50 protein-coding genes, 2 tRNA genes and 1 pseudogene (1 of these 53 only partly in view) are annotated in these 55,347 nt (G+C 69.0%); 22 read left to right on the top strand and 31 right to left on the bottom strand.

The features are described 5' to 3' along the window. Positions 1 to 646, bottom strand: partial view of a DUF3108 domain-containing protein gene (locus ACFHNC_RS20375; protein ID WP_437171079.1) — the 5' portion only. Its footprint begins 155 nt before the window's first position; the window shows 646 of its 801 coding nt (coding positions 1-646); it begins with the start codon at positions 644 to 646; its stop codon lies off the left edge, out of view. A gap of 93 nt (positions 647 to 739) precedes the next feature. Between ACFHNC_RS20375 and ACFHNC_RS20370 the strand changes: the two genes are divergently transcribed. Further along, positions 740 to 814, top strand: a tRNA-Val gene (locus ACFHNC_RS20370). Positions 815 to 888: 74 nt separating this feature from the next. On the opposite strand, the gene ACFHNC_RS20365 is transcribed toward ACFHNC_RS20370, so the two are convergent. The 14 genes from ACFHNC_RS20365 to ccoN form a co-directional block, all read right to left on the bottom strand. Continuing rightward, positions 889 to 1,491 carry an EF-hand domain-containing protein gene (locus ACFHNC_RS20365; RefSeq protein WP_437171078.1) on the bottom strand — a complete coding sequence of 201 codons (603 nt, stop codon included), beginning with the start codon at positions 1,489 to 1,491 and terminating at the stop codon, positions 889 to 891. Positions 1,492 to 1,612: 121 nt separating this feature from the next. Beyond that, positions 1,613 to 3,013, bottom strand: coding sequence for a M20/M25/M40 family metallo-hydrolase (locus ACFHNC_RS20360; RefSeq protein WP_437171077.1), 1,401 nt, complete (start codon positions 3,011 to 3,013; stop codon positions 1,613 to 1,615). Between the two features lie 85 nt (positions 3,014 to 3,098). After that, positions 3,099 to 3,449 carry a hypothetical protein gene (locus tag ACFHNC_RS20355; protein ID WP_437171076.1) on the bottom strand — a complete coding sequence of 117 codons (351 nt, stop codon included), beginning with the start codon at positions 3,447 to 3,449 and terminating at the stop codon, positions 3,099 to 3,101. A 56-nt stretch (positions 3,450 to 3,505) separates the two neighbouring features. After that, positions 3,506 to 4,663: an acyl-CoA dehydrogenase family protein gene (locus ACFHNC_RS20350; RefSeq protein ID WP_437171075.1), complete on the bottom strand. Its 1,158-nt coding sequence runs from the start codon at positions 4,661 to 4,663 to the stop codon at positions 3,506 to 3,508. Continuing rightward, positions 4,650 to 8,084 carry an indolepyruvate ferredoxin oxidoreductase family protein gene (locus ACFHNC_RS20345; protein WP_437171074.1) on the bottom strand — a complete coding sequence of 1,145 codons (3,435 nt, stop codon included), beginning with the start codon at positions 8,082 to 8,084 and terminating at the stop codon, positions 4,650 to 4,652. Before ACFHNC_RS20345 ends, ACFHNC_RS20350 begins: the two co-directional genes overlap by 14 nt. Positions 8,085 to 8,346: 262 nt before the next feature. Beyond that, positions 8,347 to 8,523, bottom strand: coding sequence for a hypothetical protein (locus ACFHNC_RS20340; protein WP_437171073.1), 177 nt, complete (start codon positions 8,521 to 8,523; stop codon positions 8,347 to 8,349). Next, on the bottom strand, positions 8,520 to 8,681 hold the full coding sequence (gene ccoS, locus ACFHNC_RS20335) for a cbb3-type cytochrome oxidase assembly protein CcoS (protein WP_437171072.1): 162 nt from the start codon (positions 8,679 to 8,681) through the stop codon (positions 8,520 to 8,522). The genes ACFHNC_RS20340 and ccoS overlap by 4 nt, the downstream gene beginning before the upstream one ends. Next, on the bottom strand, positions 8,681 to 11,044 hold the full coding sequence (locus tag ACFHNC_RS20330) for a heavy metal translocating P-type ATPase (RefSeq protein WP_437171071.1): 2,364 nt from the start codon (positions 11,042 to 11,044) through the stop codon (positions 8,681 to 8,683). Before ACFHNC_RS20330 ends, ccoS begins: the two co-directional genes overlap by 1 nt. Further along, on the bottom strand, positions 11,041 to 11,517 hold the full coding sequence (locus ACFHNC_RS20325) for a FixH family protein (protein ID WP_437171070.1): 477 nt from the start codon (positions 11,515 to 11,517) through the stop codon (positions 11,041 to 11,043). Before ACFHNC_RS20325 ends, ACFHNC_RS20330 begins: the two co-directional genes overlap by 4 nt. Beyond that, on the bottom strand, positions 11,514 to 13,016 hold the full coding sequence (gene ccoG, locus ACFHNC_RS20320) for a cytochrome c oxidase accessory protein CcoG (protein ID WP_437171069.1): 1,503 nt from the start codon (positions 13,014 to 13,016) through the stop codon (positions 11,514 to 11,516). Before ccoG ends, ACFHNC_RS20325 begins: the two co-directional genes overlap by 4 nt. A 25-nt stretch (positions 13,017 to 13,041) precedes the next feature. Beyond that, on the bottom strand, positions 13,042 to 13,914 hold the full coding sequence (gene ccoP / locus ACFHNC_RS20315; RefSeq protein WP_437171068.1) for a cytochrome-c oxidase, cbb3-type subunit III: 873 nt from the start codon (positions 13,912 to 13,914) through the stop codon (positions 13,042 to 13,044). Between the two features lie 13 nt (positions 13,915 to 13,927). After that, on the bottom strand, positions 13,928 to 14,095 hold the full coding sequence (locus tag ACFHNC_RS20310) for a cbb3-type cytochrome oxidase subunit 3 (RefSeq protein WP_437171067.1): 168 nt from the start codon (positions 14,093 to 14,095) through the stop codon (positions 13,928 to 13,930). A 13-nt stretch (positions 14,096 to 14,108) separates the two neighbouring features. Continuing rightward, positions 14,109 to 14,837: a cytochrome-c oxidase, cbb3-type subunit II gene (gene ccoO / locus ACFHNC_RS20305; protein ID WP_437171066.1), complete on the bottom strand. Its 729-nt coding sequence runs from the start codon at positions 14,835 to 14,837 to the stop codon at positions 14,109 to 14,111. A 12-nt stretch (positions 14,838 to 14,849) separates the two neighbouring features. Continuing rightward, positions 14,850 to 16,355 (bottom strand): cytochrome-c oxidase, cbb3-type subunit I, encoded by a 1,506-nt coding sequence (ccoN, locus tag ACFHNC_RS20300; protein WP_437171065.1) that lies wholly within the window; start codon positions 16,353 to 16,355, stop codon positions 14,850 to 14,852. Between the two features lie 163 nt (positions 16,356 to 16,518). Between ccoN and ACFHNC_RS20295 the strand changes: the two genes are divergently transcribed. Next, a complete protein-coding gene (locus tag ACFHNC_RS20295) occupies positions 16,519 to 17,310 on the top strand; it encodes a DUF2189 domain-containing protein (protein WP_437171064.1) in 792 nt (263 codons plus the stop codon). Here ACFHNC_RS20295 and ACFHNC_RS20290 read toward each other — a convergent pair whose 3' ends face one another. Both ACFHNC_RS20290 and ACFHNC_RS20285 read right to left on the bottom strand, forming a co-directional pair. Next, a complete protein-coding gene (locus ACFHNC_RS20290) occupies positions 17,311 to 19,554 on the bottom strand; it encodes a calcium-binding protein (RefSeq protein ID WP_437171063.1) in 2,244 nt (747 codons plus the stop codon). Positions 19,555 to 19,688: 134 nt separating this feature from the next. Further along, on the bottom strand, positions 19,689 to 20,447 hold the full coding sequence (locus tag ACFHNC_RS20285) for an urease accessory protein UreH domain-containing protein (protein WP_437171062.1): 759 nt from the start codon (positions 20,445 to 20,447) through the stop codon (positions 19,689 to 19,691). Between the two features lie 207 nt (positions 20,448 to 20,654). Here ACFHNC_RS20285 and pdxA point away from each other — a divergent pair, with 207 nt between their 5' ends. The 3 genes from pdxA to ACFHNC_RS20270 all read left to right on the top strand — a co-directional run bounded on the left by pdxA (position 20,655) and on the right by ACFHNC_RS20270 (position 22,782). Then, positions 20,655 to 21,641: a 4-hydroxythreonine-4-phosphate dehydrogenase PdxA gene (pdxA, locus tag ACFHNC_RS20280; protein ID WP_437171061.1), complete on the top strand. Its 987-nt coding sequence runs from the start codon at positions 20,655 to 20,657 to the stop codon at positions 21,639 to 21,641. Next, a complete protein-coding gene (locus ACFHNC_RS20275; protein ID WP_437171060.1) occupies positions 21,638 to 22,375 on the top strand; it encodes a pyridoxine 5'-phosphate synthase in 738 nt (245 codons plus the stop codon). Before pdxA ends, ACFHNC_RS20275 begins: the two co-directional genes overlap by 4 nt. Positions 22,376 to 22,488: 113 nt before the next feature. Continuing rightward, entirely contained in the window at positions 22,489 to 22,782 is a 294-nt protein-coding gene (locus ACFHNC_RS20270; RefSeq protein WP_437171059.1) for a hypothetical protein, read from the top strand. A gap of 10 nt (positions 22,783 to 22,792) precedes the next feature. On the opposite strand, the gene ACFHNC_RS20265 is transcribed toward ACFHNC_RS20270, so the two are convergent. Beyond that, positions 22,793 to 23,587: a transporter substrate-binding domain-containing protein gene (locus tag ACFHNC_RS20265; protein WP_437171058.1), complete on the bottom strand. Its 795-nt coding sequence runs from the start codon at positions 23,585 to 23,587 to the stop codon at positions 22,793 to 22,795. A 121-nt stretch (positions 23,588 to 23,708) separates the two neighbouring features. Between ACFHNC_RS20265 and ACFHNC_RS20260 the strand changes: the two genes are divergently transcribed. Continuing rightward, the gene (locus ACFHNC_RS20260; RefSeq protein ID WP_437171057.1) at positions 23,709 to 24,482 is read left to right on the top strand and encodes an amino acid ABC transporter permease; all 774 of its coding nucleotides are present in this window, start codon (positions 23,709 to 23,711) and stop codon (positions 24,480 to 24,482) included. Between the two features lie 47 nt (positions 24,483 to 24,529). Beyond that, complete coding sequence (locus tag ACFHNC_RS20255; RefSeq protein ID WP_437171056.1) at positions 24,530 to 25,564, top strand: dipeptidase; 1,035 nt, start codon at positions 24,530 to 24,532, stop codon at positions 25,562 to 25,564. A 9-nt stretch (positions 25,565 to 25,573) separates the two neighbouring features. Here the strand turns inward: ACFHNC_RS20255 and ACFHNC_RS20250 are convergent, their stop codons facing one another. Together ACFHNC_RS20250 and ACFHNC_RS20245 are read right to left on the bottom strand one after the other, a co-directional pair. Continuing rightward, positions 25,574 to 27,946 (bottom strand): xanthine dehydrogenase family protein molybdopterin-binding subunit, encoded by a 2,373-nt coding sequence (locus ACFHNC_RS20250; protein WP_437171055.1) that lies wholly within the window; start codon positions 27,944 to 27,946, stop codon positions 25,574 to 25,576. Positions 27,947 to 28,004: 58 nt separating this feature from the next. Further along, positions 28,005 to 29,033: an NAD-dependent epimerase/dehydratase family protein gene (locus ACFHNC_RS20245; RefSeq protein ID WP_437171054.1), complete on the bottom strand. Its 1,029-nt coding sequence runs from the start codon at positions 29,031 to 29,033 to the stop codon at positions 28,005 to 28,007. A gap of 62 nt (positions 29,034 to 29,095) precedes the next feature. On the opposite strand from ACFHNC_RS20245, the gene ACFHNC_RS20240 reads away from it, so the two are divergent. Beyond that, on the top strand, positions 29,096 to 30,331 hold the full coding sequence (locus ACFHNC_RS20240; RefSeq protein ID WP_437171053.1) for an NAD(P)/FAD-dependent oxidoreductase: 1,236 nt from the start codon (positions 29,096 to 29,098) through the stop codon (positions 30,329 to 30,331). 40 nt (positions 30,332 to 30,371) lie between these two features. Next, entirely contained in the window at positions 30,372 to 31,265 is an 894-nt protein-coding gene (locus ACFHNC_RS20235; protein WP_437171052.1) for a LysR family transcriptional regulator, read from the top strand. Positions 31,266 to 31,275: 10 nt separating this feature from the next. Here the strand turns inward: ACFHNC_RS20235 and ACFHNC_RS20230 are convergent, their stop codons facing one another. After that, positions 31,276 to 32,271 carry a Bug family tripartite tricarboxylate transporter substrate binding protein gene (locus tag ACFHNC_RS20230; protein ID WP_437171051.1) on the bottom strand — a complete coding sequence of 332 codons (996 nt, stop codon included), beginning with the start codon at positions 32,269 to 32,271 and terminating at the stop codon, positions 31,276 to 31,278. 2 nt (positions 32,272 to 32,273) lie between these two features. Further along, positions 32,274 to 33,101, bottom strand: coding sequence for an IclR family transcriptional regulator (locus ACFHNC_RS20225; protein WP_437171050.1), 828 nt, complete (start codon positions 33,099 to 33,101; stop codon positions 32,274 to 32,276). A 124-nt stretch (positions 33,102 to 33,225) separates the two neighbouring features. On the opposite strand from ACFHNC_RS20225, the gene ACFHNC_RS20220 reads away from it, so the two are divergent. From ACFHNC_RS20220 to ACFHNC_RS20195, 6 genes and pseudogenes are all read left to right on the top strand, one after another. Next, positions 33,226 to 33,492 carry a (2Fe-2S)-binding protein gene (locus tag ACFHNC_RS20220; RefSeq protein WP_437171049.1) on the top strand — a complete coding sequence of 89 codons (267 nt, stop codon included), beginning with the start codon at positions 33,226 to 33,228 and terminating at the stop codon, positions 33,490 to 33,492. Next, positions 33,489 to 34,850: an FAD-dependent oxidoreductase gene (locus tag ACFHNC_RS20215; RefSeq protein ID WP_437171048.1), complete on the top strand. Its 1,362-nt coding sequence runs from the start codon at positions 33,489 to 33,491 to the stop codon at positions 34,848 to 34,850. Before ACFHNC_RS20220 ends, ACFHNC_RS20215 begins: the two co-directional genes overlap by 4 nt. Beyond that, positions 34,847 to 35,965: an NAD(P)/FAD-dependent oxidoreductase gene (locus ACFHNC_RS20210; protein ID WP_437171047.1), complete on the top strand. Its 1,119-nt coding sequence runs from the start codon at positions 34,847 to 34,849 to the stop codon at positions 35,963 to 35,965. Before ACFHNC_RS20215 ends, ACFHNC_RS20210 begins: the two co-directional genes overlap by 4 nt. Positions 35,966 to 36,054: 89 nt before the next feature. Further along, positions 36,055 to 38,088 (top strand): hydantoinase/oxoprolinase family protein, encoded by a 2,034-nt coding sequence (locus tag ACFHNC_RS20205; RefSeq protein WP_437171046.1) that lies wholly within the window; start codon positions 36,055 to 36,057, stop codon positions 38,086 to 38,088. Continuing rightward, complete coding sequence (locus tag ACFHNC_RS20200) at positions 38,088 to 40,031, top strand: hydantoinase B/oxoprolinase family protein (RefSeq protein WP_437171045.1); 1,944 nt, start codon at positions 38,088 to 38,090, stop codon at positions 40,029 to 40,031. Before ACFHNC_RS20205 ends, ACFHNC_RS20200 begins: the two co-directional genes overlap by 1 nt. Before the next feature lie 17 nt (positions 40,032 to 40,048). Next, a pseudogene (locus tag ACFHNC_RS20195) lies at positions 40,049 to 40,234 on the top strand (methyl-accepting chemotaxis protein); the annotation flags it as partial. 47 nt (positions 40,235 to 40,281) lie between these two features. On the opposite strand, the gene ACFHNC_RS20190 reads toward ACFHNC_RS20195, so the two are convergent. Continuing rightward, positions 40,282 to 40,638, bottom strand: a complete 357-nt coding sequence (locus tag ACFHNC_RS20190) for a hypothetical protein (protein ID WP_437171100.1) — start codon at positions 40,636 to 40,638, stop codon at positions 40,282 to 40,284. On the opposite strand from ACFHNC_RS20190, the gene ACFHNC_RS20185 reads away from it, so the two are divergent. Next, a complete protein-coding gene (locus ACFHNC_RS20185) occupies positions 40,522 to 41,016 on the top strand; it encodes a TetR-like C-terminal domain-containing protein (protein WP_437171044.1) in 495 nt (164 codons plus the stop codon). The genes ACFHNC_RS20190 and ACFHNC_RS20185 overlap by 117 nt on opposite strands. A 29-nt stretch (positions 41,017 to 41,045) precedes the next feature. On the opposite strand, the gene ACFHNC_RS20180 is transcribed toward ACFHNC_RS20185, so the two are convergent. From ACFHNC_RS20180 to ACFHNC_RS20165, 4 genes are all read right to left on the bottom strand, one after another. Further along, positions 41,046 to 42,221, bottom strand: coding sequence for a sensor histidine kinase (locus ACFHNC_RS20180; RefSeq protein WP_437171043.1), 1,176 nt, complete (start codon positions 42,219 to 42,221; stop codon positions 41,046 to 41,048). A gap of 135 nt (positions 42,222 to 42,356) precedes the next feature. Beyond that, on the bottom strand, positions 42,357 to 43,244 hold the full coding sequence (locus ACFHNC_RS20175) for an amidohydrolase family protein (RefSeq protein WP_437171042.1): 888 nt from the start codon (positions 43,242 to 43,244) through the stop codon (positions 42,357 to 42,359). An 8-nt stretch (positions 43,245 to 43,252) separates the two neighbouring features. Next, the gene (locus tag ACFHNC_RS20170) at positions 43,253 to 43,831 is read right to left on the bottom strand and encodes a histidine phosphatase family protein (protein WP_437171041.1); all 579 of its coding nucleotides are present in this window, start codon (positions 43,829 to 43,831) and stop codon (positions 43,253 to 43,255) included. A gap of 18 nt (positions 43,832 to 43,849) precedes the next feature. Next, positions 43,850 to 44,473 carry a glutathione S-transferase family protein gene (locus ACFHNC_RS20165; RefSeq protein WP_437171040.1) on the bottom strand — a complete coding sequence of 208 codons (624 nt, stop codon included), beginning with the start codon at positions 44,471 to 44,473 and terminating at the stop codon, positions 43,850 to 43,852. A gap of 134 nt (positions 44,474 to 44,607) precedes the next feature. Between ACFHNC_RS20165 and ACFHNC_RS20160 the strand changes: the two genes are divergently transcribed. Then, complete coding sequence (locus ACFHNC_RS20160; RefSeq protein WP_437171039.1) at positions 44,608 to 46,041, top strand: amidohydrolase family protein; 1,434 nt, start codon at positions 44,608 to 44,610, stop codon at positions 46,039 to 46,041. 245 nt (positions 46,042 to 46,286) lie between these two features. On the opposite strand, the gene ACFHNC_RS20155 is transcribed toward ACFHNC_RS20160, so the two are convergent. From ACFHNC_RS20155 to ACFHNC_RS20145, 3 genes are all read right to left on the bottom strand, one after another. After that, positions 46,287 to 48,653 carry an ATP-binding protein gene (locus tag ACFHNC_RS20155; protein ID WP_437171038.1) on the bottom strand — a complete coding sequence of 789 codons (2,367 nt, stop codon included), beginning with the start codon at positions 48,651 to 48,653 and terminating at the stop codon, positions 46,287 to 46,289. 238 nt (positions 48,654 to 48,891) lie between these two features. Continuing rightward, positions 48,892 to 50,331, bottom strand: a complete 1,440-nt coding sequence (gene glnA / locus ACFHNC_RS20150; RefSeq protein ID WP_437171037.1) for a type I glutamate--ammonia ligase — start codon at positions 50,329 to 50,331, stop codon at positions 48,892 to 48,894. A 207-nt stretch (positions 50,332 to 50,538) separates the two neighbouring features. Next, a complete protein-coding gene (locus ACFHNC_RS20145; RefSeq protein WP_168045998.1) occupies positions 50,539 to 50,877 on the bottom strand; it encodes a P-II family nitrogen regulator in 339 nt (112 codons plus the stop codon). 287 nt (positions 50,878 to 51,164) lie between these two features. On the opposite strand from ACFHNC_RS20145, the gene ACFHNC_RS20140 reads away from it, so the two are divergent. The 5 genes from ACFHNC_RS20140 (at position 51,165) to ACFHNC_RS20120 (ending at position 54,418) form a co-directional block, all read left to right on the top strand. After that, complete coding sequence (locus tag ACFHNC_RS20140) at positions 51,165 to 52,370, top strand: aminotransferase (RefSeq protein WP_437171036.1); 1,206 nt, start codon at positions 51,165 to 51,167, stop codon at positions 52,368 to 52,370. Then, positions 52,370 to 52,786: a cytidine deaminase gene (locus tag ACFHNC_RS20135; RefSeq protein ID WP_437171035.1), complete on the top strand. Its 417-nt coding sequence runs from the start codon at positions 52,370 to 52,372 to the stop codon at positions 52,784 to 52,786. Before ACFHNC_RS20140 ends, ACFHNC_RS20135 begins: the two co-directional genes overlap by 1 nt. A gap of 62 nt (positions 52,787 to 52,848) precedes the next feature. Then, positions 52,849 to 52,921 (top strand) — tRNA-His (locus ACFHNC_RS20130). A 31-nt stretch (positions 52,922 to 52,952) separates the two neighbouring features. Continuing rightward, a complete protein-coding gene (locus tag ACFHNC_RS20125) occupies positions 52,953 to 53,738 on the top strand; it encodes an SDR family NAD(P)-dependent oxidoreductase (RefSeq protein ID WP_437171034.1) in 786 nt (261 codons plus the stop codon). Next, positions 53,738 to 54,418 carry a zinc metallopeptidase gene (locus tag ACFHNC_RS20120; RefSeq protein ID WP_437171033.1) on the top strand — a complete coding sequence of 227 codons (681 nt, stop codon included), beginning with the start codon at positions 53,738 to 53,740 and terminating at the stop codon, positions 54,416 to 54,418. Before ACFHNC_RS20125 ends, ACFHNC_RS20120 begins: the two co-directional genes overlap by 1 nt. A gap of 58 nt (positions 54,419 to 54,476) precedes the next feature. On the opposite strand, the gene ACFHNC_RS20115 is transcribed toward ACFHNC_RS20120, so the two are convergent. Then, positions 54,477 to 55,286 (bottom strand): aspartate dehydrogenase, encoded by an 810-nt coding sequence (locus ACFHNC_RS20115; RefSeq protein WP_437171032.1) that lies wholly within the window; start codon positions 55,284 to 55,286, stop codon positions 54,477 to 54,479. Positions 55,287 to 55,347: the final 61 nt, after the last annotated feature.

Raw genomic sequence — 55,347 nt, 5'->3', positions numbered from 1 at the left:
CGGCCCGGTCGCGTTCCTGATCCCGCATGAAGCCGGCCACCTGCCGACCCTCGAAGGCGCAGCGCAGCGCCTCCCCGTGCCAGGCGGTGCGCCAAGGGCGGATCAGCTCGCGCCCCTGGGTCGAGACAGCGAAGTCGCTGCGCCGCCTGCCGTCATACACGGGCGCCTGGCCTTCGCAGGCGCCGCTGCCGGCAACTGTGCGGGACAGCAGCGCGATCGCCGACAGCGCATCGATGGTGCCGCGCCGCGCCTCGGCCGGAACCACGTCGCGTTCCTCATCATTGGCAGGCACCAGGGCCTCGACCACCGGGTCGCCCCCCGACCAGCCCAGTACGATCAGACGCTCCCGCCCCCGCCAGACGCCTTCGGACCGGTAGCTGGAAGGTACCACCCGGCCCGCGTCCCAGGCGCCGACGACGCGCGAGACCTGCTGGCCGGAAATGAAGGCCGCGGCGACGCCCTGGGTCCGCATCCGGGTCTCGACCCGGTATCCTCCCGGTGTGATTTCGAAATCCGCCTCCATCTGCAAGACCGTCATGCCGGCCGCATAGACGTCGTAGATGGCGCGCACCGTCTCCGCTGCCGCCGCGCGGGGCGCGAGCGTGAGGGCGAGGAGGCCGGCTAGGAACCAGGGCGTTTGGCGCATGGTGCGGATATCGGCCGCGCCTTGCGCATTCCAAGGACCTTCGCCGCAGCTTGACACACCCTGGCCTCCGCTTTATCCCCCGCACCCCAGGATGGGCGCGTAGCTCAGCGGTAGAGCATCGCCTTCACACGGCGGGGGTCACAGGTTCAATCCCTGTCGCGCCCACCATCCTGGCTCTCAGCAAAGCTTCTGCACGATATTGTCGTCAGGGGGGCCGAAGCCCCCCCGACCGGCTTGCTGCGTCAGTTCGAGGTTGCGGCGGGCGGCGGACCGCCACGGCCACCCGGGCCGCGCTCACTCGGACCACGCTCCTCGGCACCCCGCTGATGATGCTGGCCATGCCGCGGGCCGCGATGGCGCGGACGAACCTCCTCCCGAGTCAGCGCACCGTCGGCGTTGACGTCGCGCGCCCGGAACATCGCCTCGGCGAAGGGGCGGATTTCCTGCAGCGTCACCTTGCCGTCGCTGTTCGCGTCCAGGGCACGGAACATGCCCTCGCCGTGCCGCTGCATGCCACGCCCGGCCCGACGCTCCCCACCGCCGCCGCGACGCTCACCCATGCGGGCCTCGGCATAGGCGCGCATTTCCTCCATGGTCACGCCGCCATCGCGATCGGCATCAACCTCCTGGAACCGCGCCGTCATCCAGGCCCAGCCTTCCTCCTGCGTCACGCGGCCATCATTGTTCGCATCGGCGCGGGCGAACGCCTCGCCCATCGCGAAGCCGCGGCCGCCCTGGCCAGGGCTGGCGCCGGGCCCCTGGCCGGGTTGTGCGAAGGCCGGCATCGAAACGGCGGCCACGGCCAGGGCGGCACCGGCCAGCAGGGCGATCCTCATGGACTTCATCTTCATCTCCTTTGGCCGGCCCAACACCGGCTGCAGGACAAAGATGAGGCCCGCATGCAACAGGCGCGTGTCGGTGCGGGCTGCATCGCGTGAGGAAGCGTAACGCGCTGTCGCGGAAGCGTCAGCCGCGTGCCGGTGTCCCCGGCTCGCCGAGATCCCACCAGAGGCCGGCAAAGCTCGCGATCCCCTCTCGCGCCGCCGAGATCAGCAAGTGCTCATCCGGCCCATGCTGCTTGCAGCCATTGTAGCTGTGCGGGATCCACACCAGCGGCACGCCGAGGTGATCGACGAAGACATCGCCCGGCAGGCCACCCGAGCTGCTCGGAATGATCTGCACTCGCTTGTTCAGGGTGCGCGCGACGGAGGATTGCGCCCAACCGACCCAGGGATGATCAGGCGCGGTGCGGCTGGCGGGCATGCGGATGAAGGCGTTCTCGATCCGTACATCCTCCAGCCGATGCGCGTCGAGATGCGCGCGCAGCGCGGAAACGAAGCGATCCGGCTCGGCATCCACCGTGTAGCGGATCTGGCAGTGCGCGCGTGCATCCGGCGCCACGGCGTTCACCGGATTCTCCGGCCGCCCCGAGACCATGGCCAGGACAATGAAGCTGTTCCAGCCATAGATCTTCTCGGCCGAACTCAGGCCCGGCTCGCCCCAATGCGGGTCGATCGTCGCGGCGCCGTCGCCGCCGCCCACGGGGCAGCCTTCCAGCACGGCCTTCACGCGCGGCGGCACGCCGTGGCGTGGCAGCCAGTCCCGTACCAGGATCTTGCCGTCGCGGTCCATGATGGTGGACAGCGCATGCGCCAGCATGATGGCCGGGTCCGTGGTCAGGCCGCCCCAATGGCCGGAATGCACGCCGCCCTCGCGCAGCTTCACCACCAAGTCGAAATGGAAGGTGCCACGCGTGCCGGTGGCGATTGTCGGCATCTCTGGCTCCACCCGCGGACCGTCCGAGGCGATCAGCGCATCGGCGGACAATTCCTTCGCATGCAAAGCGATGAATTCGCGCAGACCCTTCGAACCCCGCTCCTCCGCCGTCTCGATCACCAGCTTCACATTGGCGCCGAGCTTGCCGCCTCGCTCCGCCAGCACGGCCTCCAGCGCCGCCAGGTTCAGCGCGTGCTGGCCCTTGTTGTCGGCGGTGCCGCGGCCGTACCAGCGGCCATCCTCCCGCGTCAGCTTCCAGGGCGAGAGACCCTCGCGCCATTGATCCTCAAGCCCGCGCACCGTGTCCCCATGGCCGTACAACAGCACGGTGGGCCGTGCCGGGTCCTCGATACGGGTGGCGCTGAGGATTGGGCCGAAGCCAGGCAGCGGGTTGGGCGAGATGGTAACCTCGAAGCCCAGCCGCTCCAGCCAGGGCTGCATCGCCTCGCCCAGATAAATGGCCAGAGCCGGCGCGCCTGCTTCCTCCTGCGAGGTCGAGGGGATCGCGACGAGGTCGGAGAGCAGTTGCTCAAAACCCCCATCGTCGAAAAATGCCATGGCGCGCCCTACGGCGCCCTCACGCGTGCTCATACTGTCAACGATCCCCCGTTCACTATTCGGGGGAAGATGGCGCAGCCGTCCAGGCCTGTCCAACCGCGGCCCGGCGAGCCTTGCTCTACCGCGTCGTGGCCGGTGCGCTGCCGGAGCCACCCGAGCCGGGCAGCCCGCCGCCCAACGCCAAGGCGGCCGCGAGAGGCAGCAGCAGGGGCAAGGGACCGGCCGCCAACCCAAAGCCCGCCCCACCACCAGCGGTGAAGCCGGTGTCGGCAACCGGCAATGGAACCGCCGCCGGCGCGGCAGCTGGCCGAGGCTGGGGCGGTAACGCCGCCGCACCACGCGGGGGGATGGCCACGGTCACATCCGCGCCCACGACCAGGCTCTGCAAAGTCTGCGCCTGGACCGCAGCGGCGGGCAGAAGCAGGGCGTGCAGACAGGCGAGAAGGAATATCGGGGTGGCGCGTCGCATGGCGGCACTCTATCCCGCCGGCGGTGGCGTCGTCGCCCCCATTCTGGGGTGCATCCTCAGCGCCCGAGCAACTGCCGCGCGATGATTACGCGCATGATCTCGTTGGTCCCCTCCAGGATTCGGTGCACGCGCAGGTCGCGCACGATCTTCTCGATCCCATAGTCCGCCAGGTAGCCATAGCCGCCGAGAAGCTGCAGCGCCTCATCTGCCACGTGGGATCCGGTATCGGTGGCGAAGCGCTTGGCCATGGCGCAGAAGGCGGTGGCGTCCGGCGCGCCGGAATCGAGCTTGGCGCAGGCCCGCCACAGCAGGGTTCGCGCCGCCTCCAGCTCCGTCGCCATATCCGCCAGACGGAACCGGGTGGCCTGGAAATCCGCCACCGCACTGCAGAAGGCCCGGCGGTCTTTGACATGGGCGATGGCGGTCTCCAGCGCCGCCTGGGCGCCGCCGAGGCTGCAGGCGCCGATGTTGAGCCGCCCGCCATCCAGGCCGCTCATCGCGATGCGGAAGCCCTCACCCTCCGCCCCGAGCAGCGCCTCCGCCGGGACCTGCGCCGCCTCGAAGATCACCTGCCGGGTCGGCTGCGCATTCCAGCCCATTTTCCGCTCATTCGGGCCGAAGCCGAGGCCGGGTGTCTCACGCGGCACCAGCAAGGCGGAAATGCCCGCAGCCCCCGGCCCACCAGTTCGGACCATGGTCAGATACAGGTCGGACACACCGGCGCCACTGATGAACTGCTTGACCCCATCCAGCACGTAGCCCGCATTGTCGCGCGTCGCGCGGGTTGTCAGTGCGGCAGCATCGCTGCCGGCCCCGGGCTCGGTCAGGCAATAGCTGGCGATCGCCTCCATCGGGATCAGCCGCGGCAGCCACGCCGCGCGCTGCGAGGGCGTGCCGTAGCGGTCCACCATCCAGGCGACCATGTTGTGGATGGACAGGAAGGCGGAGATCGTCGGGCAACCGGTCGCGAGCGCTTCGAACACTACGGCGGCATCGAGCCGCGTGAGGCCGGCGCCGCCGCTTTCCTCCCGCACATAAAGCGCCGCCATGCCGAGGCCGGCGGCTTCACGCAGGACATCGACCGGAAAATGCCGGCGCGCATCCCAATCGAGCGCCTGCGGCGCCAGGCGTTCGCGCGCGAAGGCCAGCGCGGTTTCGCGCAACGCGCGCGTCGCCTCGGGCAGTTCGAACTTGGCAGCGTCAGGGGACAGCATCCGGTCCCCCCGATGACAGGCGCGCCGTGATCTCCTGCCAGCGCTGCCGCACGGTCGCCAGGTTTCGCGCCTTGATCGGACCGAACCCCTTGATGCCGGCGGCGGCTTCCGCCCATTCGCAGATCGCGGCGTGATTGCCGGCACCGAGGCGCGGCAGCAGCGCCTCGATCGTCCCGCGGTATTCTTCAACCAAGGCACGCTCCATGCGCCGCTCCTCGGTGCGGCCGAAGGGATCGAGTGGCGTGAAGCGCAGCGCCTTGCCATGCCGCAGCAGCCCCATGGCCCGCAGCATCCAGGGCCCGAAGCGGCGCTTGCGCGGCAGCTTCGTCGCGGGGTCCATCGGTGACAGCAACGGTGGCGCCAGGTTCAGCTCGATGCGTGGCGCGCCGGCGAAGCTGGCGGCCAGGCTGGCGCGCCATTCCGGCAGGCTGTGCAGGCGCGCGACCTCGTATTCGTCCTTGAACGCCATCAGCCGGTGCAGCTGCACGGCCACGGCGGCGGCCAAGCGCTGCGCCCCCGGCAGCGCCGCCTGCTCCGCCTTCCGCACCACCGCCACGAAATCCACGTAGCGCCGGGCGTAGCGGGCATTCTGGTAGCCGGTGAGGTCGTCCACGCAGCGGGCGATTAGTGCATCCAGGCTTTCCGCCTGCGCCGGCTGTGCACGCCGATCCGCCAGGGCCGCCTGCCGGCCGAGCGCGAAGGCGGCCAGATTGCGCTCCACCTGCGCGCCATTCAGCGTGATCGCCTGGCGCAGCGCCTCCGCACTGATCGGCAGCAGGCCGCGCTGAAAGGCCAGCCCCATCAGCCAGATGTTGAGGAAGATCGCATCGCCCAGCGCCGCCACCACCTCGGTGGCCGCGGGCACCGCGACCAGGTCGCGGCAGACGGCCGCGAGGTTGGCCAGCATCGCCTCCGGCGCATACTGCGTCGAAGGGTCCCGCACGAACAGCGCCGTGGGTGACATCTCCGCATTCACCACCGCCGCAGTCCGGCCCGGCCCCAGCATCGGCCGCGCGCCGCGCCCATGCGCCACCACCATGTCCGAGGCTAGCAGCAGATCCACCTGGCCGGCACCGATTCGCGGCGCGGGAATGCTCGACTCATCCGTGCCCGCGGCGCCGATGCGGAGCTGTACGAAGACGCCGCCCCCCTTCTGCGCAAATCCCAGCGTATCGACGGAGCGGGAGGGGCGGCCATCCAGATGCGCCGCCATCGCCAGGATGGCGCCCACCGCCGTCACGCCCTGCCCGCCAACGCCGGCCACCATGATGTTCCAGGCAGTGCCATCGACCAGTGCCGGCGGGGTGGGATCCGGAAGTTCGGCGCCCGGCACCGCCACCGGCCTGGGTTGCGCCGGCTCCGCGCCGACCAGGGTGACGAAGGAGGGGCAGAAGGCCTCGACGCAGGACAGGTCCTGGTTGCAGGCGGATTGGTCGATGCGGCGCTTCCGGCCCCAGGGCGTGGCCAGCGGCTCCACCGCGATGCAGTTCGAGACGCGGGAGCATTCGCCGCAATCCTCGCAGATTCGCGGATTGATCATGGCGCGCCGTTCGGCCCGCGCCGCCGTACCGCGCTTGCGCTTGCGGCGGCGTTCGGTGGCGCATTCCTGGTCGTAGATCAGGCCGGTGACGCCTGGATGTTCGCGCAGGCTGCGCTGCACCTGGTCCAGCGCGCTGCGGTGGTGGAAGCCCACTCCGCCGGGCAGCATCGGGTCGCCACGATGCCGGTCCGGGTCGTCGGCCACGATCTCGATCCGCTCCACACCCTCTGCACGGAGCTGGGCGGCAATGCGCGGCACGGTGAACTCACCCTCGACATGCTGCCCACCGGTCATGGCAACGGCCGAATTGACCAGCACCTTGAAGGTGATGTTGGCCCGGGCCGCCACCGCCGCGCGCAGCGCCAGGCTGCCGGAATGCGCCCAGGTGCCGTCGCCGATATTGGCGAAGATGTGCGGCGTATCGGTGAAGGCCATCTGGCCCAGCCAGCCCGCCCCCTCCCCGCCCATCTGCGTGAAGGGCAGGCTGTCCCGCTCCGGCATCTTTGTCACCAGCCAGTGGCAGCCGATGCCGGCCAGCGCGCGCGATCCTTCCGGGATTCGGGTGGAGGTGTTGTGCGGGCAACCGGGGCAGAAAAAGGGGTCGCGCGCGGCCAGCGGTTCCGCCGCAAGGCTGTCCAGTTCCTGCAATTCCCGCAGCCGGGCAGACAGCGCCTCACTCCGCAACGCTTCCGGCAGCAGCGGCGCCAGGGCGCGCAGAATCTGCGCGGCATCCAGCTCCGCCACATCCGGAAGCAGCGGCGCGCCGGCGGCATCCCGCTTGCCGAGGATACGGGGCGGCCGCGCCGTGCCATACAGTGCATCGCGCAGCTGGGTCTCCAGGAAGGCGCGGCGATCCTCGACCACCAGGATTTCTTCGAGCCCATGGGCGAAAGCGCGAGCGCCCAGCGCATCCAGCGGCCAGGCCAGGCCCACTTTCCACACCCGCAGCCCGTGCCACCGGGCCATCTCCGGCGTGATGCCGCATTCGGCGAGCACCTGGCGCAGCGTTGCGAAAGCCTTGCCGCGCACCGCAATGCCCAGCCGCGCCTGCGGGCTGTCCATCACGATGCGGTCGAAGCCATTGGCGCGTGCGAAGGCCAGCACGGCGGGCAGCTTGTACTGCCGCAGGCGTCTTTCCTGCGCCAAGGCAGCATCCGGCAGGCGGATCGACAGGCCATCCGGCGGCAGCACCACGTCATCGGGCAGTTGCGTCGCGTAGCGCGCCACATCGATGCGAAGCGTCTGGCTGGCATCCATGGTCTCGGCCACGCATTTCAGCCCGGTCCAGGTGCCGGCGAAGCGGGACAGCGCGATGCCCTTCAGCCCGAACTCCAGCACCTCCGCCACCTCGCCTGGGTCGAGCAGCGGGATCTCAAGGTCCTGGAAGCTGAACTCGCAGCCCGAGGTAACGGTGGAGGATTTCGCGGAAGGATCGTCGCCGGACAGCGCCAGCACGCCGCCCAGCGCGGCCGTGCCGGCCGAATTCGCATGGCGCAGCGCATCCCCGCTGCGATCCAGCCCCGGCCCCTTGCCGTACCAGATTCCGAACACCCCATCATAGCGGGCGCCGGGCGAGAGGCCGAGCTGCTGCGTTCCCCAGATGGCGGTCGCCGCCAGGTCCTCGTTCAACCCGGGCTGAAAGACGATGTGCGAGTCCTTCAGCCGGGCCGCCTGCCGGGCCAGCTCCAGGTCATAGCCACCGAGTGGCGAGCCGCGGTAGCCGCTGATGTAGCCGGCGGTATTCCAGCCGAGTGCCTGATCCATCTGCCGCCGCAGCAGCGGCAGGCGGACCAGCGCCTGGATGCCGGTTAGCACCACCGGCTCCCCAGCCAGGTTCCAACGATCTTCCAGGCTGGCGTCCGGGCGCTTCAGGCTGCCCATGCAAACTCTCCCGCAGCAAGTTCCAGACCTTGGAAAGTATGGCCCGGTTGCACAAGGGAGCGTTTCCGAATTCTGCTGCGCCCATCATCCCGACCAGGCGGCACCTGGCCCGCCTGAGGTGCCCGGCAAGCGGGCGAGGGGCGACGACGACGACCTGATCAAGCCGGCAGTCGGCGGCACGCAGGGCCGTGAACGCCTGCTGCGCGACCGCCTGCGCCGCCTCTGAAGCAGGAAGCGTCACCGGCGCCGGTACAAACCGCGCTCAGTGCCGCGCCGCATCCTGCGCATCGAAATGGTGCTTCACCTGAAGCAGGGCGAACAGCACCCCGAAGGCGAACAGCGCCAGCCCGAACAGGAACAGGCTCGTCTCCTGCGCCGCCGCCGCCGCGACGAGGCCGATGAGGGCGATGATGGCGGAGAGGGCCGTGAAGTAGATCATTTCGGCAAATCCTTCTTAGGCAGGTCGTCGAACAGGATGCGGGATGCGGCGCCATCGAGATCTTCGTACTGGCGCGATCGCAGGGTCCAGAGGAACAGCGCCAGGCCCAGAAGCCCGAGGAACAGCGCCATCGGAACCAGCACAACAAGGGCATTCATCAGGCCATCTCCTTCCCGGCACGCAGAGCGTTCAGGATCACGATGATGGAACTGCTGGCCATCACCAGCGCCGCGATCAGCGGCGTGACGAAACCCAGCACCGCGGCCGGAACCGCGACCACATTGTAGATCAGGCTGAAGCTGATGTTCTGCAGCGCCAGCCTCTGCGCCCGCCGTGCCACCGCAATAGCGTATGGCAGCGCCGCCAGGCCATTGCCCCGTAGCACGATGTCCGACGCCGCCTGGGCGATGTCGGTGCCGTTGGCCGGGCTTGCCGAGACATGCGCCATGGCGAGCGCGGCCGCATCATTGATGCCGTCGCCGATCATCAGCGGCCGGGCCCCCGCCGCCCGCAGCGCACCGATCCGCGCGGCCTTGTCCGCCGGCGTCGCCCGCGCCTGCCAGGGGCCGATGCCGGTTGCGACGGCCGCTTCCTCCACCGCTGCCAGGGCGTCGCCGGACAGCAATTCCGTCTCCAGCCCCTGGGCCTGCAATGCCGCGACAACCTCCGCCGCATCCGCGCGCAGACGGTCACTGAAGCGGAAGAGGATCGGGGCTTCGCCGGGCTGGCGAAGATACAGGCTCATGCCGGAATCGGGCGCCTCCGCCACGCCGCAGAAGGCGGCGCTGCCGAGCAGCAGGTCGCCGCGCTGCAGGCCAAAGCCCCGCACCTCGATGACCGCATCCAGCGCCGGCGCCTCCGGGCAGGCGCGGACCAGCGCCTGGGACAGCGGGTGCCGACTGGCTCGCGCCAGGGAAGTCGCCAGCCGCAGGGTCTCGGGCGCCCTGGCCGCGTCCGGCAACAACTCCGGATGACCCTCGGACAGCGTGCCGGTCTTGTCGAGAACAGCGTGGTCGGCGCTTGCCAGCCGCTCGAGCGCCGTGGGGGATGCCACCAGAACACCGCGGCGGAACAGCGCGCCAACGGCGGCCACCTGCACGGCGGGCACCGCGATTGCCAGGCCGCAGGGGCAGGTCACGATCAGCGCGGCCACGGCAGGCACCAACGCCTCCTGCCACGTGACGCCGACGCCGAACCACCAGCCAAGGAAGGTCGCCGCGGCAACCACATGCACGACCGGTACATAGTAGCGCGCTGCACGGTCGGCGATGGAGACGAAGCGCCCACGCCCCTGCTCCGCCCGTTCCAGCAGGCGGCCCAGCGCGGCCAGGGACCCGTCGCGCACCGCCGCGGCCACCCGCATCTGGAAGCCCGGTCCCATATTCACAGAACCGGCCGCCAGCGCCTCGCCGGCCGGCACCTGCCGCGGCACCGATTCGCCCGTGGTTGCGCCGAGGTCGAGCACCACCTCCTCCGCCGCCACGCCATCCAGCCGCAGCCGATCGCCCGAGGCGATCAGCACCATGTCGCCGGCGCGAATGCTCTCGGCCGGCACGGCGCGGGTCGTGCCATCGGCGCAGATCAAGGCGACCGAGCCATCCTGCAACGCCAGCAGTTCCGCCACCGCCTGCCGCGCCCGCCGCCGCATGCCGCGATCCAGCACCCGGCCGGCCAGCAACAGGGTCAGCAGCATGGTGGCGCTGTCGAACCAGGTATAGGGGCCGTTGCGAAACACCTCGCTCAGGCTCATCACCGTGGTGGCGATGACGCCGAGCGACACGGCCAGGTCCATATTCGCCCGGCCTGCATGCAGCGCCCGCCAGGCCGATTTGTAGAAGGGCATGCCGCCGACCAGCACGGTGGGCAGGCCGATCAGCGCGGCGAGCCAATGCATCAGCGCGCGCGTGTGCTCACCCATGTCGCCGCCGACCCAGACGGCGACCGAAACCAGCATCACATTCATCGAGCCGAAGGCGGCGATGCCCAGCGCCCGCAGCAGTGCCTGGCCCTCGGCATCCTCCGTGGCGCGCAGGCAGGCGGGGGACCAGGGGGCGACGCGGAAGCCGAGCCGGGCCACCAGCGCGGCCAGGTCGCGCGCGCGATCCGCGCCGCCCCGCCAGGTGATGGCCAATCGGCGCGCGGAGAGACTGGCGCGGGCACGCAGCACATCCGGCTCCGCCGCCAGGGCCTGTTCGACCAGCCAGACGCAGGCGCCGCAGGTCAGCCCGCTGACCATCAACTCCAGCCGGTGCGTGCCATCCGCCTCCGCGGTCGCAAGAGTGGCGGCGTCGAAGCTGGGCGGCGCCTCGGGCGGCCGCAGGGTGCCGGCGGCAGTTTCCTGCCGACGGTAGAAGGCATCCAGACCCAGCCCACGCACCAGCGCATGGGCACCGCTGCAACCGGTGCAGCAGAAGGCACCCAGCCCCGGTGCCAGCGCCGTGCCGCAATGGGCGCAGTGGCCACGGGATAGATTGGCCTGCTCGGGCAGGAACCGGTTCTTCTGCGCCGGCTCGATGGTCACGACACGATCAGTCGCTGGCGGATTTCAAGGACACTCCCACCGGCACCGCGCAGCACCAGCCGCGCTTCCCACTGGCCGGGAAGGGGTGGCTCCGCCGGGGCCACGAAGCGGCCCGCGCCACCCTGCCGGAAGGCGAGCGGCACCTGCGTGCCATCCAGCGGCCGCTGCAGATGGCCCTCCAGCACGCCGGCGACAGGCTGACCTTGGCGGTCCACAACCGCGACGGAGACCGCGCCGGCCTGGAACGTCACGCGCGCCTGCCAGCCCAGCGCTTCCTGCCGCGCCGCTTCCTGGATCACCTGGTTGTAGGTGCGTCCGCGGTCGAAGGCCTTGCCTGTGGTCAGGCCTGTGAAGGAGGACAGCGCGGCGTAGATCAGCCCGCCATTCACAACGACAACCAGCAGCATACCACCGACGAAGACCCAGGGAATCCAGCGGCTGCGGCGCGGGTCGAAAGGCATCGAGTCATTCATGGCTTCGGTCCCAGGAAGACGCTGTTTGCTGAGGCGGCAACGCGGCCCTCTGCGTCATGCAGCCGGAAGGTGACGTCCATCGTTTCGCGGGGCGCAGCCCCATCGGGGCGGGTCACTAGGACGCGCCACTGCGTGATGCCATCCGGCCGCGTGGTCACCGCGAAGCGGTTGCCATCCATTGGCTGGCCTTCCTGCACCAGCATCCGCAGATCCTGCGGCGCCACGATCTCCAGCACCAGCGTCGTGACCTCGCGGCCCTTGTTGGCGATCTTGAGCGTGTACGCGTTGCGGATGGAGCCATCGGACAGCGTCACGAACAACGGGGCGCGGTCTCGCAGCACGGAGAGCGTCACCGTCTCCCGCAGCAGGAAGGCGCCAAGCATCAACGCGGCCACGGCGCCGAGCAGCGCGGCGTAGAGGATGGTGCGGGGACGGATGAAGCGCGGCACACGCCGCGCCGCCATGCCGCTGGCCATGCGTGGCGGGCCGGGCGGGATGGGCTGGGCGGCCGCGGCCGAAGCCGAGAGATTCGCCAGTGTCTCAAACGCGACCAGGCCCTTGGGCCGATCAAGCCGCGTCATGATGTCGTCGCAGGCATCGATGCAGAGGCCGCAGCCGATGCATTCCAGCTGCTGCCCATCGCGGATGTCGATGCCGGTGGGGCAGACATTGACGCAGGCACGGCAATCCACGCAGTCGCCGACGCCTTCTTCCTTCGACTTTCCGCGCGGTTCGCCGCGCCAGTCGCGATAGGTCACGACCAGCGAATTCTCATCCAGCATCGCGGCCTGAAAGCGCGGCCAGGGGCACATATAGGTGCAGACCTGTTCCCGCGCCCAGCCGGCGAGCAGATAGGTGGTGCCGGAGAACAGGGCGAAGAAGAAGTACACCTCCAGCGAGGCGCGGCCGGTCAGCACCTCCCACGTCACGGTCGGTGCGTCGTTGAAATACATGATCCAGGCGCCGCCGGTGGCGGCCGCGATGAACAGCCAGGCCGCATGCGTCAGCAGCTTCTTGCGGATTTTCGCCAGCGACCACGGCGCCTTGTCCAGCCGCATCCGCTCGTTGCGATCGCCCTGGATCTTGCGTTCGACCCACATGAACAGGTCGGTCCAGACCGTTTGCGGGCAGGCGAAGCCGCACCAGACCCGGCCGAACAGGCTGGTCGCGACGAACAGCCCGATCGACGCGAGCACCAGCAGGCCGGTGAGGAAATAGACCTCCTGCGGCCAGATCTCGATGAAGAAGAAGAACAGGCGACCATTGGCGATATCGACCAGCACCGCCTGGTCCGCGGCACCCGGGCCGCGGTCCCAGCGCAGCCACGGCACGATGTAGTAGGCCGCGAGGCACAGCGCGAGCACCACCCACTTCGCCCGCCGCACCGGCCCGGCCACCGCTTTCGGGTAGACCTTCTGGTGATCGGCGTAGAGCGGCTGCGCGGCGGGCGGCGGCGCGCCCGTGGGACGCAGACGGTCTTTTGGCTGGATGGTGCTCATGGTGCGGCCCTCGGGCCCATCCCCTTCAGTTCTCGCCGCCGCCCAGCGCGTGGACGTAAACGGTCAGCATGTTGACGATGGCCGGATCGAGGCGAGGGCCCCAGGCCGGCATCACGCCTGCACGGCTGTAGGCGATGCTATGCACGATTGAGGCCTTATCGCCGCCGTAGAGCCAGATGCGGTCAGACAGGCGCGGTGCACCGACATCGCGATTCCCTTCGCCACGTTCGCCGTGGCAGGCGGCGCAGTTCTCGGCATACAACTCCGCCCCGCGTCCGGTCGCGGCGGCATCGGTGGTGGCACCGGTCAGGGACAGGACGAACTCCGCCGTGTCATTCACCTGCGGCAGCGCCAGCACGCCATCGGCCAGGAAGCGCGGCATCATGCTGACGCGCTCCTCATCGCTTTCGCCGGCCCGGACACCATGGGCAATCGTGGTCCGGATGGCGTCATGGTTGCCGCCCCAGATCCAGTCGTCATCGGCCAGTGACGGGAAGCCGCCGACCGCGCCCTGGCCCGCCGCGCCGTGGCACCCGGCGCAATTGTTGGCGAAGGCGATGCGGCCGCCGGCGATGGCGAAGCCGCGCAGTTCCGGATCCTCGGCGATCTGCTGCGGCGTTGCCTCACGGATGCGCGCCATCATCGGCTCCATCCGCGCCTGCGCGTTGCGGACATCATCCACCACCGCCTCCCGTGCGATCCAGCCGGTCAGGCCGGTTGCACCCTGGAAGGGAAAGGCCGGATAGACGACGACATAGACCGCCGCGAAGGCAATGCAGGCATAGAAGGTGTAGAGCCACCATTTCGGCAGCGGCGTGTTCAGCTCCCGAATACCGTCCCACTCATGGCCGGTGGTCTCCGTGCCGGTGAGGCTGTCCTTCTCGATCTTGGTAGGCATGCGACGGGACTCCTCAGCGACGGCGGTCGGAAGTGTCTTCACGGAACGGGATGTGCGCGTCCTGTTCAAGCTCTCGCTTCCGCGAAGGCGCCAGCGTGCGCAGCAGGATTCCGATGAAGAGGACGAAGAACCAGACCACCCAGAGGGTGGAAAAAAGCGGCTGTAGGGCGACGAGATCCACGACCGTGCCTCCTCTACTGCTGGCGAACTTGCTCGGGTGTCACGTCGCTGAAGCGAACGAGCGTGCCGAGCATCTGCAGATAGGCAACCAACGCATCCATCTCCGTCACCACGGCGGTGTTGCCGTCGAACACGCCCTGGCGGGCGCGGGCGTAGCGCGCGGTGAAGCCGGAGCCGTCCATGTCGGGCCTGGCCTGTGCGATCAGGTCAGCCCGGGCATTGGAAATCATCTCCGCGGTGTAGGGCACGCCCAACGCGGCCTGGGTGCGCAGATGGTCGGCGACGTCGCCAATGTTCAGCGGCCGGTCGAGGAAGGCGTAGGGCGGCATGATACTCTCCGGCACCACGGCGCGCGGATCGCGCAGATGCGCCGCGTGCCAGTCATCCGAATAGCGCCCGCCGACGCGCGCTAGGTCGGGCCCGGTGCGCTTGGAACCCCACTGGAACGGGCGGTCGTACATGCTTTCCGCCGCCAGGGAGTAGTGACCGTAGCGCTCCAGCTCGTCGCGGAACGGCCGTACCATCTGGCTGTGGCAGAGATAGCAGCCCTCGCGCACATAGATGTTGCGTCCAGCAAGTTCGAGCGGCGTGTAGGGACGCACCCCCTCGACGCGCTCGATCGTGCTTTCCACCGTGAACAGCGGCACGATCTGCGCGAGGCCGCCGATCGAGACGGTGATGAGCGTCAGCACGCCCATCAGGAGCAGGTTCTTCTCGATGATCGCGTGACTGAACCAACGCATGACAGGGCGTCCTTATTCGGCAGGGGCGGGAACGGGTGCGGCGAGGGCGGCCTGCGCGGGTGACGGGGCCTCCTCGGCCAGCTCGTCGCTCGTCACCGTCTTCCAAAGGTTGAAGACCATGATCAGTGCGCCGGCCAGGTACATCACGCCGCCCAGCATGCGGATGACGTAGTAGGGGTACATCGCCGCCACGCTTTCGATGAAGGCGTATTGCAGGAAGCCCAACTCGTCATAAGCGCGCCACATCAGGCCCTGCAGGATACCGGAGACCCACATCGCGGTGATGTAGAGAACGATGCCCAGAGTCGCGATCCAGAAATGCCAGGACACCAGCTTCTGGCTGTACAGCGACTTCTTGTTCCACAGCTTCGGGAACAGGTAGTACAGCGCGCCGAAGGTGATGAAGCCGACCCAGCCCATGGCACCGGAATGCACATGGCCGATGGTCCAGTCGGTGTAGTGCGACAGGGCGTTCACCGCCTTGATCGACATCACCGGCCCTTCAAAGGTGGACATGCCGTAGAAGCCGACGGCGGTGACGGAGAAGCGCAGGCCCGGATCCGTGCGAAGCTTGTCCCAGGCACCGGACAGCGTCATCAGCCCGTTGATCATGCCGCCCCAGGACGGCATCCACAGCATGACGGAGAACACCATGCCGAGCGTCTGCGCCCAGTCCGGCAGCGCGGTGTAGTGCAGGTGGTGCGGGCCGGCCCAGATGTAGAGGAAGATCAGCGACCAGAAATGCACGATGGACAGGCGGTAGGAATAGATCGGCCGGTCCGCCTGCTTCGGGATGAAGTAGTACATCATCCCCAGGAAGCCCGCGGTCAGGAAGAAGCCGACGGCGTTGTGGCCGTACCACCACTGGATCATCGCGTCCTGCACGCCAGCCGCCAGGCCGTAGCTTTTGCCATGGCCGAAGGTGATCGGCAGCGCCAGGTTGTTGACGATGTGCAGCATGGCAACGGTGATGATGAAGGCCAGGTAGAACCAGTTCGCCACGTAGATGTGGGGCTCTTCCCGCTTCACGATCGTGCCGCCGAAGGCCACCAGGTAGTGCACCCACACCACGGTCAGCCAGAGGTCCACGAACCACTCCGGCTCCGCATACTCCTTGCCCTGGGTTACCCCGAAGACGTAGCCGACGGCGGCCGCGACGATGAAGAACTGGTAACCCCAGAACAGGAACCAGGCCATCGGCTCACCGCCGAACAAACGGGCGCGGCAGGTTCGCTGCACCACATACAGGCTGGTGCAGATCAGCGCATTGCCGCCGAAGGCGAAAATCACGGCAGAGGTATGGACCGGCCGCAGGCGACCGAAGGTGGTCCATTCAAGATCGAGGTTGAGCAGGGGCCAGGCCAGCTGCGATGCGATGACGACGCCCATCAGGAAGCCGACCACGCCCCAAAAGACGGTCGCGATCGCGAAGGCCCTGATTGGCGCCTCGACATAGGTGTCGAGCCGCGTGACCGCAGCCGGTCCGGCTAGGTTGGCGGCGTAGCCTGCAGCAGCCATGGCAAAACTCTCCCTCCTCACACCGGGGTCGCAAACAGGGCGGTGTGGCGGGCGCAGATGACCTCCGATTGCTGTCGGCGTCCTTGATGCGGATCAATTGTACGACAGGTCAGGCGCAGTATTCTCCGGGCGGGATCAACGCCAGGAAGCCAGGGCAAGCCGCATGCAGGACGCCGCCGAACCGATGGCCATTCAGCCCTCGCCCCCAATCCACCCCTCCATCCAGAAGGTGCCGCCGGACCGCCCCTGGGCCTGGATCGCCGCCGGTTGGCAGGATCTCATGGCGATGCCGCAGGTCGGCTTCTTCTATGGCGGCGCCCTGGTGGTGGCCGGCTGGCTGCTGAGTGCCATCCTGCTCAATGCCGGATTCGCCTGGGCGGTCCTGCCCGCCACCGCCGGGTTCTTCCTGGTTGCCCCGCTTCTGGGCGCCGGCCTTTACGAGGCCAGCCGCCGGCGTGAGCGTGGGGAGCCTGTGTCCTTCCTGCTGTGCCTGGAGGGCTTCCGCCGCAACGGGCCGCAGCTGGCGCTGATGGGCGTGGTGCTGTTGCTGCTGCACCTGTTCTGGATTCGTACGGCCGGGCTACTGTTTGCCTTGTTCTTCGGCCTGGGCTTCTCACCCGCCATCGAGACGCTGCCCATGGCCATGCTGCGGTCGGACATGCTGCTGCCCTTCCTGGTGATCGGCACCGGCCTCGGCTTCGTCTTAGCTGTGGTCGCCTTCGCGATCTCCGTCATCTCCATCCCGATGATGGTGGATCGCGACATCTCGGTCATTGAGGCTATCCTGACCTCCATCCGGGCCGCGATGCTCAACTGGCAGGCCATGGCGCTCTGGGCCGGGCTTATCGTGGTGTTCACCGCGATGGCGCTGGTGCCCTTTTTCCTCGGACTGGCGCTGGTACTGCCGCTGATCGGCCATGCCACCTGGCATGCCTATCGCGATCTGCTGCGCTGATCAGAACAGGTCGATATCGCTGGCCCTGACCTGCCACGGGGCCAGGCCCATCAGCACGACCCCGCCGCTGCCAAGCGGCAGGAAGGTCCCGGCCGAGATGCTGAACAACGCGGCCGCCGCGGCGGCCGAGGAAGCATAGCTGCCGGCCGGCACCAGCAGCCGGTCCTCCCCCGGGGTGAAATCCAGCACGGTGTCGATGCTGCCATCGGCGTCCATCTGGAACCGGTCGCGCCCCGCACCGCCGCCCAGCGTGTCGTCGCCCAATCCGCCGCGCAGTGTGTCGTCCCCGGCACTGCCGAGCAGCAGGTTGGGCAGGATGTTGCCGGTGATTCTGTTGGCGAGTTCATTGCCGAAGCCGGAAAGGGCCGCCCCCATCAGGACCAGGTGCTCGACATTCGGCGGCAGGGCATATCCGCCACTGGGCAGCACGGCCCAGACGGTATCAATGCCGCCGCCTGCCTCCTCAACGACCTGGTCGTTACGACTGTCGATGAAATAGAGATCGTCGCCGGGGCCACCGAAGAACCACCCGGCCAGCCGGTCCGGCGCCGTGCCATCCAGCGTGTCGGCGCCGGCGGCGCCGCGCAACACATCGCCCGCGCCCATGCCCGCGCGCAGCAGGTCGTCACCATCTCCGCCCTGCAGATGGTCCGCGCCGGCGGCGCCATCGAGCGTGTCGTTGCCGGCACCACCATCCAGCCTGTCATTGCCATCGCCGCCCTGCAGCAGGTCGTTGCCGTCGCCGCCTAGCAGGGTGTCGTGGCCGGCACCGCCTTCCAGCGTATCGGCGCCCGGGCCACCGGCCAGCAGGTCCGCCCCGGCCTGGCCTACCAACCAGTCATTGCCGACCCCACCCGACAGCAGGTCGTCACCCGCACCACCATCCAGGACATCGGCACCATCGTCGCCCAGCAATACGTCGCGGCCATCGCCACCGGACAGGGTATCGTTGCCAGCTTCGCCGAACAGCACATCATCGCCGGCGTCGCCGAAAACCTGATCATTGCCGGTTCCGCCAAAGGCGGTATCAGCGCCATCGCCACCCAGGATGGTATCGTTGCCGGAACCGCCGAGCAGCCAGTCCGCGCCCCCACCCCCATCGAGAAAATCATTGCCGCCACCGCCCGAAAGCGTGTTGCTTCCCTCGTTGCCGTAGAGGCTGTCAGGGCCCGCCCCGCCGAAAGCGGAGATGCCGCCTGCGCCGGCTCTCAGTCGCAACCTCTCGAAATTCTCGGGCAGGGTCATCGTCCAGCCCACCACCAGCTCGTCGACACCGCCATTGGACAGCTCGAGCCAGGTGTCGGTGGGGCTACGCAGCAGATAGACGTCGTTACCGGGACCCCCGATCAGGTGATTGCCGCCGGCACCGCCACCATCGAGCGTGTCAGCGCCGGCGCCACCTTCCAGGCGATCGACCCCCTCTCCGCCATAAAGCCAATCGTCGCCATCATTGCCGAACAGGCTGTCCGCCCCTTCGCCGCCATGGATCGTGTCATTGCCGGCACCACCGCGGAGGCTATCCGCCCCGTCGTAGCCGAACAGGGCATCCTGGCCCGCGTGGCCGAACAGGGCATCGGCAGCGGCGGTTCCGTGCAGCGTATCGGCCGAAAGAGTTCCATCCTGTACCGCGAAGGGGGAAGGCGGACCCGGCTCCAGCACGGTCACCGGGATGCTGAAGCTGGCGATGTTCCGGCCGTCCGAGACCTCGATCAGCACGTCCCGCACCGTGCCGCCCAACCCGATCAGGTCCACGCCCGGCCGCAGCCGCAATTCCTGGTCCAACACTTCGAACCAGGCCGAATCCGGCCAGGCGACGCTGTACTCCAGCGGGCCGTCCGTATCGGGGTCGGTCGCGGACAGGATGCCGATCGGCGCACCCACATCATTGGCCAGGACCACGCCGCCGGAGGCGAAGACCAGATCCTGCGGCGCCGTGTCGTCGAGATCGAGAAGCCGCACGGTGAAGCTGACAGGCAGCGACGCCCAGCCAGCCACGGTCCTGATACTCAGACCAAAGATGAACTCCCGGCCAACGCCCCATTCCTCGGCATCGAAGGCCTGCAGGGGCAGTATCGTCATCAACCGGCTGTCGGTCCGGTAGGTCGAGACAAACAGGCCCGCATCCGGGCCGTTCAGGGCCGTGCCGATGACCTCCGGTCCGAAGGTGAGGTAGGCGACCCAATCGCGGCGGACCGAATTCTCAAAGATCGTGTCGGGTACCGTGCCGGCAAACGCCGCGGACATGAAGGGGCCCCATCCTGGTGCCAGGGCAGAAAGCGTGGTCCGGGTTGAAATGGCGTTAGCGACCCGGCGATTTGCTCAATACCCGTTTGAGAACGCCGGCGGCTAAGGGCCCGTTGGTGTTTTCAAGCGGTCAGTCAGGCCACCAGGCGCACCGCCATGGTTCCCAGCAGCACCGCATTCACCAGGAACAACAGGCCGCCGGCCAACTGGGTGACCGGCCCGGCTCGGCGCAGAAACAGCCGGCCGAGCAGCGCCACCCCAACCAGGGCCGGAATCGTGCCCAGCGAGAAAGCGAGCATGGCCAGGGCGCCTGCCAGCGCGCTGCCCGTTGCCGCGGCGGCGGCGAGTGCCGCGTAAAGCAGCCCGCAAGGCAGCGCCGAGAGCATCAGACCCAGGCCGAATCCATTCCAGCCGCCAGGATTGGCCAGCAGGCTGCCGATGGGCCGCAGCAGGAAAGGGGGGTAGGTCGGCGCCAAGCCCCCCTGTGGCGCGCGGCGCCACGGCCACCAGTGATACCGCGCGGGAAGCAGGCGGCCTAGCGCCTGACGGGCCATCAGCAAGGCCGCGAGCAGGAGCAGCGCCGCCAGCACCTGCCGCAGCCCGGTCACCTGGCTCACCACCCCGGCACTCGCCCCGGCAACGGCACCAAGCGTCGCATAGCCGACGATCCGGCCCAGATGGTACGGGATGAGCGCAGCGCCGGCGAGACGTGCGACAAAGCCGGGCCCGACCCGCCCGGCCATGCTGCTGGCCTGCGCCAGCACGAAAGGCGCGCACATGCCGGCGCAATGGGTCACGCCGCCCGCCAGCCCGGCCATCAACATGGCCAGTGCAACGGATGCCAGGGCGCCCGCACCAAGCGCGGTCAGGTCATGGAGGCAGTTCGCGAGCATGGCCCACCCTATCCTGCCGGCGCCGCCCCGTTCTTGCGCCAGGTCAAGCGGGCATCCGGCCATGCCGCCTGGACGGACGCGGTTGCCACGCCACATGCGTCTGGCCATGCACAAGCCGCAACATCGCGCTGCGCGCCGGGCCGGAAGCGTCCCGGCCGCCCGCTCACCCCGCTATTCCTGCGGCGCGTTAGCGTCTACGCCGCAGCCATGACACCCCTTCCCCTGTGCCTGACCATGGGCGAACCGGCCGGCATCGGCGCCGAGATCTCGGTAAAGGCCTGGCGCCGCCTGCGCGAGTCGGGGCCGGCCTTCTTCTTCATCGGCGACCCGCGCTGCGTGAAGGACGCGCCGGTCGTGGTGATCGAGGCACCGGATCAGGCGGCGGAGGCTTTCGCGGCCGGCCTGCCGGTACTGCCGCTTCCCCTGCCCGCACCACCGCAGCCCGGCCGGCCCGACCCCGCCAATGCCGGGACCGTCATCGCCGCGATCGAGACCGCCGTGCGCCTGTGCCTGGAGGGCCGCGCCGCCGGCGTTGTGACCAACCCGATCCAGAAATCCGTGCTGACCGCCGCCGGCTTCCAGCATCCCGGACATACCGAATTCCTGGGCGAACTGGCGGGCCGCGGGGTTTCGCCCGTCATGCTGCTGGCCTGCCCCGGATTGCGGGTGGTGCCTGTGACGGTCCATGCCGCGCTGGCAGAGGCCATCCGCAGCCTGACCACGGACCTCATCATCGAGCACGGCCGCATCGTGACGGAGGCGCTCCGGCAGGATTTCGGCATCGTGCAGCCGCGCATCGTGGTGGCCGGCCTGAACCCCCATGCCGGGGAGGCCGGGACGATGGGTCGGGAGGATATCGAGATCGTCGCACCCGCCATCGCCGCCCTTCGCCGGGCGGGGATCGAGGCCCGTGGCCCGCTGCCGGCCGACACGCTGTTCACCCCGCGGGCGCGCGCCAGCTATGATTGCGCGCTGTGCATGTACCACGACCAGGCGCTCATCCCGATCAAGACGCTCGACATGGATGGTGGGGTGAATGTGACGCTCGGACTGAGGATCGTCCGCACCAGTCCGGACCATGGCACCGCGCTGGATATTGCAGGCGCCGGTCAGGCCGATCCGGGCAGCCTCATTGCCGCGCTGCGTCTGGCCGCGGACATCGCCATCAGCCGATCAAGGAATGCGCGCCCATGATGCCCCTGCTGCTCTCGATCAACGTGGATCATGTGGCGACGCTGCGGAACGCCCGCGGCGGGCGCTTCCCGGACCCGGTGACCGCGGCCAAGCTGTGCCTATCTGCCGGTGCGGAGGGCATCACCATTCATCTGCGCGAGGACCGGCGGCACATCCGCGACCAGGATGTGGAACGTATGAAGGCCGAAGTGCCGACCAAGCTGAACTTGGAAATGGCAGCCACCGAGGAAATGGTCGGCATCGCCATTCGCGTGATGCCGGAGGCGGTGTGCCTGGTGCCGGAGAAGCGCCAGGAGCTGACCACTGAGGGTGGGCTGGACGTACTGCGAAGCGGCCCCGACTTCGCCGAGGCGGTCCGGCGCCTGACCGGCGCCGGCATCCGCACCTCCATCTTCGTCGAGGCCGATCGCGCCCAGATCGAGGCGGCCGCCAGGCTCGGCGCCAACTGTATCGAGCTGCACACCGGCAGCTATGCCGATGCCACGCCGGCCGAGCGCCCCGCGCATCTGGCGCGCCTGGCCCAGGGGGCGCGGGACGCCGCGGCGGCGGGGCTGCTTTGCCATGCCGGCCATGGCCTGGATTTCGACACCATCGGCGGCATCGCCGCCTTGCCGGAGGTCTCGGAGGTCTCGATCGGGCATTTTCTGGTCGGGCAGAGCGTCTTCGAAGGCCTGCCCGTCGCGGTGCGGCGGATGCGGGATCTGATCGACGCGGCACGCCACCCAGAGGGCTGAGCGCCAGCCTCCGCGCCATTTGCATTTTGCATGGCACACCGGTTGCGTAGGGTTCTGAGCGAAGGCTTCCGGCGACACGACCGGGAGCAGCGCTTGCAGGATGCGAGGCGGCAATGGCGGCAGCGGAAAAGGCAAGGCAGACGATCCCGCTCTGGTCGTTGCGGGCGGCGTTGCCCGCCGAACCGGCGCCGCCCCTGGCACGCTCGGCCACCGTCATTCCCCTGCCACGCGGTGCCGCGCGCCGCCGCCAGGTGCTGACCTACCCGGCCGCCATTGCCGTGCCGCCACGCTGCACCGAGGACGCCGCAGCGCCGGAGCGGCCACTGGCCGCCCTGCCGCTGCTGGCCTTGTCAGCGCCCACGGCGCTGCTGGGGGCGGGCATGATGCTGTTTCACATCCTCGGCTGAACGCCTGGCATCAGCTACTGACGCCCCATTTCTGGCCGATCTCGTCGAAGAAGCCGCTGGCCTGGCGGATGGTGACCCAAGCGTTGAGGAAGTTCAGGAAGACCGGGTCCTGCAAGGGCGCCATGAACGCCATCGGAATCGGGTTGCGCGGCTGATCGCTGAACAGGGAGACCAGTTCTGGGTGTTCGCGGGTGAGGAAAGCGGCCTCGATCACCGTGGACATGGTGGCATCGACGCGTCCGCCCAGCAGTTCCTGCCAGTCCCGCGCCGGGCTTTCCACCCGGCGCAGCGTCGCGGCCGGCAGCGCCTGCTGCACGAATTGCTCCATCGTGGTGCCGAGATTGGTGCCGATGGTCACGCCGCGCTGGTTCAGCGCATCCCAATTGGCGAAGCGGGCGGCATTGCGACGAGTAGTGAGCGGGATGAAGCCGGTGCGGCCCCAGGGAATGGTGAAGCTGGCCGCCATCGCGCGCGCGACGGACATCGAAGTGCCGGTGAAGACCACATCATACTGGTCCGCCTGCAGGCCGTTGATCAGCGTGCGCCAATCGGTCGCGACGAATTCAGGCCGCACCCCCATGTCCCGCGCCAATTGCTCCGCCGCCTCGATCTGGTGGCCGCGATAGCTGCGGGTCGCGGGGTCGCGGAAGCTCATCGGGTTGAAGTCGCCCGTCGTGCCGATGCGGATGCGTCCGGCGGACTGAATCGCCTGCAGGCGACCCCCGCCAGCCTGTTGCGCCAGTGCCTGGGCGGGCAACAGCAAGGATGCGGCGGCGGCAGCAGCCGGTATGTGGCGACGTAACATGGGGAGAGACTCCATCGGGGCTGCGCGGAGGTTGGACCGCCCTCGCGATTTGCAACGTCTTATCCCATCTGCCGCGCCGGGCGCATCTCGTCTCGCTCCCGAAAGCGTGGGAGACAGCCGCATGCATATCCTCCCCATTTTGCGCCGCCTGCGTCCCTTGCTGTTTCTGCCGCTGCTGGCGTTGGCCGGCTGTGGCAGCAATTGGGGCTGGCATGTGGTGGACCCCACCGATGCGCGTGGCCGGGCCAATCTCGGTTTCATGGTGGAGGGGCTGTGGGCGACCGTTTCCCTCTCGCTCGCCGCCATCATCCTGTCCCTGCTGATCGGAACCGGAATTGCCCTGCTGGGCTTCTCCCGCCTGCGCCCGCTGCGCCTGGTCAACCGGGTCTGGGTCGAGCTGTTCCGCGCGGTGCCGATCCTGGTCCTGATCCTGTGGGTCTTCTATGGGCTGCCGGTGGTGCTGGGCATCCGGCTGGATGTGTTCGCCGCGGCCCTGATCGCCATCGCGCTGTGCGACTCGGCCTTCGAGGCGGAGATTCTGCGCGGCGGCATCCAAAGCATCGAACAAGGCCAGCGGGAGGGTGCGGCCGCGCTGGGCCTGTCGCGCTGGCAGGTCATGCGCCTGGTGGTGCTGCCACAGGCGATCCGCCGCATCCTGCCGCCAGTCGCCAACCAATTCGTCTATGTGGTGAAGATGAGCAGCCTGGCGAGCGTCATCGGCTACCAGGACCTGACGCGCCGCGCCAATGAGCTTGTCGTCTCGGTGTTCCGGCCGCTCGAGATCTACAGCATCCTGATCCTGGAATACCTGGTGCTGATCCTGCTGATCTCGGCCGGCGCTCGTTGGCTGGAACGGCGGCTGGGCGCGGACCAGACGCGACGCCGGGACGGTTAGAGGCGGGAACGGTTGACGCGCCACGGCCGTGCAGCCAGCGTCGCGGGATGACACACCCTTCCTTGTCGACCGATGAGGCGGCCATCCACGCCGCCACGCTGACCCTCGACACCCATGTCGATGTGCCCTGGCCAGCCACCCCCGACCCGGCAACGCCAACGGCGCGGCGCGTGGATTATCCGAAGATGCAGGCGGGTGGCCTGAAGGGCGTGGTCTTCATCGCCTATGTGCCGCAGGGGCCACTGACCGCGGCGGGTCATGACGCCGCAGGCGCGCGGGCCGAGGCCATGCTGCGGGCGATCGCCGCCACCGCCGGCGAGACGCCGATGCGGCGGCGCCTGTGCACCACGCCGGACGAGTTGGAAGCTTGTGCCGCGGATGGCGCCCTGGCCATCCTGCTCGGCGTCGAGAATGGCTACGCGATGGGCGAGGATCTGTCGCGCCTGGCGCTGTGGCGCAAGCTTGGCGCCATCTACCTGACCGTCACCCATGATGGCCACAACGCCCTGTCCGATGCAGCCCGGCCGCGTGCCGATCTGGGCGATGCGCCGACCCGCCATGGCGGCCTTTCGGCGCTCGGCCGGACCGCGATCGCGGAGATGAACCGCGTGGGTCTGATCGTCGACGTCTCCCATGTCGCGCGCAGCGCCATGATGCAGGCGGCCGAGTTGTCGCGCACCCCGGTGGTCGCCACCCATGCCTGCTGCCGCGCCCTGCGCGACCATCCACGCAACCTGGATGACGCGCAGATGGATGCGCTGCGGGATGTCGGCGGGCTGTTGCAGATCACCGCCGTGCCCAGCTTCCTGAAGGCACCGGACGCGGATGGCACCGCCCGCGCCAGCGTGGCCGATTATGCGGACCACTTGGACTACGCGGTGCGCCGCATCGGCATCGACCATGTCGGCCTGTCCTCCGACTTCGATGGCGGCGGCGGCGTGCAGGGGTGGCAGGATGCGTCGATGACCGGCGCCGTCAGCGCCGAACTGCTGCGCCGCGGCTATGGGGCCCGCGAACTGGGACTGCTGTGGTCGGGCAATTTCCTGCGCGTCTGGCGCGCGACCCTGCGGGCCGCGCGCTGAACGGCGGGTTCAGGCGGCGCGCTGCGCCGCCTGGATCGCCTGCCACACCCGCTCTGGCGTTGCCGGCATGTCGATGTGGCGGATGCCGTAGGTGGAGAGCGCATCCACCAGGGCATTCATCACCGCCGGCAGCGACCCAGCGCAGCCGGCCTCGCCGCAGCCCTTGGCGCCGAGCGGATTCGTCTTGGCCGGAACGGGGTGGCTGATGAAGTCGATGGCCGGCATGTCCCCTGCCCGCGGTAGTGCGTAGTCCAGGTAGCTGCCGGTCTGCATCTGGCCATCCTCGCCGAAGGCCACGCTTTCCAGCAGCGCCTGGCCGATGCCCTGGGCGATGCCGCCATGCGCCTGACCGGCGACCAGCATCGGGTTCACGATGACGCCGAAATCATTCACCGACAGGTAGCGAACTATGCTGACGATCCCGGTCTCGGGGTCGATCTCGACCTCCGCCACGTGGCAGCCATTGGGGTAGGACTGCGGCGCCTGGTCGAAGACATGCGTCACGTCGAGGGTCGCCGGAACCCCCTCCGGCACCGAGGGTGCCTGCCGCAGCCGCGCCGCCAGATCCATGATGCCGATGCCGCGGTCGGTGCCCGCGATCAGGAAACGGCCCTCGCCATCCGTGGGATGCGCCTCGAACTCGATATCCGCGACCGCCGCCTCCAGCGCCCAGGCCGCGGCCGCGCGGCCCTTCTCAACTACCAGCTCCGATGCCTCGACGATCGCGGCGCCGGAGGCCATCAGGGATTTCGACCCGCCGGTGCCGCCACCGGCCACCAGCTCATCCGAATCGCCCTGCAACAGGCGGATCTGGTGGAACGGGATCCCGATGGATTGGTGCAGCACCTGGGCGAAGGCGCTCCAATGGCCCTGGCCGTAGTCCAGCGTGCCGGTGATGATGGTGACAGTGCCGTCCTTCTCGAAGCGGATGCCGCCCTGTTCCTTGGTCGGCGGCGCCGTGCACTCCAGGAAATTGCCGATGCCGAGGCCACGCAGCAGGCCCTTCGCCGCGCTTGCTTGCTTGCGCGCCGCGAAGCCGGGCAGGTCGGCGGCCTCGAGCGTCCGGTCCAGCAGGGCCGTGAAATCGCCGCCGTCATAGGTGCTGCCGCTGGCGGCGGCGTAGGGCATTTCCTCCGGACGAATATGGTTGCGGCGGCGCAGCTCGATGGCGCTCAGGCCCATTTCCTGGGCCGCGGCCTCGATCAGCCGCTCCATGAAGTAGTTGCCCTCCGGCCGGCCGGCGCCGCGATAGGCCGAGACGGGGGTGGTGTTGGTTAGCAGGCTGCGCGTGACCACCTCGATCTGCGGCGTGCGATAGTTGGACTGCACGTTCTTCCAGAAATTCGCTGTGCCCATCAGCGGCGAGACGGTGGACAGGTAGGCGCCCATATTGGCGAAGGAGGTCAGACGCACGGCCAAAAACCGGCCTTCGGCATCCAGGGCAAGCTCCGCCTCTACCTCATGGTCGCGGCCGTGCTGGTCGGACAGGAAGCTGCTGGTCCGCTCATCCGTCCACTTCACCGGCCGGCCGAGTTCCTTCGCGGCATGCAGCAGGCAGATGTATTCGGGATAGGCATTCGCCTTCATGCCGAAGCTGCCGCCGACATGGCCGGTCAGCACGCGCACCTGCTGCACCGGCACCTTCAGCACGTCATTGGCCATCTGCGCCCGCAGCCCAAAGACGCCCTGGCAGCCGACGCGCAGCACGTAGCGCCCATCCTCGAAGGACCCGATGGCGCTGCGCGGTTCCATGGCGCAGACTACGATGCGGTTGTTCCTGATGGCCAGGCGCGTGACATGCGCTGCCCCTGCGAAGGCCGCGGCCACCTTGGTGCTGTCGCCCTGCTGGAAATCCAGCACCAGGTTGCCGGGGATGTCGTCGTAAAGCTGCGGCGCGCTGGCCTCGGCCGCGGCGGAGGCCTGGGTGACGGCCGGCAGCATGTCGATGTCGAGCTCGACCATCTCCGCCGCGTCCTTCGCCTCCGAACGGGTCTCGGCGACGACGAAGGCCACCGGGTCGCCGACGAAGCGCACCTTGTCGGTGGCCAGGGCATGCCGATAGGTGGTGCGGATGGCGGACCCGTCGCGGTTCTTCAGCGGCATGGCGCATTTCATCGGCCCGTAGCCAGCGGCCACCAGATCGGCGCCGGTCCAGACGCCGAGCACCCCCGGCATGGCGCGCGCCGCCTCCGTCCCGATGCCGCGGATCACGCCATGGGCGTAGGCGCTGCGGACCATCGCGCACCAGATCTGGCCCGGCAGCGCGATATCATCCGTGTATTGGCCCCGGCCGGTCAGCAGGATCGGGTCTTCGGCGCGCGGCACGGACTGCCCGATTCCGAACTTCAGGCGCGTCGCATCGAGCATGTTGGTGTCGGGCATCGGGTCCTCGCGGCAGGTACGGAGTGGAATTGGGTGGGGGAACCACCCTGGAAAGGGTTCAGCCCTGCGGCTGGCTGGCCACCGCGACGAATCGTCCGTCCATCTGCCGGAGCCAAGCCGCATAATCGGCATAGGCGCCCTCCGGCGCAAATCGGGGCGCCCAGCCGAGGCTGCGGGCGCGGTCGATGGCCATCAATCCGCGTGACCGGGTTTCGTTGAAGGGGATGTTCGGCGACTCCCCATCAACCGCGTGGCGCCAGGTGAAGCCCGGCATTTCCGCGGCCAGACCATCGCAGCAAGCCGCCACATGCGGCGACCAATCCTGTGCGGAGGCGATGTTGAAGACGCGGCCGGGCGGGTCTGTGCAATCCAGCAGGGCGAGCAGCCCCGCCACCAGATCCTTCACATAGACCCAGTCATAGCGCGGCAACGGCGCCGGCGGCAGGATGGCGACCCCGCCCCGCAAGGCGGCCTGGAAGATCGCCAGATGCGGGCTGAGCGTGTCCCGCAGCCCGGTATCACGCTCCCACGGCCCGTAGGTCGCGCCGATCCGCGCCGCCACCGCATCCAGCCCCCACAGCCCGGCCAGCCGCAGCCCGGCACGTTCCACCGCGTATTTCGTCACGCCATACAGGCTGATCGGCATGCAGGGCGTCGTCACCTCGTCCAGCCAGTCATGGTCATAGGCCGAGTCGCCATAGACGGCGGAGGATGCGGGCAGCACCACGCGCCGCACCGTGCCGGCATCCCGCGCCCCGGCCAGGGTGGCGATGACGCCATGCAGATTCACATCCAGCACCAGGCCGGGCGAAGCCGCTTCCCGCGCCGGGCCGGCGGTGATGGCGGCGAAGGGAAAAACCCGGTCGATGCGGTGGCTGACGAAAACCGCGGCCAGGGCTGCGGCATCGCGCACATCGCCCGTCACGACCTCCAGCCGCCCCGGCAGGCTGGCGAAGACCTCGCCCGCCGGGGCCGGCAGCGCGGCTTCCTGGCCAAAGACAACCACCTGCTCACCACGCGCCAGCAGCGCTTCCACGAGGTTCAGGCCGACGAAGCCGGCCCCTCCGGTGACAAGAATGGCGGACATGAGGCGACTCCTTTGCAGCCGCCCCCTGGATATCCCGGGCCTCACGCCGCAGAAAGCCGTCCATGACCGAAGCAAGCCGCGCCACACCTGCCCCCGCCGGGCAGGCCATCGTCATTGGCGCCGGGCCGGCCGGGTTGATGGCGGCCGAGCGGCTGGCCAGCGCCGGGCTTGCCGTGACGATCCACGACCACATGCCCTCGGTTGGCCGGAAATTCCTGATGGCGGGGCGTGGTGGCCTGAACCTGACGCATTCCGAGGAATTGGAGCGCTTCCTCACCCACTACCGCCCCGCGGCTCCGCCCCTGCTGGAGGCCATCCGCGCCTTTCCGCCAACCGCGCTGATCGCCTGGTGCGAGAGCCTCGGGATCGCGACCTTCCGCGGCAGCAGCGGCCGCGTTTTTCCTGAGGGCCTCAAGGCCTCGCCGCTGCTGCGCGCCTGGCTCGCGCGCCTGGCGGCGCTGGGGGTGCGCCTGGTGCTGCGCAGCCGCTGGGAAGGGTGGGCGCCGGACGGTGCGCCCCGCTTCGCACCCGCCGCGGCAGACGCGCCCGGTGCCGTCCGGCCCGTCGCCACCGTGCTGGCCCTGGGGGGTGCCTCCTGGCCACGGCTCGGCTCCGATGGCGCCTGGCCGGCGCATCTGCCGGGCCTTGCGGTGGCGCCTTGGGCGCCGAGCAACATGGGCTTCACGGTGGATTGGTCCGCACATTTCCGCAGCCGCCACCAGGGCGCGCCGCTGAAGCGCATCGCCATCGGGTTCGGCGGCACCACGGTGCGGGGCGAGGCGCTGGTCACGGCGACGGGCCTTGAGGGCGGCGCGCTCTACGCCCTCTCCGCCGTGCTGCGCGAGGCGATCGCAGTGCATGGCGTGGCCGGCATCACACTGGACCTGCGCCCCGACCTCACGGAAGGCGAGGTCACGACGCGCCTGGCCGCGCGTCCGCGTGCCGAGTCGCTCTCGAACGGGCTGCGAAAAGCCCTGGCCATGCAGCCCGCCGCCATCGGGCTGGTGCAGGAGGCCCTGCGGATGGGCGCCGCGACCCCGGCGCAGTTGGTGAAGCGCCTGCCGATCCGGCTGACCGGAACCGCCGCGCTCGACCGCGCCATTTCCTCGGCCGGCGGCCTTGCCTGGTCGGAGCTGGATGCGCGCTTCATGCTAAAAGCCCGCCCCGGCGTCTTCGCCTGCGGCGAAATGCTGGATTGGGAAGCTCCGACCGGCGGCTACCTGCTGCAGGGCTGCTTCAGCACCGGACTGGCGGCCGCGGAGGGCGCCCTCGCCTGGCTTGCGGAGCAGCGCACCTGACCCGCGGGCGACATTCCGGCCGCGCCAGGGCAGCCTCGCCATGAATGCACGCGAGATCGAGATCTTCTGCGAGATCATGCGAAGCCATTCCCTCAGCCTCGCGGCCAAGGCGCTCGGGGTCTCGCAGCCCGCCTTGTCGCAGGCGCTGCGGCATTGCGAGGACCGCATCGGCTTCGCCCTGTTCCGCCGCCATGCCGGCCGCCTGACACCCACGGCGGAAGCCACGGCGCTTTGGCCGGAGGCCGAGCGGCTGTTCCATGAGTTGCACAGCTTCCGCAGCCTGACCCGCGACCTCGGCGGCAGGCAGGGCGGCCTGTTGCGGCTTGGCACCACCTCCTCGCTCGGTGTGTCGCTGGTGCCGAAAGCGGTGGCGCAGCTCCGGCAGGAATGGCCCCTGGCGCGGATCTCGGTGAATTTGATGCCGGTGCGGGAGCTGGGGGAGGCGCTGTTGGCGCGCCGGCTGGATGTTGGCTTGGCGCTGACATCGGTCGAGGTGCCGGGGCTGGACCATGCGCAGCTCGGCCGCGTGTCCTGCATCGTGCTGCTGCCGGCGGATCACCCACTGGCCGCGCAGACAACGCTGGGTCCGGCGCAACTCGCCGGGCTGCCCGAGATCGGCTTCGGCGGCTGGCAGGATTTCGGCCGCAGCCTGGATCTTGCCTTCGGCGCCCAGGGCGTCGAGCGCCGCATCGCGGTGGAGATCGGCAACACCGTGAGTGCGGCGGCCATGGTGCGAGAGGGGATCGGCTTCGCCATCGTCGATGGCTTCGCCCGCTTCGTGCTGCCGCCCGGCGTCGTGGCGCGGCCCTTCCTGCCCCTGGTGGAGCGCGAGGTGGTGCTGCTGCGCAGCCGCATGCTCGGCAATCCGGAAATGGTGGATCGGCTGGCGGAGATCATGCGGGTGCTTTGCCGGGCGGATGAACCGCCCGGCTGAGGCAGGAGGCTTAGTCCAGGCGGGCGCCGCTGGCGCGGACGATGGGCAGCCAGTAGCGAATTTCCTCCTGCAGGAATTCGGCGAAGCGAGCCGGCGTGTAGCCCGGCATTGGCGGCAGGCCGAGATCGGTCTCCAGCCGCCGCGCCACGGTCGGGTCGGTCAGCGAGGTCTCCACCGCCGCCGCCAGGCGCTCGACGATCGGCATCGGCGTATTGGCGGGCGCGAACAGACCGAACCAGGAATAGGCCCGGTAGCCCGGCAGCCCCGCCTCCGCGCTGGTCGGCACGTCCGGCAGCAGGGAGGAGCGTTCCTGCGTCGCCATCACCAGCGCGCGGATGCTGCCGGCGTCATGGTGCGGCTTGATCAGCCCAGGGACATCCGCGGTGAAATGCACCACCCCCGCCAGCAGATCGTTGAACACCGGGCCGCTGCCGCGATAGGGCACATGCAGCGCCTGCGTGCCGGTCTGCTGCAGGAACGCCACGGCGGAAATGTGGCCGGAGGCGCCATTGCCGGCGCTGCCATACTGGTAGCGATCCGGGTTGGCCTTCAGCAGCGCGATGAATTCCTGCAGCGTGTTGACACCCAGGCTGGCCTGCACGGCGATGCCGATCGGCGCCATCACGACGGGCGCCACCGGCACGAAATCCTTCACCGGATCATAGGGCAGCCGGCTGTAGAGGCCCTGCGCCAGCACCAGGTTGGAGACGGAGGCCATGACGACCGTGTACCCATCCGGCGTCGCCTTTGCGACATAGTCGGCTCCAGTGGTGCCGCCGGCGCCCGGCCGGTTCTCGACCAGGACCGGCTGGCCGAGAACCTCGGTCAGCTTCTGCGCCAGGATGCGGGCGCTGCCATCAGTCGCGCCGCCGGCGGCGAAGGGCACCACGATGCGCACCGGGCGGTTGGGCCAGGCCGACTGTGCGGCAGCGGTGCGGGAGATGGCCGGCAGGGCGAGCGCGGCGGCAAGCACGCCGCGGCGCGAGGGCAGGATGAAGCGGGTCATGGTCAGGTCTCTCCGTTCTTGGTGGGCCGTGTGCGGCGGGTCGGCAGGCTCATGCCTGCTTCTATCGACTGGACTTCCCGCGTCAGCAGGCTCAGCCAGGCCTGCCGGTTGGCGGGGGCCAGGCGCGCGGTGATGAAATTGATGGCAATCGCCGCCGTCACGTCGCGCCCGGCCGGGCGGATCGGCATGGCGATCACCGACAGCCCCTGGATCAGAGACCCGTTGGCCAGCATGAAGCCCTGTTCCCGGATGCCGGACAGGCTGGTGCGCACCGCCTCCGCCGTGGTGCCGTATTCGCCGTAGCGGGTGGCATTGGCAGCCAGGATCGCATCCACCTCCGCCTCCGGCTGGCAGGCCAGGATGGCCAGGCTGCCGGAGCCGATGCCGAGCGGCAGCAGGCCGCCGATGCCCTGGGTCAGGCTCTCGATGACGTAGCTGCCTTCCTGCCGGTCCACGACCACAGCGTTCAGGCCGCTGCGGACGATGAGGAAGGTGGTCTCCTGCGTCTCCGCCGAGATTCGCAGCAAAGCCGGCCGGCAAAGGCGCCGCAGCCCGCTGCCATCCGCAGCACGTCCGGCGAGCGCGATGAGCCTGGTGCCGAGCCGGTGGCGCCGCGTCGCGTCCTCCCGATCCACCCAGCCATGCAGTTCCAGCGCCGCCAGCAGCCGGTGGACGGTGGAGGCCGAAAGGCCGAGGCCGGTGGCCAGCCGAGAAAGCTGCTCGCCACCCTCACCCGCCTCGCCCAGCCGCTCCAGCAGCCGCACGACACGGTCCAGCACCTGGATGCCGGAGGTGGCGGCGGTCCCATCGGGCGGGGTGGGGTGGTCCAATGCGGCATCCCAGAGCAAGGTTCTGCCGCTATAATTCCACATGATGGAAAAGAGAAGCTTTTCTTTCCGTCTAGCAGAACCTACCGTCCGGACGCTGGTGCGACGGGAGGAGGCCTTGCGGTTGGTGCGACTGGTCGATCAGGACCGCCCCGAAATCGGCTTCGCCTTCGAGGATCGCGCCATGACCGCGCGCCAGGGCGACACGCTGCTCACCGCCATCCTCGCCGGCGACGGAGACTTCCTGCGGGAGAGCGAATTCGGCGATGGTCCACGCGCGGGCTTCTGCTTGATGGGCGCCTGCCAGGATTGCCGCGTGGTGGTGGAGGGGACCGGCCGCGTGCGCGCCTGCACCACGCTGCTGCAGCCCGGCATGCGGCTGCGCCGGACATGAGGGTCGCCGTGGTCGGTGCCGGCCCTGCCGGCGTGCGCGCAGTGGAACAACTGCTCCGGGCGGGTCTGCGCCCGGTTTGGATCGATGAGGCGCCTGATGGCGGCGGTCGCATCTACCAGCGCCCGCCACCCGGCTTCATCCGCACCCCAAAGGCACTGTATGGGTGGGAGGGCGCGCGCGCCGCCGCCCTGCATGCGACGCTGGACGCGCTGAAGCCGCAGGTGGACTGGCGGCCCGAGACGCTGGTCTGGAACGTCCAGGCGGGGCGGCTCGACACCGCGAAGGATGGTGCGGTGGAGGAGATCGGCTTCGACGCTGCTCTGCTCTGCACCGGCGCGATGGACCGTGTGATTCCCCTGCCCGGCTGGACCCTGCCCGGTGTCACCGCCATGGGCGCGGCGCAGATCGCGCTGAAGGCGCAGGGCTGCGCCATCGGCCGCCGCGTTGCCTTCGTCCGCAGCGGGCCACTGCTGTGGCTCGTCGCCTACCAGTACATGAAGTCCGGCGCGGGCGTGGCCGCGGTGATCGACACGACGTCCTGGCGCACCAAGCTGCACGCGCTGGCCGGGCTGCGCGACGGCGCGGCGACCCTGGCCAAGGGCGCCTGGTATCTCGCCCGCCTGCGCGCCGCCGGCATTCTGGTTCGCGAAGGCGCGACGCCGGTGGCGATCGAGGGCACGAATGGCGTCACCGGCCTGCGCTGGCAAGATGCGGCCGGCACTGAGCACCACCTGGATTGCGATGCGGTTGCGCTCGGCTGGGGTGTGCGGCCGGAGACGCAGCTTGCCGATCTCGCGGGCGTGGCGATGCGCTTCGACGCGCTGTCGCATCTCTGGGTGCCGCGGCGCGACGCCGCGGGGCGCACCGCGGTGCCGGGCCTCTACCTGGCCGGTGATGGTGCGGGCATCGGCGGTGCCGATGTGGCGGAACTGGGCGGCGCGCGCGCAGCGCTCGCCTTGCTGGAGGATGCGGGGATGCCGTGCGACACCACGCTGGCCCATCAACTGGACCGCCGCCTGCGCGGCCAGGGGCGGTTCCGTGCCGCACTCGACCGCGCCTTCCCGTTCCCCGCCCGCCTCGCCGCCACCATGCCCGACGACACGATCCTCTGCCGCTGCGAGGCAGTGCGCGCGGGCGAGCTGCGCCAGGCAGCGCGCGCCGGCGCAGCGACCGGTGGGGCGCCGGAGGTGAATCGCGCCAAGGCCTTCACCCGCATCGGCATGGGCCGGTGCCAGGGCCGCATCTGCGGCGCCGCGGCGGCGGAGGTGCTGGCGGATGCCCTGGGATGCCGCGTGACGGAGGTCGGCCGCCTGCGCGGCCAGGCGCCGGTGAAGCCGCTGCCGATGCCCGCGCCATGAGCCGCATCGTGGAGACCGAGGTTCTCGTCATCGGCGGCGGCGGCGCCGGCTGTTCCGCGGCGCTGCATCTCGCGCTGCGTGGAGCCAAGGTGGTGCTGCTGGAACGCGGCCTGGTCGGCTCCCAGGCCTCCGGCGCCAATTACGGCGGTGTGCGCCAGCAGGGCCGCCACCCGGCAGAGTTGCCGATCGCCCGCCGGTCCCATGCCATCTGGCAGGACCTGCCGAGGCTGCTGGGCACGGATTGCGAATTCGTCGCCACCGGCCATTTGAAGCTGGCTCGCAGCGCGGCGGATGAGGCCGATCTCGTCGCCTATCTCGACGTAGCGCGGGATTACCAGCTTTCGGTGAGCTTCCTGAACCAGGCGGCGGTGCATCGCGACTATCCCTGGCTGGGGCCTTCCGTCGTGGCGGCGTCGTTCGCGCCGGAGGATGGCTCGGCCAATCCGCGCCTGCTCTCCCCGGCGCTTGCCCAGGCCGCCCGCGTGGCGGGTGCGACCATCCGCGAGCAGGTCCGCGTCACCGCCTGTCGCAAGGATGGCACGCAGTTCATCGTGGAGGCCGGCGAGGAGATCTTTCGCGCCGACAGGCTGGTGAACACCGCCGGCTTCTGGGGCGGCCAGGTGGCCGAATGGTTCGGCGAGCCCGTACCGGTGAAGCCACATACGCCGAACATGGGCGTGACCGAGCCGATCCCCTACTTCATCCGCCCAAATATCGGCGTGGCCGGCGGCGGCATCTATCTGCGCCAGATCCCGCGCGGCAACGTCATCTTCGGCGGCGGCCGCGGCACTGGTGATCCTGCCGTGCCCTTCTCCCGCGCGACGCCGGAGGCAACGCTGGCGGCGATGCGCAAGGCGGTGGAGATCGTGCCGTCGCTCGCCGGCGTTTCCGTCATCCGAAGCTGGAGCGGCATTGATGGTATGATGCCGGATGCCATTCCCGTGGTCGGCCCCAGCAGCACCACGCCCGGGCTGTTCCACGCCTTCGGCTTTTCCGGCCACGGCTTCCAGCTTGGCCCGGCGATCGGCGCCATCCTCAGTGAGCTGGCGCTGGATGGGCGGACCGATGTGCCGCTGGAGGGGCTTTCGATCCGGCGATTCCAGCCCGCCCTATAAGCCATGCTTATGCGCGACGGCGAAATCACCGGCTGGCTCGCGCGCCATCCATGGCCGATCCTTCGCGCGACGTGATGGAAAGGCAGAAGATGGCTTGGCGCATCGGCGTGGATATTGGTGGCACCTTCGCGGATTTCGTCGCGCTGGAGACCAGCACCGGGCGGCTCGAGACCCTGAAGGTGCTGACCACGCCATCCGAGCCCGGACAGGATGTCGCCACAGGCCTGCGCCGGCTCGCGGCGGATGGGCTGGTGCCGGCGGAGGTCGAGCGCTTCGTGCACGGCACGACGGTCGGCGTGAACACCATCATCCAGCGCCGCGGCGCCAGGCTCGCGCTGTTCACCACCGCCGGCTTCACGGATATGCTGGAGCTGGCGCGGCTGCGCATGCCGGACCCCTACAGCCTGTTCTGCGAGCGCCCCGCGCCGCTGGTGCCGCGCGAATCCGTCTTCGGCATTACCGAACGCATGAATGCCGAAGGCCGCACGGTGACGGCGCCCGACCGCGCCAGCGTTGCCGCCGCGCTGGAGGCCGCGTTGGCGCAGGGCTGCGAGGGTATCGTCGTCTCCTTCCTACATGCCTGGCGCAACGCCGCGCATGAGGAGGCGGTCGCTGCGATGATCGGCGAGATCGCGCCACAGCTCTTCATCTTCCGTGGCAGCGAGGTGTGGCCGGCGATCCGCGAATACGAGCGCACCACCACCTCCGTGCTCAACGCCTATGTGCATCCGCGCATCGCGGGGTATCTGGAGCGCGTGCAGGGCCAGCTGACCGCCGCCGGCATCGCCGCGCCGCTGTTGCTGACCACCTCCGCCGGCGGCACCATGACGGCGCAGCGCGGGCGGCGGGATTGCGTCGGCATGCTGCTGTCAGGAACTGCGTCGGGCGTCGTCGGCGCGGGCGTCGTGGCGCGCGCCGCAGGGGAGCGGCTGGTGCTGACGCTGGATATCGGCGGCACCAGCGCGGATGTCGCGCTTCTGGCGGATGGCGCGCCATCTTTCGGCAGCGGCCAGGCGATCGGCGAGTTCCCGCTGGCCATCCCGACCGTCGCGGTGATTTCCTCGGGCCAGGGTGGCGGTTCCATCGCGCGGGTCGATGCGCAGGGCGTGTTGCAGGTCGGACCTGAGAGCGCCGGTTCCAGCCCCGGCCCGGCCTGCTTCGGGCGCGGCGGCGGCCATTTTACGGTGACGGACGCGGCGCTGGTCTGTGGCATCCTTGGCCAAGGGCAACTCGGCTTCGGCGCCATCGCGCCGGATCGCGTCCTGGCGGAAGCCGCGGCGCGGCCGATCGCCGAGCGCCTCGGGCTCGATGTGCCGGCAGTGGCGGAAGGCGTGCTGCGGGTGGCCATCAGCGGCATGCTGGTAGAGATCGACAAGCTGCTGGCGCGCGCCGGCGCGCATGCCAGCGAGCTCACGCTGATGCCCTTCGGCGGCGCCGGGCCGATGCTGGGCGCGCTGCTGGCAGAAGCCGCGGGCATCGGCCGCGTGCTGGTGCCAGCGGTGCCAGGCACGCTCTGCGCGCTCGGCGCGCTGGCTGCCGATCTGCGCCGAGACACCATGCGTAGCCTGCTGCTGCCACTGGCCGAACCGGCGCTGCCGGTGTTGCACGAGACCTTCGATGCGCTGGCCAATGAGGCGCGCGCGACTCTGGTGGAGATGGGCGGCAGCGGCGAATCAGAAATCAGCCTCGGCGCCGATCTGCGCTACCAGGGCCAGTCCTTCGAGGTGCCGGTGCCGCTGCCGACGACGTGGCGCGAGCATGGCACCGCCGCCGACCTCGCCGCGCTGTTCCACGCGGCGCACAAGGACGCTTTCGGCCATTGCGACCCGGAGGCGCCGGTGGAGGTGGTGGGGCTGCGCGCCGCCGCGCTGCGCCGCGCGCCGCCCCTGCCCGTCCGAGCCGACCCCGTGGTGGCGGGCGAGGCCGTGCCCGAATCCACTATCTCGCTGCGCCTCGCCGGCGCCTGGCACGATGCGGGGCTTTACCGGCGAGAGGCATTGGGCGCCGGCGCGCGGCTGAGCGGCCCGGCCGTGGTCACACAATCCGATTGCACCGTGCTCGTGCCCGCCGGATGGCAGGTGCGCGCCGATGCGCAGGGCAACCTCGTGATGGAGACGATCTGATGCGTACGGACCCCATTACGCTGCAGGTTCTGCGCAACCATTGCCGCGCGGCCGCCGAGAGCATGGCCACCACGCTGTACCGCACTGCGCATTCGACCTTCGTCAAGGAGACGGAGGATTTCACCGTCCAGTTCCTCGACGCCCACGGCAAGACCTGCGCCGTGCCGCTGGATCTTGGCGCCACATGGTATCCGGGTGTGGATTATGAGGCGGCAATCGGGATGGTGCCCGGTGGCTATGCGCCCGGCGACATCGCCATGACCAACGACCCCTATTCAGGCTACCTCGCGACGCATTCGCCGGACACGAACATGTGGAAGCCGGTGTTCCATGAAGGTCGCATCATCGCCTTCGCCGGCGGGCATATCCACAATGTCGATGTCGGCGGCGCCGTGCCGGCCAGCCTGTCCCGCACGCTGACGGAGGTGCATCAGGAAGGCATCCGCGTGCCGCCCTCCAAGCTGTATCAGGAAGGCGTGCTGGACGAGAAACTGCTGCGCGTCATCCTCGCCAATGTGCGCGTACCCGACCAGAACTGGGGTGACCTGAAGGCGCTCATCGCAGCGGTGAACACCGGCGAGCGCCGCATCCTGGACCTGGTGCGTCGCTTCGGGCTGGAGACGCTAGTCGATGGTATGGCGGATCTGCTGGACTACGGGGAAGCGCAAGCGCGCGCCGTACTGGCCGGGCTGCCGGATGGCGACTACGCCTTTGCCGATTACTGCGACGAGGATGGGCCGGATGGCGACCCGCTGCGGTTGAAGCTGACGCTGCGCATCATGGGCGATTCCGCCGTGATGGATTTCACCGGCACCGACCCGCAGACCTTGTCATCCATGAACGTGCCGACCGGCGGCCATGCGCGGCATTCGCTGGTTATGGTCGGCGTCTACTACGTCCTGTCCGCGCTCAGCCCGAAGATCCTGCTGAACTTCGGCACGACGCGGCCCTTCACCTGTATCCTGCCGGAGGGTAGCGTGGTGAACCCGCAGCATCCGGCCGCGGTGGGCATGCGCAGCCTGACCTGCGCGCGGCTGCGCAGCCTGGTCTTCGGGGCCTTCGTGCAGGCGGCACCGGAACGGCTGCCCGCGGCGCCGGCCGGATCCTCCTCCATCATCAATATCTCCGGCGAAAATCGCCGCACCGGGCGGCGTTCCATTGTGGCGGTGGCGCCGATTGTTGGTGGCGGCGGTGGCATGCCGCATCGCGACGGCACGGATGGCTCGGGCGCCGATGCCGCCTATCTCAAGAACAGCCCGATCGAGATCACCGAATCCGAGGCACCGGTGCGCGTGCTGCGTTACGGGCTGATGCCGGATAGCGCCGGTGCCGGCGCGCATCGCGGCGGCATGGCGACCGTGCTGGAATTCACCACCGATGCGCCGGATGCGGTGGTGACCGCGCGCAACCGCGACCGGTCCGTGTTCCAGCCCTGGGGCACGCTGGGCGGCCGGCCGGGCGCCGCCAGCACCTTCGCGCTGAACCCGGGCACGCCGGAGGAGCGCAACCTGGGCAATACCGATCTGTTCAATCTGCCACCGGGCGCAGTGGTGCGGATCGTCTCCCCGGGCGGCGGTGGACGCGGTGACCCCTGCACCCGTCCCGCCGACGCGGTGCTCGCCGATGTTCGGTCCGGGCGGCTGACGGTGGAGGCGGCGGCGCGCGACTACGGCGTGGTCATCCGCGCTGTGCGTGTGGATGAGCAGGCCACGGCCGACCTCCGCGCAACGCAGCCAGCCCGGGGCAGCCAGCGCTTCGATTTCGGCCCGGCGCGGCTTGCGCATGAGCGGGCCTGGACGGAACAGGCCTATCTCGCCCTGCATGAAAGCCTGGCAAAGCTGCCGGTAAGCTGGCGCGCTCGGGCAAAGAAATCCGTCTTTGCCGCGCTGCGCGCCAGCCCGGAAATGCCCCCCGCGGAGGCCATCGCGCGCCTGCTGGACTAAAGCGGATTGATCTCCGCGTGGGCCATGGACGCATTTGTCAGTCGTGGCAGCATGGATCGGCGTTGAACGCGACAACCGAGGCGGCCCGTGCCGTTGAGGCCGGAAAGGGCTTCGCCGTGGTGGCCAGCGAGGTGAAGAACCTAGCCGTACAGGCGGCAGCGGCGACGCAGCAGACCTCATGCGAGATCGACGGAATCCAAGGCGGCCTCCGCCGCGGTTGCCGGGGCGCTGCGCACGAACAGCGATGCCGTCACGACGGGGCCAGAAGCCGCCACCCCCCCTGGATCAGCGGCAGGAACCCGCCGAAGGTCGTGATCGCCGTCGAGAGGATGTGGCGGCTGGCATCGAGCACCACCTCAGCCATCGCAGTCTGGTCGCCCTGCGCCGCCGCCTCATCGTCTTGAAGTGCGGAGATGGCGATCAGTGCGGCGTTGATGGACACGCCGATGGATCCGATCAGGCCAATGATCGCGTTGATGCCGAAGGGTAGTTGAAGACCGCAAGCGCCAGCAGCGACAGCCCCGCGGATAGGCCCCGCGGCCAGGAAGGCAATCAGGGACAGGCGGAAGGAATTGAACGTCAGCACCACCACCGCGATGGCCAGCACCACGATCAGCCCGAGCGAAGCGATCAGCGCCTGGATGGGGCCGCCGTCTCAGCCATCGGGCACGCCGATATCGGCTTCGCGGCGGCGGAAAGCGGCGTCTCCAAGCTGATGTTCAGCCAGACCCGCACGCACGACCGAAGTCCCGAGCTACTGCAGAAGGGGGAGGAGACCTTTGGCGTGTTGTTGCGCCACCTGGCGCATCGCGATGGCGGCGCCCCGAACGACCCGCCGATCCGCACGCGCGGCCTTCGGCTGTGGATCTTCGTGCACGGCCTGTCCTTCCCGCTGATCGACGACAAGGTCAACGCGATGGAAATTCCGCTCGACCTGTCGGACATGGTGTCGGATGCCACGCGGCGCTTCCTGCGCGAGACCTGAACCGGCGCGGCGACCCGCTTGGGCGGAACTCAGATGGAGGCGGCCGAGGCTGCGGGTGGCAGTGTGGCGACGAAGCGGAACCGCCCGCCCGCCGGCCATTGCGGCACAAGTTCGCCACCCCGCAGCAGCGTCGCCAGGATCCGCATGCCCAGGCCGCGGCCGCGAACCTGGTCGTAGCCGTCCGGCGGCCCATCGCCGCCGTCCTCCACCACCAGCGTGCCGGTCCCGTCCAGGGCGGCAATATCCAAGCGGATCAGCACACGGTCCCGGCCGTATTTGAAGGCGTTCGTCACCAGTTCCGTCACCACAAGGCCGAGCATCGTTACCCGGTCCCCGTCCCAGATCGCCATCTCACCCGTCGCGGTCAGTTCCAGTTCCAGCGGCCGCCCGCCCTCACCCACGCCGAGCGAATTCCGTAGATCCTCCACCAGCCCCCGCAAATAGGTGCCGACCGCGACCTGGCCGATGGCAGGGCCGGAGAACAGGCGCTCATGGACCGCACCGATGGTCATGATACGCCGCGCAGCCTGTTCGAGTTGAAGCCGCGCCTCCGGATCCTCCACCTCGCGCAGTTGCAGGCGCAGCAGGGTTTGGGCGATCTGGAGGCTGTTCTTGACCCGGTGATGCGCCTCCCGCGTCAGCAACTCCCGGTCGCGCCGGTCGCGGTCCCGATCAATTGCAAGGCCCACGACATTGGCCAGCGCCTGGAGGAAATCGACGTCGTTCTCGGAAAAATCCTCGCGCGGGTCGCGGCTGTCCACTTCCAGCACGCCGAAGGGCGGCGCGCCGGCCTCACCACGAATGAGCACATTCACGGCGCGACGGACGCCGTGCTCCACCATCAGCTTCGGCGTGCGGAAGCGCCCCTCATCACCCAGATGGTTGGAGATCACCGGCGCCCCGGTCCGCAGCGCAAAACCTGCAGGCGATGCGAGATCAGTGCCGAACCGTACCACACCGATCACATTGGGGCGCCAACCCACACCGGCGACAATCTTCAGCGCGCCTTCGGCGGGAATATGCTGCAGCACTTTCGCCAGGTCGGTGCTTAAGCCATCCGCGGCAATCCGCGCTGCTTCCTGCAACAGGTCGTCGAGTTCGGCGCCACGCAACGCCTCGCGGCCAAAGGCCGAGAGAAGCTGCTGCTGGCGCAGCCGGCTATGCAACTCGCCGCCAGTCTCGGTCCGAATGCCGGCCGACATCATCTGGAATTCCTGGCGTTCATTAATCGATCCCGGTTCGCAACAGGTGTTGCGCTCCCAGCCGGCCTCCATCCCATGCCGGGAGGCTGCGGCGCAAGCCGCGGCCGCGCAACGGTCATCCGGTTTTTCGGTTTCGCGCTAACAGAACAGCCGCAACGGCGTCTCTACCAAGATCCGGGAGCGATCTTCGGCCCGCGGGGTCCAGTCATGGAACAGGTCCAGCAACGCCCCGTCATCCGGCATAATCTCCGCCGGGATCGAGGTATGCGGCCAGTCTGTGCCCCAAAGCAGCCGATCCGGGTTGGCCGCCAGAAGCGCATCGTGGAACGGCCGTGCATCCGGGTAGTCCGGGAAGCGGGATGAAAGGCGATAGGCACCGGAGAGCTTCACATGCGCCTGCCCCTGCCCCACCAGTCGCAGCAGCGCCTGGAAGCCGGGATCGGCGATGCCCAGCGCCGCCGGCAGCGCCAGCATATGGTCGATCACCACAGGCATCTCGGCGGAGATGGCGGCAAGGTCCGCGGCGATGGCCGGCAGGCGGCGATGGTCGCAGAACACCTGCACCACCCAGCCCAACTCCCGCATCACCGCGCGGAAATGCGGCAGCGCCTCCAGCCCTACACCGCCGACATAGCCGGGCGCGGCCATGTGTTCGTGAAAGCGCAGCCCGCGCATGCCGAGGCGGTGCCAGTCACGCAGCGTGGCCGGCGCGATCCGCGTATCCGTAATCGCGATGGCCCGCAGCCGCCGGGGTGCGCGCTCCAGCGCATCCAGCAGTACCGCGTTGTCGAAGCCATGCGCGTTGCCCTGCACCAGCACCCCGCGCGCGAGGCCGAGCCGGTCCAACAGCGCCAGATAGGCCTCGAGCGGCGCATCCGGGGGCGTGTAGCCACGCCCCTCCGCGTAGGGAAAACGGGTCTCGGGCCCGAAGATATGCGCGTGGGCATCCACCGAACCGGGCGGCGGCACAATGCGTGGCCGGCGCGGCAGCGCCACCGGGCCGGCGATTTGCACGGGCGCCGCCATGTGGCGCGTCAGTCCTCCGGCGCCAGCAGTGCGGGGGTGATCTGCCAAGCGGTGGCGCCCGCCGCCGGCGGCTCCATCCACAACGGCAGGGCGTTCGGGGTGCGGACATTGGCCTCCATCCCCGCCGCCTGGCGCAAGGCGCGGAACAATGCACCATGCGCCACCACCAGCACCGGGCCCGGCAGCGCCAGCGCGCGGTTCACGCCGCGAATCGCGCGTTCGCGCAACGTCGCGAAGGTTTCGCCGCCCTCCGGCACGTAGTCGCCGGCGATCCAGTCATCATACCAGTCGCCCATCGGCAGGCCTTCCTGCTTGCCGAAATCCACCTCCGCCAGATCCTCGTCCAGCGCTACCGGCAGGCCCAGCGTGGTTGCCACGACCTCCGCCGTATGGCGGGCACGCAACAATGGAGAGGCGACGATGCTGGCGATCGGTACCGGCGCCAGGGTGCGGGCGGCGCGTTCGGCCTGGGACCGGCCGACATGATTCAGCGGGATGTCGGTGCGGCCCTGGGAAAGCCCCTGGGCATTCCAGTCTGTCTCGCCATGGCGCAGGAACCAGAAAGGCGTGGTGTTCAACTTCATCATGGAAGATCCTGCCGGCAATTACGCCGGCAGCCCTTCCTGCTGCAGGGCGCGCTGCACGGCCGGGCGGGCGAGCATGGCGTCCAGGTGCTTCGCCAGATGCCCCGGAAGCGTCATGCCCGAACGCCGCGTTGCCCAATACTCCACGAAGAACAGCGCCGCGTCGGCAACTGAATAGCCGGAGGCCAGAACGAAGGTGCCGCCGGTCCAGTTATTCTCCAGCGTCTCGAAATATTTGGTGGCGAGCGCCTTGCCCTGTTCCACCACCTTCGGCTGGTCCTCCTCTCGCGCCGTGAAGTTGGCGGGGCGGAACTGGCGGGTGAAGCCCTGCGGGTGGATGGTGCCGCAGACATAATCCAGCATCTCCAGGCAGCGCGTCTCCGCCTCGAAATCTGTCGGCATCAGCCCCGCCTCGGGGTTGGACTTGCCGAGCCACCAGGCAATGACTGGAAATTCCGTGAGCACACGGCCATCGCCACGGTCCAGCGCCGGCACCTTGGACTTCGGATTCACCGCCACGAAGTCCGGCTTGTGCTGCGCGCCATCCTTCAGCGCGACCAGCGACAGCTCATAGGGCTTGCCGATCTCCTCAAGGATCACGTGGATGCCGAGGGAGCAGGCGCCGGGGGAGAAGTACAGCTTCATGGGGAGGGTCTCCGGAGGATTGCGGCGGATGCTAGGCCGGGCCGCCGAAGGCGTCACCCCCTTGGCCGCGCGACGCCAGCGTGGAACCCTGCCAGCGCCCAAGCCGCGCCGGACGACGCAAAGGAGAATGCCCGATGGCCGAGAAGCTGCTGATCGCGAATGGCCTGGTGGTCACCATGGACGCTTCCCGCCAGGTGCTGGAAGGCGGCGCTGTTCTGGTGGAAGGCACGTGCATCGCCGCCATCGGCAGCACCGCTGAACTGCGCGCCGCCCATCCTGGCACACCGGAGATCGATGCCGCCGGCAAGGCGGTTCTCCCCGGGCTGATCGACGCCCATGCCCATGCCGGCCACACACTGGTGAAGACCCTGGGCGGCGGTGACGGCGGCCGCTGGACGGAATCGGTGGAAGCCATCTACCCGCGGGGCGCCACGCCGCAATTCTGGGGCGCCGATGGCGCGCTGGCGGCGCTGGAGCGGCTGAAGGCCGGCGTCACCACCGGCCTGTCCATCTTCGGCGCCTACGGGTCTCGCACCGATGATGCCGTGCATGCGGAGGCGCATGCGGAAGGCTATCGCCGTATCGGCATCCGCAGCGTGCTCTGCCCCGGCGTTTCTCCGCCGCCCTACCCGAACCGCTTCTACGATTGGCAAGGCGCCACGTATCGGGAGCGCGAGATCGGGCTGCAAGACCAACTCGATGTTTGCAGCACCTTGATCGATCGCCTGCACAACGCGGGCGATGGCCTGACGCGCATCATGCTCTGCGCGCCGGTGGGCTACCCCGGCCGACATGGCGTGACGCCGGAAACGGCGGCGATCTACCCCGAGGTCGCGAAGCAGGTGCGCGCCCTTTCGCGCGCCCGCGGCGTTGGTTTCACCCAGGATGGCCACAAGGGCGGCACGGTGCGCGATGCGATGGAGCAGGGCATCCTCGGCCCGGATGCGCTGCTGTCGCACTGCATCGATCTGGCCGAGGACGAGATCCGCATCATCGCGGAGACCGGCACGAAGGTAGCCCACAATCCATCGGCCAACATGTCCATCACCGGACGCTGCCCGGCGATCGAACTGATGGATGCCGGCGCCACCGTCGCCATCTGCTCGGACGGCACCGCACCCGACCGCAGCTTCGACATGTTCCGCCACATGACCCAGGCGATGCACTACCACCGCCGCCATTTCCGCGACGCCAAGGTGCTGCCGCCCGGCAAGGCGCTGGAAATGATCACCTGCGACGCTGCGAAGGCGCTCGGCCTGCAGGACGAGATCGGCAGCCTGGAGGCCGGCAAGCGCGCCGACATCACGCTGGTCGATCTGCACAAACCCCATCTCTGGCCCGGCGACATGCCGCTGTACCGCCTGGTCTGCTTCGCCGTAGGGTCGGATGTGGACACGGTGCTGGTCAGCGGTCGCGTGGTGATGGAAGGCCGCGTGGTGCGGGATGTGGAGGAAGGCGCGGTGATGGAGGCGGCGACGCGGGAGATTGGCCTCGCCCTGGCGCGAACTGGACTGCAGCACATGACGGCGACGCCGCGTGGCTTCTGGGGCGCCACGCGCTACGGCTGAGTCTCGCGATCCAGCGCGGCGCGCAGACGCCGCAGCGTCGCCAGCAGCCCGGCGCCGTCAGGCCATGCGGCACCGGCTCGACCGATCGGACAATCGCCGCCACGCCCCGCTCGCACATCGCGCGTCCGGCGTCGGCAGGAACACCAACTTGCCGCGGACATCGCGCGGGTCCGGCACGGCACGAACCAGGCCGCCTGCCTCCAGCTTCTGGATGGCGTTGGTCATTGCCGGCCCGGCGCCATTGCCTACTTCTGAGCGGTGACCCGCCTTGCCGCCGCTGGGCCTGGATGCGGATCGAGCAATTGGCAGATGGCCTTGGCCAGGTCCGCGAGGCGGTAGGGCTTGGGCAGTAGCGGGAAGCCAGTCTCCAAATCATCCGAGCCTGGCGCCGCATCTTCCTGGTAGCCGGAGGTGAACAGCACCCGCAGAGCGGGCCGTAGCGCCACAGCCTCGCGGGCAAGCTGGTGGCCGTTCAGACGGCCGGGCATGACGACGTCAGTGAAAAGCAGGTCCAGCGACGTCTCCCGCCGCACCAGCTCCAGCGCAACCTCGCCATTTGCTGCCGAAAGCACCTCGTAACCCAGCCTCTGCAACTGCACCGTCGCGGTCTGCCGGAGAGAGGGATCATCCTCCACCAGCAGCACCCTTCCCTTGCCGGCAGCCAGGACAACCGGCGTATCGGGCGCGGCTGCCTCCGCCGCCTGATCGGAACGTGGCAGGTAGAGCGTGACCGCGGTGCCCCTACCGGGCGCAGTGTTGATACGGACATGGCCACGAGACTGGCTGACAAATCCGAACACCATACTGAGGCCAAGGCCACTTCCCTTGCCGAAGGCCTTGGTCGTGAAGAACGGCTCAAAGGCGCGGGACGCAACCTCGGCCGGCATGCCCGTACCGGTATCTGTGACCGTGATGGTGACATAGTCGCCCGGCGGCACGTCCAACCCGGCCGCGGCCAGCGCTGCCGGGCCGATGCAGGCGGTGGCGAGGCCAAGCCGTCCACCCAGCGGCATGGCATCTCGCGCATTGATGCACAGGTTCAGCACCGCATTCTCAAGCTGCGGCCCATCGATCACCGCCGGCGCCTCACCGCGGCTGAGGGACAAGGACACCTCGACCGGCGCCCCCAGCAGGCGGCGCAGCAAATCTTCCATGTTTCGGAGCAGGTGGTTCACATCGACCACCTTCGGCGCCAGCGGATGCAACCGGGCGAAGGTCAGCAACCGGCCAGTCAACTCCGCACCCCGCTCCGCCGCAGACAAAATCACCTCGAGATGGCTACGCGCGCTGGCGTCTAGGGTCGGCTCCTCGGTCATCAACTCGGCATTGCCGATGATGACGGCCAGCAGATTGTTGAAATCATGCGCCACCCCACCGGTCAGGTTGCCGAGCGCATCGAGCCTTTGCGCCTGGCGGAGCTGTTCCTCCAAGGCGCGCTGGCGGGTTACATCCACCATGCTGCCCACCATTCGCAGCGCCGCCCCATCCGCGTCGCGCACCAGGAAGCCGCGGTCGGAAACCAGCGCGACGCTGCCATCCGCCTTGCTGAAGCGGTATTCCGCATGCCAGGGGTCGGAGCCCGCGATCGCGGCCTGACGGGCCGCCGTTACCGCCTGCCGTTCCTCCGCGACCACGAGACCGGACCACCAGCCCAATGTCGGAAGCGGATCCGGCACGACATGCCCCAACTGGCGGGTCATTTCCTCACTCCACCAGATCTGACCGGTGGCGAGGTTCCAGTCCCAGACGATTTCGGCGGTCGCGCCGGCCACCAGGCGGAAGCGCTGCTCATTCAGCGCAATCTGCTCGGCATCCAGCAGCCGGCGCAGCAGCGGGCGCAGGGCGCTGCCCAGCCCCATCAGCATCTCCGCCAGCGCCGGCAGCCGGTGCGGGCCTGGCCCGAAGCCCACGCCGAAGGCGTAGCGCTCCTCCCCAAGCGAGAGCGGCGTGACGATATTCGCGACAATGCGCTGTTCGACGGACAGGCTGATGGCCGGGTATTGGCGTTGGATTGAAGCGTCGATGAACGGCACCACGCGCTGCACGCCACTGGCCGCCACTTCACCAACGAGCGAGTTGTCCACCCGCACATCCATCCGGCGCAGGTGATCAAGATAGGCGGCGGTCAGTTGAGGCGTGCTGGCCTGGCCGGCCACAAGTTGCATGTGCCGCCCATCCGGACCCAGGCGGAAGAACAGGCACAGCATCGAATCGGTGGCCGCGCGCAGCGCCGCCATGGCCCGGTCGACGGCCAGGGCGAAGCTTGGCGCATCGACTACCAGCCGCAGGAGTCGCTCGCGCAGCGCCAGCGCGGCGATGTCCTGCTGGTGTTCCAACGCCTCCACCGCCGCGGCCGCCAGATCGTCAAGCAGGGCGTGGTCCGCGGCCGAAAGTGGATCCCGCGCCGCGGTGTCCTGAAGCCACAGGGCCCCAAGCTGGTGGCCGTCGCGGCCGAGCAGCGGCCTGCGATGGCGAAAGCCGGTCACCGGCAGGGCAAGCTCGGGCGCCACGCCCAGGGCCACGCCTGCCGCATCGACGCCGAGGCAGATGCGCGCGAGGCGCCCAATGCGCTCCAAGGCCTGGTCCAGCACGGGGGTGGAACTGCCAGCCACTTCTATCTCGAGTTGCGTTTTGACCTCCAATGCATCCCCGCTTCTGTCTATTCAGCATCCTCAGCCATCAAGGTGAACCGCGGGAGAGAAAAATAGGGCAATTTATCCGGAGCGTGTTCGCCGGAACGCAGAGATGCGGTACCGCAACAAAAAAGGGCCAGGCCACCGCGATCCCGCGGTAACCCGGCCCCCCTGGCTTTAACCCCGCCGCGGTTGATGCCGGCAGACGGGGACCGCCTCAGACGGAGTAGTACATCTCGAACTCAACCGGGTGCGGGGTGTGCTCGAACTTGTACACGTCGCCCCACTTCAGCTCGATGTAGCTTTCGATCTGATCCTTGGTGAACACGTCCCCGGCCAGCAGGAACTCGTGGTCGGCGGCCAGGGCGCCCAGCGCTTCGCGCAGCGAACCGCAGACGGTCGGGATGCCCTTCAGCTCCTCCGGCGGCAGGTCGTACAGGTCCTTGTCCATGGCATCGCCCGGATGGATCTTGTTCTTGATGCCGTCGAGGCCGGCCATCAGCATGGCGGAGAAGGCGAGGTAGGGGTTCGCACCCGGATCCGGGAAGCGGACCTCAACGCGCTTGGCCTTCGGGCTCGTCGCATAGGGAATGCGGCAGGAGGCGGAGCGGTTGCGGGCCGAATAGGCCAGCAGCACGGGGGCCTCGAAGCCCGGGATCAGGCGCTTGTAGGAATTGGTGGTCGGGTTGGTGAAGGCGTTCAGCGCCTTGGCGTGCTTGATGATGCCGCCGATGTAGTACAGCGCCATCTCAGACAGATCGGCATAGCCGTTGCCCGCGAACATCGGCTTGCCGGCCTTCCAGATCGACTGGTGCACATGCATGCCGCTGCCGTTGTCGCCGTAGATCGGCTTCGGCATGAAGGTCGCGGTCTTGCCGTAGCTGTGGGCCACGTTGTGCACGCAGTACTTGTAGATCTGCATGTGGTCGGCCTGCATCACCATCGGGCCGAACTTGGTGCCCAGCTCATGCTGGGACTGCGCGACCTCGTGGTGGTGCTTCTCGATCGCCAGGCCCATCTCGCCCATGGTCGACAGCATCTCGGCGCGCAGATCGCCCTCGCTGTCCACCGGCGCCACAGGGAAGTAGCCGCCCTTGACCACCGGGCGGTGGCCCATGTTGCCCTCGGGGTAGTCCTTCAGGCTGGCGCCCGGACCCTCGATGCTGTCGAGCTGGTAGATGCCGTAGTTGCCGCCCGTGCCGAACTTCACGTTGTCGAACACGAAGAACTCGGCCTCCGGGCCGAAGAAGGCCGTGTCACCGATGCCGGTGGACTTCAGATAGGCCTCAGCGCGCTTGGCCGTGCTGCGCGGGTCGCGCGAATACATCTGGCCCGTGGAAGGCTCCACGATGTCGCAGAACAAGATCATCTGCGGCTTGGCCGCGAAGGGATCCATCACCGCCGTCGAGGGGTCCGGCATCAGGATCATGTCGGACTCGTTGATCGCCTTCCAGCCGGCGATCGAGGAGCCGTCGAACATGATGCCGTCGGCGAACACATCCTCATCGATGGTGGAGACGTGCTGCGCGGTGTGCTGCCACTTGCCGCGAGGATCGGTGAAACGGAAATCGACGTATTCGACGCTGTGCTCCTTGATCATTTCCATGACCTTGGAAACGGCAGCGTTGCTGCCCCCGGCTGCCGGCTTCTTCGCCATCGTGTGCGGTCCTGTCTTTGTTCGTCCCGGTCCCATTGCCGCGCGACGGGGACCGGCCCCCGCCACGCGCCCGGATGGTACCGCCACCCCCACGCGGGGGCGTCGCGGCCATCCGGTCAGCCTTCCCCGGCGCCAACGCCGGTCCAGCCCGTCTTCGCCCGCCGTGGCCCTAGAGCCTCAAGACCCTGGGGCCCGGCGGATCAGATCTCACACCGCGTCGTCGCCCCGTTCACCGGTGCGGATACGGATGACTTCCTGAACATCGCTGACGAAGATCTTGCCATCGCCGATGCGCCCGGTGCGGGCCGCAGCGGTGATCGCCTCGATCGCGCGTTCCATCAACTCATCGGGGCAGACCACCTCGATCTTTACCTTCGGCAGGAAGTCCACGACGTATTCGGCGCCGCGGTAAAGCTCGGTATGGCCCTTCTGGCGCCCGAACCCCTTCGCCTCGACCACGGTCAGCCCTTGCAGGCCGATCTCGTGCAGCGCGTCCTTCACCTCATCGAGTTTGAAGGGCTTGATGATCGCCTCGATCTTCTTCATCGGCTCCGTCGCTCCGCATGCCGGCCGGATGGCCCGACGCAAGCGCTGAATTCCCCCCGGCCAGGCCACTGCCCGGCGCCCCCACCGTGTTGCATGGCGCGTGCCATCCGGGCAACGGCGCAGGCCGCGGATTCTGGCAGCGCCAGCACCAGAAACGATCATATCACAGGCATACAGCACATAAAACAGGCAGTAACATCCGGCGATGTTGCGCCTTCGGCCATCCCCCCCCATCATCCCGTCAATGCTGCCACCTCCGCGCAGCCAGCCCTCCCGAGAGACACTCCGTGAAACCCCAGAACGACCTGCTCTCCGCCACCGGGACCACCATCTTCACGGTGATGTCGGCGCTCGCCACCGAACATGGTGCGATCAATCTCGGCCAGGGTTTCCCGGATTATGACGGGCCAGAAGATGTGATCGACGCGGCCGCCGCGGCGCTGCGGGACGGCCGCAACCAATATCCGCCCATGTCCGGGCACCCCGATCTGCGCCAGGCCGTCGCCGCCCATAACCGCCGCTTCTACGGGCTGGAGGTGGATGCCAATGCCGAGGTAATTGTCACCTCCGGCGCGACGGAGGCGATCACCGCCTGCCTAATGGCGGTGCTGAACCCCGGCGATGAATGCGTGCTGATCGAGCCGCTGTATGACACCTACCTGCCGGTGGTGAAGCTGTTGGGCGCCATCCCGAAACTGGTGCGCCTGACGCCGCCGAAATGGGAGCTGCCGCGGGCCGAACTCGCCGCGGCCTTCGGGCCGAAGACCAAGGCCGTGCTGCTCAACACGCCGATGAACCCGACCGGCAAGGTCTTCACCCATGCCGAGCTGGCCTTTATCGCCGACCTGATCGAGCGCCATGACTGCTACGCCATCTGCGACGAGGTCTATGAGCACTTGACCTTCGACGGCTGGAAGCATGTACCGCTGATGACGCTGCCGCGGATGCGGGAGCGCTGCATGCGAATCGGCTCCGCCGGCAAAACCTTCAGCCTGACCGGCTGGAAGATCGGCTACGTCACCTGCGACCGTTCGCTCGCCGGCAACGTCACAAAGGCGCACCAGAACCTGACCTTCACCACCCCGCCCAACCTGCAGCGCGGCATCGCGGTGGGGCTGGCGAAGGACGATTCCTATTTCGCGGGCCTGTCCACCAGCCTGCAGGCGAAGCGCGACCGGCTGGCGGCGGGCCTCACGCGGCTCGGCTTCGGCGTGCTGCCGACCCAGGGCAGCTACTTCATCACCACGGACTTCCGGCCATTGATGGCCCCCTTGGGCTTCAACGGCGACGACGTGGCCTTCTGCCGCACCCTGACGGTGGAGGCGAAGGTCACCGCCATCCCCGTGACGGCCTTCTATGCAAGCGCCGACGCCCCCAGCCACTACGCCCGCTTCGCCTTCTGCAAGGGTGATGCGATCCTGGACGAGGCGCTGGCGCGGATGGAGAGCTGGCTCGCCACCCGCAACGGCGAGGCCCGCGTGGCCGCCGGCTGATGCAGGCAGCCGCCCTGCTGGGCGCGGCGGAGGCGGCCCGCGCCCGGGCGCATGCGCCCTATTCCGGTTTCCGGGTGGGTGCCGCGCTGCTATGCGAGGACGGCAGCCTCCAGACCGGCTGCAGTGTCGAGAATGCCAGCTATGGCGCCACCATCTGCGCGGAACGCGTTGCGGTCGGCGCCGCCATTGCTGCCGGCCGCCGGCGCTTCCAGGCCATTGCCATCGCGGGCCCGGCCGGTGTCGCGCTTTCGCCCTGCGGCATCTGCCGCCAGGTGCTGTCCGAATTCTCGCCGGATGGGGCGCTGCGCGTGGTGATGCGCGCGGCGGACGGTTCTGCGCAGGAGGCCACGCTCGCCGCCCTGCTGCCGAACGCTTTCGGCCCCGCCGATCTCGCCGCCGCCCATCCCCCCGGTTGACGCGACCGCCCGCCTCGCCGTATCACCCCGCGCCTGGGGCCACGCCCCGGATGAGGCGTGTGGCGGTCGTAGCTCAGCTGGTAGAGCGCCAGGTTGTGGTCTTGGATGTCGCGGGTTCGAGCCCCGTCGATCGCCCATTCGCCCACACGTCCAGGAAAACAACCACATGCAGATCCGCCTCGATGGCCACACCGCCCTGATCACCGGGGGGTCGAAGGGCCTCGGCCTCGCCATTGCCGAAAGCTATGTCGAATCCGGCGCCGCAGTGGCGCTGGTCGCCCGCGGGGCGGAGGCGCTGGAAGCCGCCAAGGCGCGGATTACGGGAAAATTCCAGGGCGCCCGCGTAGCCGCCATCGCGGCGGATGTCGGCACCGCGGAAGGCTGCGCCCGTGCCGCCGCACAGGCCGCCGCCGAGCTCGGACCGGTGGACATACTGGTGAACAACGCCGGCACCAGCCAGCGCGGCCCCTTCATGGAGGTGGATGACGCGCTCTGGCAGGCGGATCTCGACCTGAAGCTGTTCGCCGCCATCCGGCTGACCCGCGCCGTCTGGCCAGGCATGCAGGCGCGCGGCTGGGGCCGCATAATCAATGTGCTGAACATCGGCGCCAAGGCGCCGGCCGCCGGCGGTGCCCCCACTGCCGTCTCGCGCGCCGCAGGCATGGCGCTGACCAAGATCCTGGCCGGCGAGGGCGCGCCGCATGGCATCTTGGTGAACGGCATGCTGGTCGGCATCATCGAGAGCGACCAATGGGTGCGCCGCCATGCCGCCGACCCGCGCGGCATTTCCTGGGAAGACTGGAAGGCGGAACAGGGCAAGACGGTGCCGATGGGCCGCATCGGCCGCGCCGAGGAATTCGCCGCCATGGCCACCTTCCTCGCCTCCGACCAGGGCGGCTACGTCACCGGCACCGCCATCAACGTCGATGGCGGGCGCAGCCCCGTCGTCTGATGGCGATCCTCATCATCCTCGCCGGCATCCTGCTGCTGGCCCTGATCTTCGGGCCGCAGATTTGGGTGCAGCATGTGCTGCATGTGGCGCAGGCGCAGCGGACGGATCTGCCCGGCACCGGCGGGGAACTGGCCCGCCACCTGCTGGACGAAGCTGATCTGCGCCATGTGAAGGTGGAGGAATCGCAGGAGGGCGACCATTACGACCCCGGCGCCGGCGTGGTTCGCCTGACGCCCCCGCATTTTGCCGGCCGCTCCATCGCCGCCGTGGCGGTCGCAGCGCACGAGGTGTCGCATGCGGTGCAGCATGCCCGGGGCGAGCCCGGCTTCCGCCGGCGCATGGCGCTGATCCAGGCGATCGCGCCGCTCGACCGCATCGCCCAGGTGGTGCTGATTTCCATGCCGCTGGTCTTCGTCGCCCTGCGGTCTCCGTCCCTGATCGCGGTGCAACTGGCCCTGGTGGTGGTGCTGTTCGCCGGGCGGCTCGCTATTCATGCGGTGACGCTGCCGGTGGAGCTGGATGCCAGCTTTGGCAAGGCGCTGCCGGTGCTGCAGCGGGGCGGCTACCTCGCGCCGGCCGACCTGCCCCAGGCCCGCCGCGTGCTGCGCGCCGCGGCGCTGACCTATGTGGCGGCGGGGCTGATCACGCTGATCAACGCGGTGCGATGGTTTCGGCCTTAAAGCAATTTCGAGCCCTCATGCGCCGGGCGCCGTTCGGCGCCGCGACACAGGAGTTGCGTCAGCTGCCCACCTTCAACGTGCTGGTCAGGCCGCGCAGGCAGGCCAGGATCGACAACGGCGTGATCTTGCCGGTGCGGGGGTTCTCCTCGCTCGGCACATTTTCGATGGTCATGGTCAGCCGGGCACTGGCCGCTTCCACGCGGATGGTGTGGGTGTTGCGGGTAACGGTGGTGTCCGCCCAGATCTTCACCGTGGTCCGCTCCGGCCCGATGCCGGCCAGGGCCAGGGCGGCGGCGACGTTGACGTTGGCGGGGAAACCCTGCGCGGCGTCGAAGGCATTACCTTCGAAGATCAGCGTCGGCGTGGTGATCGCGGCCACGTCGATGCCGTGCTGGTCGAGATAGGGTGCGCCCACCAGGCCGCGCGGCGGCTTGCGCGTCTCGATGGTGACGGAGGCCACCTCCCCTTCCGCCGCCGCCCGCACGGCATCCAGCCCGAGCAGCGCGCCGGTCGGCACGATGATACGCGCGCCGGTCTCCCGCGCCCGCGCCACCAGGTGCATCCGCGGCAGCAATGCCCCCACGGAGGACGGCACGAAGATGCGCCCCGCCTCAATGGCCGCGACGGCGACCTGCTCGAAGATTGCCGCCGGCGCGGCCTCCACCACCACATCGGCCTGGGCGAGTTCCGCCAGGCTCACCAGCGCGGGCGGGTTGCGGAAGCCGGCGAGGTTGGCGCGTGCCTTGTCCTGGTCCCGCGCCGCCACGGAAACCAGGCGCAGCCCCTCCACCCCGGCATCCAGCGCGCGGGCCAGATGCAGGCCAATGGCGCCGAGCCCTGCGATTGCGACGGTCAGTTCACGTGCCATGTGCGGCCCCCCAGCTTTGCGATCCTGGGGCGGGGCTACAGCAAGATTGGCCGAGATGGAA

Origin of the sequence: Falsiroseomonas sp. E2-1-a4 (genome assembly GCF_051433165.1) — a bacterium.
Classification (GTDB): domain Bacteria; phylum Pseudomonadota; class Alphaproteobacteria; order Acetobacterales; family Acetobacteraceae; genus Falsiroseomonas.
The sequence above is the reverse complement of the archived record's forward strand: the minus strand, read 5'-3'. Positions and strand labels throughout refer to the sequence as shown.

What these genes read in the sequence shown, in the direction of transcription:
- ACFHNC_RS20215 (WP_437171048.1), top strand. Translation starts at nt 33,489, where the DNA reads ATGAGGGTCGCCGTGGTCGGTGCCGGCCCTGCCGGCGTGCGCGCAGTG.
- ACFHNC_RS20170 (WP_437171041.1), bottom strand. Translation starts at nt 43,831, where the DNA reads ATGATGAAGTTGAACACCACGCCTTTCTGGTTCCTGCGCCATGGCGAG.
- ACFHNC_RS20180 (WP_437171043.1), bottom strand. Translation starts at nt 42,221, where the DNA reads ATGATGTCGGCCGGCATTCGGACCGAGACTGGCGGCGAGTTGCATAGC.
- ACFHNC_RS20270 (WP_437171059.1), top strand. Translation starts at nt 22,489, where the DNA reads ATGGCGGCAGCGGAAAAGGCAAGGCAGACGATCCCGCTCTGGTCGTTG.
- ACFHNC_RS20345 (WP_437171074.1), bottom strand. Translation starts at nt 8,084, where the DNA reads ATGGGCAGCCTGAAGCGCCCGGACGCCAGCCTGGAAGATCGTTGGAAC.
- glnA (WP_437171037.1), bottom strand. Translation starts at nt 50,331, where the DNA reads ATGGCGAAGAAGCCGGCAGCCGGGGGCAGCAACGCTGCCGTTTCCAAG.
- ACFHNC_RS20240 (WP_437171053.1), top strand. Translation starts at nt 29,096, where the DNA reads ATGACCGAAGCAAGCCGCGCCACACCTGCCCCCGCCGGGCAGGCCATC.
- ACFHNC_RS20255 (WP_437171056.1), top strand. Translation starts at nt 24,530, where the DNA reads ATGACACACCCTTCCTTGTCGACCGATGAGGCGGCCATCCACGCCGCC.
- ACFHNC_RS20120 (WP_437171033.1), top strand. Translation starts at nt 53,738, where the DNA reads ATGGCGATCCTCATCATCCTCGCCGGCATCCTGCTGCTGGCCCTGATC.
- ACFHNC_RS20160 (WP_437171039.1), top strand. Translation starts at nt 44,608, where the DNA reads ATGGCCGAGAAGCTGCTGATCGCGAATGGCCTGGTGGTCACCATGGAC.
- ACFHNC_RS20355 (WP_437171076.1), bottom strand. Translation starts at nt 3,449, where the DNA reads ATGCGACGCGCCACCCCGATATTCCTTCTCGCCTGTCTGCACGCCCTG.
- ccoO (WP_437171066.1), bottom strand. Translation starts at nt 14,837, where the DNA reads ATGCGTTGGTTCAGTCACGCGATCATCGAGAAGAACCTGCTCCTGATG.
- ACFHNC_RS20250 (WP_437171055.1), bottom strand. Translation starts at nt 27,946, where the DNA reads ATGCCCGACACCAACATGCTCGATGCGACGCGCCTGAAGTTCGGAATC.
- ACFHNC_RS20175 (WP_437171042.1), bottom strand. Translation starts at nt 43,244, where the DNA reads ATGGCGGCGCCCGTGCAAATCGCCGGCCCGGTGGCGCTGCCGCGCCGG.
- ACFHNC_RS20200 (WP_437171045.1), top strand. Translation starts at nt 38,088, where the DNA reads ATGCGTACGGACCCCATTACGCTGCAGGTTCTGCGCAACCATTGCCGC.
- ACFHNC_RS20365 (WP_437171078.1), bottom strand. Translation starts at nt 1,491, where the DNA reads ATGAAGTCCATGAGGATCGCCCTGCTGGCCGGTGCCGCCCTGGCCGTG.
- ACFHNC_RS20165 (WP_437171040.1), bottom strand. Translation starts at nt 44,473, where the DNA reads ATGAAGCTGTACTTCTCCCCCGGCGCCTGCTCCCTCGGCATCCACGTG.
- pdxA (WP_437171061.1), top strand. Translation starts at nt 20,655, where the DNA reads ATGACACCCCTTCCCCTGTGCCTGACCATGGGCGAACCGGCCGGCATC.
- ACFHNC_RS20235 (WP_437171052.1), top strand. Translation starts at nt 30,372, where the DNA reads ATGAATGCACGCGAGATCGAGATCTTCTGCGAGATCATGCGAAGCCAT.
- ACFHNC_RS20115 (WP_437171032.1), bottom strand. Translation starts at nt 55,286, where the DNA reads ATGGCACGTGAACTGACCGTCGCAATCGCAGGGCTCGGCGCCATTGGC.
- ACFHNC_RS20245 (WP_437171054.1), bottom strand. Translation starts at nt 29,033, where the DNA reads ATGTCCGCCATTCTTGTCACCGGAGGGGCCGGCTTCGTCGGCCTGAAC.
- ACFHNC_RS20275 (WP_437171060.1), top strand. Translation starts at nt 21,638, where the DNA reads ATGATGCCCCTGCTGCTCTCGATCAACGTGGATCATGTGGCGACGCTG.
- ACFHNC_RS20210 (WP_437171047.1), top strand. Translation starts at nt 34,847, where the DNA reads ATGAGCCGCATCGTGGAGACCGAGGTTCTCGTCATCGGCGGCGGCGGC.
- ACFHNC_RS20145 (WP_168045998.1), bottom strand. Translation starts at nt 50,877, where the DNA reads ATGAAGAAGATCGAGGCGATCATCAAGCCCTTCAAACTCGATGAGGTG.
- ACFHNC_RS20350 (WP_437171075.1), bottom strand. Translation starts at nt 4,663, where the DNA reads ATGCTGTCCCCTGACGCTGCCAAGTTCGAACTGCCCGAGGCGACGCGC.
- ACFHNC_RS20340 (WP_437171073.1), bottom strand. Translation starts at nt 8,523, where the DNA reads ATGATCTACTTCACGGCCCTCTCCGCCATCATCGCCCTCATCGGCCTC.
- ACFHNC_RS20205 (WP_437171046.1), top strand. Translation starts at nt 36,055, where the DNA reads ATGGCTTGGCGCATCGGCGTGGATATTGGTGGCACCTTCGCGGATTTC.
- ACFHNC_RS20325 (WP_437171070.1), bottom strand. Translation starts at nt 11,517, where the DNA reads ATGAATGACTCGATGCCTTTCGACCCGCGCCGCAGCCGCTGGATTCCC.
- ACFHNC_RS20260 (WP_437171057.1), top strand. Translation starts at nt 23,709, where the DNA reads ATGCATATCCTCCCCATTTTGCGCCGCCTGCGTCCCTTGCTGTTTCTG.
- ACFHNC_RS20295 (WP_437171064.1), top strand. Translation starts at nt 16,519, where the DNA reads ATGCAGGACGCCGCCGAACCGATGGCCATTCAGCCCTCGCCCCCAATC.
- ccoS (WP_437171072.1), bottom strand. Translation starts at nt 8,681, where the DNA reads ATGAATGCCCTTGTTGTGCTGGTTCCGATGGCGCTGTTCCTCGGGCTT.
- ACFHNC_RS20290 (WP_437171063.1), bottom strand. Translation starts at nt 19,554, where the DNA reads ATGTCCGCGGCGTTTGCCGGCACGGTACCCGACACGATCTTTGAGAAT.
- ACFHNC_RS20230 (WP_437171051.1), bottom strand. Translation starts at nt 32,271, where the DNA reads ATGACCCGCTTCATCCTGCCCTCGCGCCGCGGCGTGCTTGCCGCCGCG.
- ACFHNC_RS20125 (WP_437171034.1), top strand. Translation starts at nt 52,953, where the DNA reads ATGCAGATCCGCCTCGATGGCCACACCGCCCTGATCACCGGGGGGTCG.
- ccoN (WP_437171065.1), bottom strand. Translation starts at nt 16,355, where the DNA reads ATGGCTGCTGCAGGCTACGCCGCCAACCTAGCCGGACCGGCTGCGGTC.
- ACFHNC_RS20135 (WP_437171035.1), top strand. Translation starts at nt 52,370, where the DNA reads ATGCAGGCAGCCGCCCTGCTGGGCGCGGCGGAGGCGGCCCGCGCCCGG.
- ccoG (WP_437171069.1), bottom strand. Translation starts at nt 13,016, where the DNA reads ATGAGCACCATCCAGCCAAAAGACCGTCTGCGTCCCACGGGCGCGCCG.
- ccoP (WP_437171068.1), bottom strand. Translation starts at nt 13,914, where the DNA reads ATGCCTACCAAGATCGAGAAGGACAGCCTCACCGGCACGGAGACCACC.
- ACFHNC_RS20285 (WP_437171062.1), bottom strand. Translation starts at nt 20,447, where the DNA reads ATGCTCGCGAACTGCCTCCATGACCTGACCGCGCTTGGTGCGGGCGCC.
- ACFHNC_RS20265 (WP_437171058.1), bottom strand. Translation starts at nt 23,587, where the DNA reads ATGTTACGTCGCCACATACCGGCTGCTGCCGCCGCCGCATCCTTGCTG.
- ACFHNC_RS20360 (WP_437171077.1), bottom strand. Translation starts at nt 3,013, where the DNA reads ATGAGCACGCGTGAGGGCGCCGTAGGGCGCGCCATGGCATTTTTCGAC.